The sequence below is a fragment of the Novosphingobium sp. genome (genome assembly GCF_027486195.1).
Lineage (GTDB): Bacteria > Pseudomonadota > Alphaproteobacteria > Sphingomonadales > Sphingomonadaceae > Novosphingobium.
The window spans coordinates 1-56,249 of sequence record NZ_JAIXPP010000129.1; the positions used below are offsets into that span (position 1 = coordinate 1).

51 protein-coding genes and 1 tRNA gene (1 of these 52 running past the window's edge) are annotated in these 56,249 nt (G+C 65.6%); 34 read left to right on the forward strand and 18 right to left on the reverse strand.

Annotation, left to right across the window (positions count from 1 at the left end):
- Window positions 1-278: 278 nt before the first annotated feature.
- Window positions 279-1,313, reverse strand: a complete 1,035-nt coding sequence (locus Q0071_RS22025; protein WP_298174704.1) for a LacI family DNA-binding transcriptional regulator — start codon at window positions 1,311-1,313, stop codon at window positions 279-281.
- Window positions 1,314-1,622: 309 nt separating this feature from the next.
- Between Q0071_RS22025 and Q0071_RS22030 the strand changes: the two genes are divergently transcribed.
- The 12 genes from Q0071_RS22030 to Q0071_RS22085 all read left to right on the forward strand — a co-directional run bounded on the left by Q0071_RS22030 (window position 1,623) and on the right by Q0071_RS22085 (window position 18,891).
- Complete coding sequence (locus tag Q0071_RS22030; protein ID WP_298174706.1) at window positions 1,623-4,424, forward strand: TonB-dependent receptor; 2,802 nt, start codon at window positions 1,623-1,625, stop codon at window positions 4,422-4,424.
- Between the two features lie 213 nt (window positions 4,425-4,637).
- On the forward strand, window positions 4,638-6,188 hold the full coding sequence (locus Q0071_RS22035; protein WP_298174708.1) for a tryptophan halogenase family protein: 1,551 nt from the start codon (window positions 4,638-4,640) through the stop codon (window positions 6,186-6,188).
- Entirely contained in the window at window positions 6,185-8,032 is a 1,848-nt protein-coding gene (locus Q0071_RS22040; RefSeq protein WP_298174710.1) for an alpha-amylase family glycosyl hydrolase, read from the forward strand. The genes Q0071_RS22035 and Q0071_RS22040 overlap by 4 nt, the downstream gene beginning before the upstream one ends.
- Window positions 8,029-9,657, forward strand: a complete 1,629-nt coding sequence (locus Q0071_RS22045; protein ID WP_298174712.1) for an alpha-amylase family glycosyl hydrolase — start codon at window positions 8,029-8,031, stop codon at window positions 9,655-9,657. Before Q0071_RS22040 ends, Q0071_RS22045 begins: the two co-directional genes overlap by 4 nt.
- An 8-nt stretch (window positions 9,658-9,665) precedes the next feature.
- Window positions 9,666-11,732 carry a glycoside hydrolase family 97 protein gene (locus Q0071_RS22050; protein WP_298174714.1) on the forward strand — a complete coding sequence of 689 codons (2,067 nt, stop codon included), beginning with the start codon at window positions 9,666-9,668 and terminating at the stop codon, window positions 11,730-11,732.
- Entirely contained in the window at window positions 11,729-12,637 is a 909-nt protein-coding gene (locus tag Q0071_RS22055; protein WP_298174716.1) for an alpha/beta hydrolase-fold protein, read from the forward strand. Before Q0071_RS22050 ends, Q0071_RS22055 begins: the two co-directional genes overlap by 4 nt.
- Window positions 12,638-12,749: 112 nt before the next feature.
- Window positions 12,750-14,198 carry a glucose-6-phosphate dehydrogenase gene (zwf, locus tag Q0071_RS22060; protein WP_298174718.1) on the forward strand — a complete coding sequence of 483 codons (1,449 nt, stop codon included), beginning with the start codon at window positions 12,750-12,752 and terminating at the stop codon, window positions 14,196-14,198.
- A complete protein-coding gene (locus Q0071_RS22065) occupies window positions 14,191-14,802 on the forward strand; it encodes a 6-phosphogluconolactonase (RefSeq protein ID WP_298174720.1) in 612 nt (203 codons plus the stop codon). The genes zwf and Q0071_RS22065 overlap by 8 nt, the downstream gene beginning before the upstream one ends.
- Window positions 14,802-16,622: a phosphogluconate dehydratase gene (edd, locus tag Q0071_RS22070; protein ID WP_298174722.1), complete on the forward strand. Its 1,821-nt coding sequence runs from the start codon at window positions 14,802-14,804 to the stop codon at window positions 16,620-16,622. The genes Q0071_RS22065 and edd overlap by 1 nt, the downstream gene beginning before the upstream one ends.
- A 53-nt stretch (window positions 16,623-16,675) precedes the next feature.
- Window positions 16,676-17,641: a glucokinase gene (locus tag Q0071_RS22075; RefSeq protein ID WP_298174723.1), complete on the forward strand. Its 966-nt coding sequence runs from the start codon at window positions 16,676-16,678 to the stop codon at window positions 17,639-17,641.
- Window positions 17,642-17,737: 96 nt separating this feature from the next.
- The gene (locus Q0071_RS22080) at window positions 17,738-18,520 is read left to right on the forward strand and encodes an enoyl-CoA hydratase-related protein (RefSeq protein ID WP_298174725.1); all 783 of its coding nucleotides are present in this window, start codon (window positions 17,738-17,740) and stop codon (window positions 18,518-18,520) included.
- Window positions 18,520-18,891 carry a tRNA-binding protein gene (locus tag Q0071_RS22085; RefSeq protein WP_298174727.1) on the forward strand — a complete coding sequence of 124 codons (372 nt, stop codon included), beginning with the start codon at window positions 18,520-18,522 and terminating at the stop codon, window positions 18,889-18,891. The genes Q0071_RS22080 and Q0071_RS22085 overlap by 1 nt, the downstream gene beginning before the upstream one ends.
- Before the next feature lie 55 nt (window positions 18,892-18,946).
- Here the strand turns inward: Q0071_RS22085 and aroB are convergent, their stop codons facing one another.
- Window positions 18,947-20,056: a 3-dehydroquinate synthase gene (aroB, locus tag Q0071_RS22090; protein ID WP_298174728.1), complete on the reverse strand. Its 1,110-nt coding sequence runs from the start codon at window positions 20,054-20,056 to the stop codon at window positions 18,947-18,949.
- Window positions 20,047-20,628, reverse strand: a complete 582-nt coding sequence (locus tag Q0071_RS22095) for a shikimate kinase (protein ID WP_298174730.1) — start codon at window positions 20,626-20,628, stop codon at window positions 20,047-20,049. Before Q0071_RS22095 ends, aroB begins: the two co-directional genes overlap by 10 nt.
- A gap of 116 nt (window positions 20,629-20,744) precedes the next feature.
- Between Q0071_RS22095 and Q0071_RS22100 the strand changes: the two genes are divergently transcribed.
- From Q0071_RS22100 to Q0071_RS22120, 5 genes are all read left to right on the forward strand, one after another.
- On the forward strand, window positions 20,745-20,885 hold the full coding sequence (locus Q0071_RS22100) for a hypothetical protein (RefSeq protein ID WP_298174732.1): 141 nt from the start codon (window positions 20,745-20,747) through the stop codon (window positions 20,883-20,885).
- Entirely contained in the window at window positions 20,882-22,777 is a 1,896-nt protein-coding gene (locus Q0071_RS22105) for a hypothetical protein (protein ID WP_298174734.1), read from the forward strand. Before Q0071_RS22100 ends, Q0071_RS22105 begins: the two co-directional genes overlap by 4 nt.
- Before the next feature lie 6 nt (window positions 22,778-22,783).
- Window positions 22,784-23,734 carry a tyrosine recombinase gene (locus tag Q0071_RS22110; RefSeq protein WP_298174735.1) on the forward strand — a complete coding sequence of 317 codons (951 nt, stop codon included), beginning with the start codon at window positions 22,784-22,786 and terminating at the stop codon, window positions 23,732-23,734.
- A gap of 10 nt (window positions 23,735-23,744) precedes the next feature.
- Window positions 23,745-24,689 (forward strand): acetyl-CoA carboxylase carboxyltransferase subunit alpha, encoded by a 945-nt coding sequence (locus tag Q0071_RS22115; RefSeq protein ID WP_298174736.1) that lies wholly within the window; start codon window positions 23,745-23,747, stop codon window positions 24,687-24,689.
- Window positions 24,690-24,815: 126 nt separating this feature from the next.
- Window positions 24,816-26,291: a M48 family metalloprotease gene (locus tag Q0071_RS22120; protein WP_298174737.1), complete on the forward strand. Its 1,476-nt coding sequence runs from the start codon at window positions 24,816-24,818 to the stop codon at window positions 26,289-26,291.
- 72 nt (window positions 26,292-26,363) lie between these two features.
- On the opposite strand, the gene Q0071_RS22125 is transcribed toward Q0071_RS22120, so the two are convergent.
- From Q0071_RS22125 to Q0071_RS22135, 3 genes are all read right to left on the reverse strand, one after another.
- Entirely contained in the window at window positions 26,364-26,552 is a 189-nt protein-coding gene (locus Q0071_RS22125; RefSeq protein WP_298174738.1) for a Flp family type IVb pilin, read from the reverse strand.
- A 313-nt stretch (window positions 26,553-26,865) separates the two neighbouring features.
- Entirely contained in the window at window positions 26,866-27,054 is a 189-nt protein-coding gene (locus tag Q0071_RS22130) for a Flp family type IVb pilin (protein WP_298174739.1), read from the reverse strand.
- Between the two features lie 213 nt (window positions 27,055-27,267).
- Complete coding sequence (locus Q0071_RS22135) at window positions 27,268-27,444, reverse strand: Flp family type IVb pilin (RefSeq protein ID WP_298174740.1); 177 nt, start codon at window positions 27,442-27,444, stop codon at window positions 27,268-27,270.
- A gap of 63 nt (window positions 27,445-27,507) precedes the next feature.
- Here Q0071_RS22135 and Q0071_RS22140 point away from each other — a divergent pair, with 63 nt between their 5' ends.
- From Q0071_RS22140 to Q0071_RS22165, 6 genes are all read left to right on the forward strand, one after another.
- Window positions 27,508-27,951, forward strand: coding sequence for a (deoxy)nucleoside triphosphate pyrophosphohydrolase (locus Q0071_RS22140; RefSeq protein WP_298174741.1), 444 nt, complete (start codon window positions 27,508-27,510; stop codon window positions 27,949-27,951).
- A gap of 43 nt (window positions 27,952-27,994) precedes the next feature.
- Window positions 27,995-28,071 (forward strand) — tRNA-Arg (locus Q0071_RS22145).
- Window positions 28,072-28,295: 224 nt separating this feature from the next.
- Window positions 28,296-29,432, forward strand: coding sequence for a pyruvate dehydrogenase (acetyl-transferring) E1 component subunit alpha (pdhA, locus tag Q0071_RS22150; protein WP_298174742.1), 1,137 nt, complete (start codon window positions 28,296-28,298; stop codon window positions 29,430-29,432).
- Window position 29,433: 1 nt separating this feature from the next.
- Window positions 29,434-30,792 carry a pyruvate dehydrogenase complex E1 component subunit beta gene (locus Q0071_RS22155; protein WP_298174743.1) on the forward strand — a complete coding sequence of 453 codons (1,359 nt, stop codon included), beginning with the start codon at window positions 29,434-29,436 and terminating at the stop codon, window positions 30,790-30,792.
- A 4-nt stretch (window positions 30,793-30,796) separates the two neighbouring features.
- Window positions 30,797-31,393 carry a hypothetical protein gene (locus tag Q0071_RS22160; RefSeq protein WP_298174744.1) on the forward strand — a complete coding sequence of 199 codons (597 nt, stop codon included), beginning with the start codon at window positions 30,797-30,799 and terminating at the stop codon, window positions 31,391-31,393.
- Between the two features lie 86 nt (window positions 31,394-31,479).
- Window positions 31,480-31,944, forward strand: a complete 465-nt coding sequence (locus Q0071_RS22165) for a hypothetical protein (RefSeq protein ID WP_298174745.1) — start codon at window positions 31,480-31,482, stop codon at window positions 31,942-31,944.
- A 300-nt stretch (window positions 31,945-32,244) separates the two neighbouring features.
- On the opposite strand, the gene trmFO is transcribed toward Q0071_RS22165, so the two are convergent.
- Complete coding sequence (gene trmFO / locus Q0071_RS22170; RefSeq protein WP_298174746.1) at window positions 32,245-33,615, reverse strand: methylenetetrahydrofolate--tRNA-(uracil(54)-C(5))-methyltransferase (FADH(2)-oxidizing) TrmFO; 1,371 nt, start codon at window positions 33,613-33,615, stop codon at window positions 32,245-32,247.
- A gap of 70 nt (window positions 33,616-33,685) precedes the next feature.
- On the opposite strand from trmFO, the gene Q0071_RS22175 reads away from it, so the two are divergent.
- Entirely contained in the window at window positions 33,686-34,339 is a 654-nt protein-coding gene (locus tag Q0071_RS22175) for a lysoplasmalogenase (RefSeq protein WP_298174747.1), read from the forward strand.
- A gap of 107 nt (window positions 34,340-34,446) precedes the next feature.
- Here Q0071_RS22175 and Q0071_RS22180 read toward each other — a convergent pair whose 3' ends face one another.
- Both Q0071_RS22180 and gyrA read right to left on the reverse strand, forming a co-directional pair.
- On the reverse strand, window positions 34,447-34,800 hold the full coding sequence (locus Q0071_RS22180; protein ID WP_298174748.1) for a DUF952 domain-containing protein: 354 nt from the start codon (window positions 34,798-34,800) through the stop codon (window positions 34,447-34,449).
- Window positions 34,797-37,520 (reverse strand): DNA gyrase subunit A, encoded by a 2,724-nt coding sequence (gene gyrA / locus Q0071_RS22185; protein WP_298174749.1) that lies wholly within the window; start codon window positions 37,518-37,520, stop codon window positions 34,797-34,799. Before gyrA ends, Q0071_RS22180 begins: the two co-directional genes overlap by 4 nt.
- 337 nt (window positions 37,521-37,857) lie before the next feature.
- On the opposite strand from gyrA, the gene Q0071_RS22190 reads away from it, so the two are divergent.
- Window positions 37,858-39,201, forward strand: a complete 1,344-nt coding sequence (locus Q0071_RS22190) for a hypothetical protein (RefSeq protein WP_298174750.1) — start codon at window positions 37,858-37,860, stop codon at window positions 39,199-39,201.
- Window positions 39,202-39,276: 75 nt separating this feature from the next.
- Here the strand turns inward: Q0071_RS22190 and Q0071_RS22195 are convergent, their stop codons facing one another.
- A complete protein-coding gene (locus Q0071_RS22195; protein ID WP_298174751.1) occupies window positions 39,277-39,930 on the reverse strand; it encodes a carbonic anhydrase in 654 nt (217 codons plus the stop codon).
- A gap of 66 nt (window positions 39,931-39,996) precedes the next feature.
- On the opposite strand from Q0071_RS22195, the gene lipA reads away from it, so the two are divergent.
- Both lipA and Q0071_RS22205 read left to right on the forward strand, forming a co-directional pair.
- A complete protein-coding gene (gene lipA, locus Q0071_RS22200) occupies window positions 39,997-40,938 on the forward strand; it encodes a lipoyl synthase (protein WP_298174752.1) in 942 nt (313 codons plus the stop codon).
- 4 nt (window positions 40,939-40,942) lie between these two features.
- Window positions 40,943-41,404: a type II toxin-antitoxin system RatA family toxin gene (locus tag Q0071_RS22205; RefSeq protein WP_298174753.1), complete on the forward strand. Its 462-nt coding sequence runs from the start codon at window positions 40,943-40,945 to the stop codon at window positions 41,402-41,404.
- Here Q0071_RS22205 and Q0071_RS22210 read toward each other — a convergent pair.
- The 3 genes from Q0071_RS22210 to Q0071_RS22220 are packed head-to-tail and all read right to left on the reverse strand — an operon-like array spanning window position 41,365 to window position 43,600.
- Window positions 41,365-41,868: a CinA family protein gene (locus Q0071_RS22210; protein ID WP_298174754.1), complete on the reverse strand. Its 504-nt coding sequence runs from the start codon at window positions 41,866-41,868 to the stop codon at window positions 41,365-41,367. The genes Q0071_RS22205 and Q0071_RS22210 overlap by 40 nt on opposite strands.
- Before the next feature lie 2 nt (window positions 41,869-41,870).
- Window positions 41,871-42,428 (reverse strand): hypothetical protein, encoded by a 558-nt coding sequence (locus tag Q0071_RS22215; protein WP_298174755.1) that lies wholly within the window; start codon window positions 42,426-42,428, stop codon window positions 41,871-41,873.
- Between the two features lie 14 nt (window positions 42,429-42,442).
- Window positions 42,443-43,600, reverse strand: coding sequence for a bifunctional 2-C-methyl-D-erythritol 4-phosphate cytidylyltransferase/2-C-methyl-D-erythritol 2,4-cyclodiphosphate synthase (locus Q0071_RS22220; protein WP_298174756.1), 1,158 nt, complete (start codon window positions 43,598-43,600; stop codon window positions 42,443-42,445).
- 74 nt (window positions 43,601-43,674) lie between these two features.
- Between Q0071_RS22220 and dusB the strand changes: the two genes are divergently transcribed.
- The 7 genes from dusB (at window position 43,675) to hflX (ending at window position 53,222) form a co-directional block, all read left to right on the forward strand.
- Entirely contained in the window at window positions 43,675-44,703 is a 1,029-nt protein-coding gene (gene dusB / locus Q0071_RS22225; protein WP_298174757.1) for a tRNA dihydrouridine synthase DusB, read from the forward strand.
- Window positions 44,700-45,815: an ATP-binding protein gene (locus tag Q0071_RS22230; RefSeq protein ID WP_298174758.1), complete on the forward strand. Its 1,116-nt coding sequence runs from the start codon at window positions 44,700-44,702 to the stop codon at window positions 45,813-45,815. Before dusB ends, Q0071_RS22230 begins: the two co-directional genes overlap by 4 nt.
- Window positions 45,812-47,245, forward strand: a complete 1,434-nt coding sequence (locus Q0071_RS22235) for a sigma-54 dependent transcriptional regulator (RefSeq protein ID WP_298174759.1) — start codon at window positions 45,812-45,814, stop codon at window positions 47,243-47,245. The genes Q0071_RS22230 and Q0071_RS22235 overlap by 4 nt, the downstream gene beginning before the upstream one ends.
- A 111-nt stretch (window positions 47,246-47,356) precedes the next feature.
- Window positions 47,357-49,624, forward strand: coding sequence for an ATP-binding protein (locus tag Q0071_RS22240; protein ID WP_298174760.1), 2,268 nt, complete (start codon window positions 47,357-47,359; stop codon window positions 49,622-49,624).
- 26 nt (window positions 49,625-49,650) lie between these two features.
- Window positions 49,651-51,036, forward strand: a complete 1,386-nt coding sequence (locus Q0071_RS22245) for a sigma-54 dependent transcriptional regulator (RefSeq protein ID WP_298174761.1) — start codon at window positions 49,651-49,653, stop codon at window positions 51,034-51,036.
- Window positions 51,037-51,274: 238 nt separating this feature from the next.
- Entirely contained in the window at window positions 51,275-51,850 is a 576-nt protein-coding gene (gene hfq, locus Q0071_RS22250; protein ID WP_298174762.1) for an RNA chaperone Hfq, read from the forward strand.
- Window positions 51,851-51,872: 22 nt separating this feature from the next.
- Complete coding sequence (gene hflX, locus Q0071_RS22255) at window positions 51,873-53,222, forward strand: GTPase HflX (RefSeq protein WP_298174763.1); 1,350 nt, start codon at window positions 51,873-51,875, stop codon at window positions 53,220-53,222.
- Window positions 53,223-53,225: 3 nt separating this feature from the next.
- On the opposite strand, the gene mazG is transcribed toward hflX, so the two are convergent.
- The 5 genes in view from mazG to metG are tightly spaced (at most 56 nt apart) and all read right to left on the reverse strand, a layout consistent with a single transcriptional unit that may run on beyond the window.
- The gene (mazG, locus tag Q0071_RS22260; RefSeq protein ID WP_298174764.1) at window positions 53,226-54,029 is read right to left on the reverse strand and encodes a nucleoside triphosphate pyrophosphohydrolase; all 804 of its coding nucleotides are present in this window, start codon (window positions 54,027-54,029) and stop codon (window positions 53,226-53,228) included.
- Between the two features lie 56 nt (window positions 54,030-54,085).
- Window positions 54,086-54,256, reverse strand: coding sequence for a hypothetical protein (locus tag Q0071_RS22265; protein WP_298174765.1), 171 nt, complete (start codon window positions 54,254-54,256; stop codon window positions 54,086-54,088).
- A complete protein-coding gene (locus Q0071_RS22270; RefSeq protein ID WP_298174766.1) occupies window positions 54,253-55,020 on the reverse strand; it encodes an MBL fold metallo-hydrolase in 768 nt (255 codons plus the stop codon). Before Q0071_RS22270 ends, Q0071_RS22265 begins: the two co-directional genes overlap by 4 nt.
- Window positions 55,017-55,793, reverse strand: coding sequence for a TatD family hydrolase (locus tag Q0071_RS22275; protein ID WP_298174767.1), 777 nt, complete (start codon window positions 55,791-55,793; stop codon window positions 55,017-55,019). Before Q0071_RS22275 ends, Q0071_RS22270 begins: the two co-directional genes overlap by 4 nt.
- On the reverse strand, window positions 55,793-56,249 hold the 3' end of the coding sequence (gene metG, locus Q0071_RS22280; RefSeq protein WP_298174768.1) for a methionine--tRNA ligase. Its footprint extends 1,106 nt past the window's final position; the window shows 457 of its 1,563 coding nt (coding positions 1,107-1,563); its start codon lies beyond the right edge, outside the window; the stop codon is at window positions 55,793-55,795. The genes Q0071_RS22275 and metG overlap by 1 nt, the downstream gene beginning before the upstream one ends.

Genomic DNA, 56,249 nt, shown 5'->3' on the forward strand with positions numbered 1-56,249 from the left:
ACGCTGCTGCCGAGCGACTGGAAAATGCGGCTGATGTTGGCGTTCTGCAGCCCGAAGGCGAGCTGGATGCCGAAGAAGCCGAAGCTCACGTTCCACAGTCCCCAGAAGGACTGCTGCGGTTTTGGGCGGGTTTTCACGCGGTTTTCGGCTCCCCCATGCGCCGTGGTGCGCAGGCATTTGCTTTGTTTTCGCGAGCCAACCCTAGGGCAGCGCGCCCCCACGGGCAGCAATGCATACGAATGTCATCCATATGCTGCGCATTTTCATGCACCGATGCGCTAGCCGCCGGTGCTGCCGCGCACGACGAGCCGGGTCGGCAGGAACGGCGAGGGCGGGGGCTTGTCCTCGACTTGCGCCATGACTGTCTCGACCAGGGCAACCCCGGCATGGCGCATGTCCTGCATCACCGTCGTCAATGGCGGCGAAGTGAGGCTTGCTGCGGGGATGTCGTCGAAGCCGACCACCGCAACATCGCCGGGAATGCTGAGGCCAGCCTCGGCCAGCGCCCGCATCGCCCCGATCGCGATCAGGTCGCTTGCTGCAAAAACGGCGTCGAAGGGTTTGCCGCTCTTGAGCAGCTTGCGGGCGGCCTGATAGCCCAGCTCCTCGGAGGAAATCGCCGGCACCACGAGCTCGGGATCATGCGTAAGGCCCGCGGTCTCGACCGCCCGGACAAGCCCCTCGTAGCGGTTCTTGAACTCGGGATAGTGACTGTCTGCCTGGCCCAGGAACGCGATTTTCCGGCGTCCGCGCGCCAGCAGATGCTCGCCCGCCAGCCGCCCCGCGCCGAAATTGTCGGAGCCGACCGTCGCGCCGATGGTGTCGGGCTCCACCGCGCCCCAGCGCACGAAATGCGCGCCGCTGCGCACCAATTGGCGCAGCCGGCTCTCGTAGAGGGTGTAGTCGCCATAGCCCAGCAGGATCAGCCCGTCGGCGCGGTGACTGTCCTGATAGCGCTTGTGCCAGTCATCATCGAGCCGCTGGAACGAGATCAGGAGATCGAGCCCGCGCGCCGCGCAGTGCCGCGTGATCGAACCCAGCATTGCCAGAAAGAACGGATTGATGCCGGATTCGTCCGGGGTCGGATCCTCGAAGAACAGCAGCGCCAGCGTGTTGGACCGCTGCGAACGCAGCGAGGACGCGTTCTTGTCGACCGTATAGCCCAGCTGGCGGGCAATCGCCTCGATCTTCTGGCGCGTGGCAAGGCTGACCGACTTGCTGCCGCGCAGCGCCCGGCTCACCGTCGGCTGCGAAACCCCCGCCAGATAGGCGATGTCGAAACTGGTCGGCTTGTTGGACGGCCTGCGGCCCATCGCGTGCAACCTCCTCCACGCCGCCGCGGTTTTTCCCGCACGGTCGGCATGCTCGTAACCTACGCATGGAAATGCATGGATGCAATTGCCCCCGTGGACTCAGTGCCTTCAGCCGATCCGGCAGGGGCAGAGCGTGACAATTCAGCCTCACCGAAGTGCGCTAAACCCCCGGAATCCCGATGGTATACGTATGCCATATTCGTTCGGAACCGCTCCGGTTCTACCCAGCATCGCGTACTGAAGGCGGAAAAACCGCGTTCCGACAACGTCGAGGCCACGATTTGGCCGCATGGGGGAGATCTGATTTCCATGGCTAAGCACACCCTTTTTACGCTCGGCAGTTCGGCGATCGCGCTGACCGCTGCCGCTCTTGCCGCGCCTGCCTTCGCGCAGGAAGCCGCTCCGCAGGCCGCTGCCGAAGCGCCCGCTGCCGATGATGGTGCCATCGTCGTCACCGGCTACCGCGCCTCGCTGAATGCTTCGGCCTCGATCAAGCGCGTTGCGCCGACCATCGTCGAAGCGCTTTCGGCTGAAGACATCGGCAAGCTGCCCGACGTGTCGATCGCGGACTCGCTCGCCCGTCTGCCCGGCGTCACCTCGCAGCGCCTCGAAGGCCGCGACCAGCGCCTCTCGATCCGCGGCCTTGGCCCGGACTTCGGCACCACCCTGCTGAACGGCCGCGAGCAGGTCACCGTCGGTGACAACCGCGGCGTCGAGTACGACCAGTACCCGGCCGAATTCTTCAAGAACGTCGTCGTCTACAAGGCCCCGACGCCGTCGCTGGTCGCTGCCGGTATCGCCGGTACGGTCGATCTGCGCATGCTGCGCCCCCTGGCGCAGAAGGACCGCATCATCTCGCTGCAGCTGCGCGGGCAGATGAACGGCGCAAAGAAGCTCAACCCCGATGGCAGCCGCTATGGCTACCGCGCCTCTGCGGCCTATGTCGACAAGTTCGCCAACGACACCTTCGGTATCGCGATCGGTCTTTCGGCGACCGACGCGCCTTCGCAGAACGAGCGCTACAACGCGTGGGGCTTCCCCAACAGCGGTTCGACCGGCGGTGCGCTCCTCCTTGGCGGTGCAAAGCCCTACGTCCAGTCGAACAAGCTGCAGCGCTACGGTGCGGTTGCAACCCTCGAGTATCAGCCGAACGACAACTTCCATTCGACCCTCGATGTGCTCTATTCGCACTTCAAGGAAACCCAGATCCTGCGCGGCATCGAATTCCCCATCGCTCCGGACTGGGGTTCGGGCGCCACGGTCGCGCCGGGTTACAAGGTTGACAACGGCTTTGTCACGGAAGCGACGATCTCTGGTGTCCACGCCGTGCAGCGCAACGACCGCAACCGTCGCGAAGCCGACAACTTCTCGGTGGGCTGGAACAACCAGATCAAGCTCAGCGACAAGATCAACCTGAACGTTGACGCGGCCTACAGCATGGCCAAGCGCACCGACGACCTGCTCGAGACCTACACCGGCACCGGCTATGGCGCGACCGGTCCTTCGGACACGCTGAAGATCTCGGCCAATCCCAACGGCACTTTCGATATCGTCCCGACGCTCAACTACGCGGACAAGTCGATCTTCGGCCTGACCGATCCGCGTGGCTGGGGCTACAACGGTACCAAAGCCGTCGTGCAGGCCGGCTTCCTCAACCGTCCGAAGTTCAAGGACGAGCTGATCTCGCTGCGCGCGGACCTCGATGGTTCGATCGAAGGCGCTGGCCCGGTCTCGGGCTGGCAGGTCGGCGGCAACTTCAGCCGCCGCAAGAAGACCTCGGCGTTCACCTCGTTCTTCCTCTGCCCCAAGGGCCCGGGCAGCAACTGCTCGGTGGACAGCGGTACGACGAAGTTCGCGCCGATCCCCGATCAGGCCGTCATCGGCACCGTGCCGCTGGCGTACCTCGGTGTGCCGCAGATGCTCGCGCTCGATCCCGTCTACCTCGTCAACAACTCGCTGGCGTCGGTCTTCGACAATCGCCCGGTCTCGCTGGTGCGCGACAACACCGTCACCGAGAAGGTGTGGACCGCTTATGGCATGATCAAGCTTGATGGCGATGTTGGCGGCAAGAAGCTGACGGGCTCGATCGGTGTGCAGGCGGTCTACACAGACCAGAGCTCGACCGGTTCGATCTCGAACTTCGATTCTGCCACCGGCACCGTTCTCGTCGTTCCCGCGACTGGCGGTGACAAGTTCTGGCGCGTCCTGCCGAGCGCGAACTTCTCGCTCGAAGTTGCCAATGCGACTTACGTAAAGCTGGCCGCCTCGCTCAGCATGGTGCGTCCGCGCCTTGACCAGGAGCGTGTGAACCAGGAGCTGAACTTCAACATCCAAAACCTTGGTTCAAATGATCCGACCCGGCCGTTCTTCCAGTCGAACGGTGGCAACGCGCGGCTGCGCCCCTATCGTTCGGCCAACGTGGACGTCTCGGTCGAACACTACTTCCCCAAGGGCGGCTATGTCTCGCTGGCGGGTTACTACAAGAAGCTCACGGACTTCGTGAACCCGCAGCGCAACCTGCCGTTCGACTTTGCCAGCGTGGCGGCGTCGCTTCCTGCGGAAATCCGCAGCCAGCTCGCGACGACGATCGGTGTCGTCTCGCAGCCGCTGAACGATGGCGGTGGTTCGCTCAAGGGTGCGGAGTTCACGCTCTCGCTGCCGTTCTCGCTGGTTTCGCCTTCGCTTGACGGCTTCGGCTTCTATGGCAGTGGCTCGTACACCGACAGCACGATCCGCCTGAACAGCGATCCGACGAACGCGATCACCCTGCCGGGCCTGTCGGATTGGGTGGGCAACGCCTCGCTCTACTACGAAAAGCACGGCCTCCAGCTGCGTGCCTCGTATCGCTACCGCTCGAAGTTCCTCGCCGAGGTCGCCGGTCTTTCGGCCAACCCGACCTACCGCACGGCGAAGGCGGAAGGCATCCTCGACGCCCAGATCGGGTATGACTTCCAGCCCGGTTCGGCGCTTGAAGGCCTCTCGATCCTGTTCCAGGCGCGCAACCTCACCGATCGTCCGTTCATCACCTACCAGAACAACGATCCGCGCCAGGTGATCGACTATCAGCGCTACGGCCGCGACTTCTACGTGGCGGTCAGCTACAAGTTCTAATACCTATGCGGGGTTCGGGCGGATGGCTTGCTGCAAGTCCATCCGCCCGGTACCTTCCGCCGATGCCTGAAACCAAGAGAACACGTTGGCAGGCTGCCGGGGTTCCGGTCAGCCGCGCCGAGTTCGCCGTGCCTGCCATGTCTGCCACTGGCCGCCCGGCGCCCACGTTCACCATCCGGACCGCCCCGTCATTCGGGCTACAGGGAGCCTGCCATGAGCAGCACTGAGACCAGCGGCAGCGCGAGTGACTCCGGTCCTGTGCGCATCGTCGTGGCCGGCGGCGGCACGGCCGGTTGGATGGTTGCAGCAGCCTTCGGGCACTTCCTTGATACCGGCTTCACCGTCAAGCTCGTCGAATCCGAAGAGATCGGCACTGTCGGCGTTGGTGAAGCCACGATCCCCCAGATCCGCATGTTCAACCAGGCGCTCGGCATCGACGAGGACGCCTTTATCCGCGCGACGCAGGCGACCTTCAAGCTGGCGATCGAATTCGTGGGCTGGGGCGCGCCGGGCGAACGCTACATGCACGCCTTTGGCGATGTTGGTCGCGATGTCGGCCTTTGCGCCTTCCATCATTACTGGTCGCGTGCGCGGCGGCTTGGTTTTGCTGGACCGGCGGGTGACTATGCGATCAACGATGTCGCCGCACGCGCGGGCCGGATGCATCGCGGCAATCCGCTCACCAGCCGCAACATCCCCGAAATGCCCCACGCATTCCACTTCGATGCGGGGCTTTATGCCGCATTCCTGCGCAAGTTCGCCGAAGGCCGCGGCGTAACCCGCCGCGAAGGCAGGATCTCCGAAGTCCGGCAGGATCCGCTCGGCGGCGATATCGGGTCGCTTGTCCTCGCTTCGGGGGAGGAGATAGCCGGCGACCTCTTCATCGATTGCACCGGTTTTCGCGGCCTCCTCATCGGCGGCACCATGGGCGCGGGTTATGTCGACTGGACCAACTGGCTGCCCTGCGACCGCGCGCTCGCGGTGCCGAGCGGGCGGGTGGAAGACTTCACGCCCTATACCCGCGCCACCGCGCACACGGCAGGTTGGCAATGGCGCATTCCGCTCCAGCACCGCACCGGCAATGGCCGCGTCTATTGCAGCGCTTTCACCTCGGACGACGAGGCGGCGGAAAGCCTGCTTGCCCACCTCGATGCGCCCGCGCTTGCCGATCCACGTCCCATCCGCTTCACCACCGGCCGCCGCACCGAGGCATGGCGCGGCAACGTGATCGCGGTCGGCCTTTCCAGCGGCTTCCTCGAGCCGCTGGAATCGACCAGCATCCATCTCATCCAGTCGGCCATCTCGCGCATCCTCAAGTTTCTGCCCGGCAAGGACCAGACCCAGGCCGCGCGCGACGAGTACAACCGCCAGTTCACGTTCGAGATGGAGCGCATCCGCGACTTCATCGTGCTGCACTATCATGTGAACCAGCGCCCCGAACCGTTCTGGCAGGCGGTGCGCGACATGGCGCTGCCCGACAGCCTCGACGAGCGGATCGAGCTGTTCCGCGCCAACGGGCATATCTTCCGCCATGGCGACGAACTGTTCGGTGAAGTGGGCTGGTTCCAGGTCATGGCCGGGCAAGGGATCTTGCCTGAGCGCAGCCATGCGCTGGCCGAGACAATCGACGAAGCCGATCTCAAATCCTACCTCGAAACGCTGAACGCGCTCTACGCCCGCGAAGTCGAGCGCTACCCCAGCCACGCCGATTTCATCGCGCGCCACTGCGCCGCGCCGCCGCTCAATCTGGGTGCGGCTGCATGAAGCGCTCGGTGCGCCTCGCCGCGCTGGTCGCGCTGGCACTGGCGAGCGTGCCGGCCCGTGCCGATGTGCCGCTCGAGGCCGTCCGCGCGCGTCCTGCAGCCGGCGAGGTTATCTATTTCCTCCTGCCCGACCGGTTCGAGAATGGCGATCCTGCCAATGATCGCGGCGGTCTCAAGGGCGACCGGCTGAAGAGCGGGTTCGATCCTGGTTCCAAGAGCTTCTATCACGGTGGCGATCTCAAGGGGCTGATCGGGCGGCTCGATTACATCAAGGGCCTCGGTGCGACGGCGGTCTGGGTCGGTCCGGTGTTCAAGAACAAGCCGGTGCAGGGGGCGCCGGGCCAGGAAAGCGCGGGCTATCACGGCTACTGGATCACCGATTTCACCCGCATCGATCCGCACTTCGGCGCGAATGCCGATTTCAAGGCGCTGGTCGATGCCGCCCATGCGCGCGGGCTCAAGGTCTACATGGACATCATCGCCAACCACACGGCGGACGTGATCCAGTACCGCGAGCAGGGCGGAGCGGTTCCCTATGCCTATCGCTCCCGCGCGGACTATCCCTATTCGCGCCGCGGCGGCACGAGCGGCCCGGCCAGCAATCCCGGTTTTGCCGGCGATCAGGATTCCTCGTCCGCCAATTTCGCGAAGCTCACCGATCCGGCTTTTGCCTACACGCCCTTTGTTCCCGCTGGCGAAGAGCACGTGAAAGTGCCCGAGTGGCTCAACGATCCCCGGTTCTACCACAACCGCGGCAACACCACCTTTACCGGCGAAAGCAGCCGTTTCGGTGATTTCGTCGGTCTGGATGATCTGTTCACCGAACACCCGCGCGTGCGCGAGGGCATGATCGCTATCTATCGGCAATGGATCGAGGATTTCGGCATCGACGGTTACCGGATCGACACGGCGCGCCATGTCGATCCCGGCTTCTGGCAGGCGTTCATTCCGCCCATGCTTGAAGCTGCCAAAGCCAAGGGCATCCCGAACTTCACGATCTTCGGCGAAGTCGCGCGGGAAGAGCCGAGCAACGGTTTCATCGCCCAGTACACCCGGCGCGATGGCTATCCGGCCGTGCTCGATTTCGCGTTCCAGGCCTCGGTCCGCGCGGTGCTGGGGCAGGGCAAGGGCACCAGCGTGCTGGCTGACCTGTTCGATGGCGACGTGCTCTACGAAGGCGGCGAGCAGGCCGCGCTTGCGATGCCGACCTTCCTCGGCAACCACGATATGGGCCGCTTTGCCTCGCTTGTCCGCCACGATCGCCCCGGCATCGGTGAGGCTGAACTCGAAGCGCGTGTGCGCCTTGCCCATGTCATGCTGCTCACCCTGCGCGGCTCTCCGGTGATCTACTACGGCGACGAGCAGGGCTTTGTCGGCGACGGCAACGACACGGATTCGCGCGAGGACATGTTCCCGAGCAGGACGGCAAGTTACCTCGACAATCCCGTGCTTGACGCGACCCGCCCCGCAGATACCGACCATTTCGATCCCGCGCATCCGTTCTACCGCCTGATCCGCGATCTTGCCGCCCTGCGCGCCGCGCACCCGGCGCTTGCACGCGGAAGGCAGGTCGTGCGCGATTATGCGGAAAAGCCCGGCCTGTTCAGCGTCTCGCGCTTCGATCCGGACACCGGCGCGGAATATCTGATCGCCTTCAACACCTCCGATGCGCCGATCCATGTGGCGAGCGTGGTCGGCGCCTCGGCCGATACGCTTGAAACGCTCTTCGGCGCATGCCCCTCGCGCGTTGCCGCACCGGGCAGCGTGATGCTCGATCTCCCCGCGTTCGGCAGCGCGGTGTGCCGCCTTCTCCCTTCCTCCCCAGGGACCCAGACTACCAAATGACCAAAGCGACCGCCAAGGCCCACCCTGTTCCCGCCGCCCAAGAACTCCCGTGGTGGCGGGGCGCGGCGATCTATCAGATCTACCCGCGCAGCTTCTGCGATGCGAACGGCGACGGGATCGGCGACCTGCCCGGCATCACCGCGCGGCTCGATCATGTCGCCGCGCTCGGTGTCGATGCGATCTGGGTTTCGCCCTTCTTCACCTCGCCGATGCGCGATTTCGGCTATGACGTGGCGGACTATTGCGACGTCGATCCGATCTTCGGCACGCTGGCGGACTTCGACAAGATGGTCGCGCGTGCGCACGAGCTTGGCCTCAAGGTCACGATCGATCAGGTCTATGCCCATACCTCGGACCAGCATCCGTGGTTCGAGGAAAGCCGGCAGAGCCGCGACAACCCCCGCGCCGACTGGTACGTCTGGGCCGATCCGCAGGAAGACGGCTCGCCGCCCAGCAACTGGCAGTCGGTCTTCGGCGGCCCGGCGTGGACGTGGGATGCGCGCCGCTGCCAGTATTACCTGCACAATTTCCTCAGCAGCCAGCCCCAGATCAACGCGCACAATCCGGCGGTGCAGGAAGCGCTGCTGGGCGTGATGCAGTTCTGGCTCGACCGCGGCGTTGACGGCTTTCGCATCGATGCGCTCAATTTCCTGATGCACGACCCGGGCCTGCGCAACAATCCGCCCGCGCCCTACGACGGCCGCCGCCGCACCCGGCCTTTCGATTACCAGCTCAAGATCTACAACCAGTCGCACCCTGGCATTGTCGGCTTCATCGAGCGCCTTCGCAGCCTGTGCAATCGCTATGGCGCGGTCTTTACGCTGGCAGAAGTCGGCGGCGATCTCGCCGAGACCGAGATGCAGGAATTCACCGCCGGTGAGGAGCGCCTCAACAGCGCCTATGGCTTCGACTTCCTCTACGCCGACCGCCTTACGCCGCAGCTTGTCGCTGAAACGCAGGCCAAATGGCCGGATGAGCCGGGCAAGGGCTGGCCGAGTTGGGCCTTCGAGAACCACGACGCCCCCCGCGCGCTTTCGCGTTGGTGCGCCGCCCAGGATGTCGAGCCATTCGGGCGGATGAAGGCTATGCTGCTCGCTTCGCTGCGCGGTAACATCATCATTTATCAGGGCGAAGAACTTGGCCTGACGCAGGTCGAAATTCCCTTCGAGCAGATTCAGGATCCCGAAGCGATTGCCAACTGGCCGCTCACCCTCTCGCGCGATGGCGCGCGCACCCCGCTGCCATGGCAGGCACAAGACGAGCAGGGCGGTTTCACCACCGGCCGGCCATGGCTGCCGCTGGGCGATGACAACCATGGCCGCGCGGTTGACAGGCAGGAGGCTGATCCCGCCTCGCTGCTGCATCTGACGCGCGCGCTGCTCGCGCTGCGCAAGGCCAACCCCGCGCTGCGCACCGGCGATTTCACCGTGCTGCATGCCGCCGGCAACGTGCTGGCCTTCCGCCGCAGCGCAGGAGCTTCGCGCGTGCTCGGCGTGTTCAACATGGGGCACCACGCGGCGCCGTGGCCTGCCGCCGCATCGCCGACGGGCCGTGTTCTCAGCGCCGTCAATGGCGCTGCCCCCGGCACCCTGCCGCCTTTCGGCGCCCTGCTGATCGAGGAATGACCAGACCCATGTTCGATCTGACCCGCAAGGCCGCGCTTGCGGCACTGGCCGCTGCCACACTGATCCCGCTCACCGCAGAGGCGCAGACCGCGCCGCAGAAGGCTGTTGTCAGCGCTGCCTCGCCCGATGGCAGCCTTGTCCTCACCGTCACCACCGATGGCAGCGACTGCCCGGTCTACTCGCTCTCGCGCAAGGGCAAGCTCCTGATCGGCGCCTCCAAGCTCGGCTTCACGCTGACCGATGGGCTCAATCTCGTGCGCGGCTTCCGCATCACCGGTTCCGAAACCGCGAGCGCGGACAGCACTTGGGAACAGCCCTGGGGCGAGCGGCGCTTCGTGCGCGATCATCACAACGAAGTGCTCGTCCGCTTCGAGCAGAACACGGACTATGCCGGACGCCGCATGAACGTGCGTTTCCGCCTGTTCGATAACGGCTTCGGCTTCCGCTATGAACTGCCCGAACAACCCGGCCTCAAAACATTGAAGATCGGTGACGAATGGACCGAATTCGATGTCGCGCAGCCTGGCACTGCGTTCTGGGTCGCGGGTCTCGAATGGAACCGCGAGGAACAGATCTACCAGCGCACGCCGATCGATGCCGTCGCGACCGCGCAGACCCCGATCACCATGCGCCTCGATGATGGCACGCACCTCGCGTTCCATGAGGCTGCGCTGGTCGATTACGCGGCGATGTATTTCAAGCGCGCCGAACGCCAACTGTTCCGCAGCACGCTTGCCCCTTCCTCGCGCGGCTCGGCGGTGATCCGCGACCTGCCGTTCAACACCCCCTGGCGCACGATCCGCATTGCCGACAGCGCGGCGGGGCTGGTCGAGAACGATCTCGAGCTCAATCTCAACGAGCCCAACAAGATCGGTGACGTCAGCTGGTTCAAGCCGATGAAGTACATCGGCATCTGGTGGGGCATGATCCGCGGCGACTGGACCTGGGCCGAAGGTCCGCGCCACGGCGCCACCACGCAGCGCGCCAAGCAGTATATCGATTTCGCCGCAAAAAACGGGTTCGGCGGCCTCCTCGTCGAAGGCTGGGACAAGGGCTGGAACGGCGACTGGTTCGGCCACGGGCAGGACTTCAGCTTTACCGAAGCGGTGCCTGATTTCGATCTCAAGGCGGTCACTGCCTATGCCGCGAAGAACAAGGTTCAGCTGATCGGCCACAACGAGACCGGTGGCAACATCGCCAACTACGAAGCGCAGCTCGAACCGGCGATGAAGCTTTACCAGTCGCTTGGCATGCATTCGGTCAAGACTGGCTATGTCGCGGATGCGGGCGGCATCGTCGCCCCCGGCGATGTCCCGGGTGAGACACGCATGGAATGGCACGAAGGCCAGCGCAACGTTCAGCACCACATGAAGGTGGTCGAGACTGCTGCGAAGTATCAGGTTGCTATCGACGCGCATGAACCGGTCAAGGACACGGGCCTTCGCCGCACCTACCCCAACTGGATCGACCGCGAAGGCGCGCGGGGGATGGAATACAACGCGTGGGGCGAGTTCGCCAACGGGCCGGACCACGAGCCGACGCTGGTCTATACCCGTATGCTCTCGGGCCCGATGGACTTCACCCCCGGCATGCTCAGCCTTGAGGGCGCGAACCACGTGCCGCTGGCCTCGACGCTCGCCAAGCAGCTCGGGCTCTACCTCGCGATCTATTCACCGATCCAGATGGCCTCGGACTTTATCGAAAGCCTCGCGGCGCATCCCAAGGAGCTGGAGTTCATCCGGCAGGTGCCGGCCGACTGGTCGGAAAGCCACCTCATCGCGGGCGAAGTGGGGGATTACGCGATCTTCGCGCGCAAGGATCGCAATAGCGAGGATTGGTATGTCGGCGGCGTCAACGATGCGACCGCGCGCGATCTCACGCTGTCGATGGACTTCCTCGACGCGGGCAAGACCTACACCGCCACCATCTGGAAGGATGGGGAAGGGGCGACCTACGCCACCGAAGCCCGCCACAAGATCGCCTACGCGACGCTCACCGTGAAGAAGGGCGACAAGCTCCCGCTCTGGCTCGCCCCCGGCGGCGGCGCGGCGATCCGGCTGCATCCGGGCAAATGATGGTGCGGCGCTTCCTCCTCTTGCTCGTGGCGCTGCTTGTGCCGAGCCTCGCCGCTGCGCAGGAGGATACGGGGCGCCGCATCGAATATACCGAAGTGCAGGCGGCGGGCCTCCCGCCCCAACGCCTCACGATCTGGCTGCCGCCGGGCTACGACACTTCGGCCAGACGCTATCCCGTCCTTTACATGCACGACGGGCACAACCTGTTCGACCTCAAGAACTCCAACTTCAACAAGATCTGGGCGGCGGACAAAGCCATGCTCACGGTCATGGGGCATGGGATCGAGCAACGCATCATCGTCGGCATCTGGGCCCCCGGGAAGGACCGTTTTCGCCAGTATCTGCCGCGCCCGGCCTATGATGCCGCTCCGCCGGCCCTGAAAGCGAAGATGGATGAGATGGCCGGCGGCCCGGTGATCTCGGATGCCTATCTTGCGTGGTTGGCAGGGCCGCTGAAAGGCTGGGTCGATGCCTCCTTCCGCACTCGCCCAGGCCGCGAGGATACCGCCATCGCCGGCTCCAGCATGGGCGGCCTGATGAGCTGCTATGCCATCGCCGCGCGCCCCGATGTCTATGGGCAGGCCGCCTGCGTCAGTTCGCACTGGCCCGCCATCGGCCCCGATACAGTGAAGGGCCTCAATCCCGAAACGCTGGGCCTGTGGACCGGCTTCTTTGATCGCACGCTAGGCGCGCCCGCTGGACGGCGCATCTGGATGGACCATGGCACCGCCACGCTCGATGCCTTCTACGCGCCCTATCAGGAACCCATCGACGCCGAGTTCGCGAAGCTGGGCTGGCAGCGCGGCACTGATTTCGAGAGCCGGGTGTACCCCGGCGCTGAGCACGAGGAGAACGCCTGGGCCGCGCGCCTGCCGGAGATACTGGCTTGGCTCTTCCGGCGCTGAGGGTTGTCCATTCCAACTCGCATACTTATGCGTGCTGAAGCCCCGGGCATTCGGGTCTAGGGGAGCCTTGCGGGCCCCGCACCAAAAGGCCCGGATGAGGAGTTTGCCGCCCATGGCCGCCACCAGCTGTTCCGCCCTGCTCCTGTTCGGCGCAACCGGTGATCTTTCGCGGCGCATGCTGCTGCCCTCGCTTTATGCGCTACACGAGGACGGCCTGATCGATCCCACCTTGCGTATCGTCGGCACCGCGCGCTCGGTCCACGATGACGGCGAATTTCGCGAAATGGCCCGCGCCGCGCTGGAGGAGTTCCTCCCCGCCGACCGCCGCGATGACAGCAAGTTGGCCAGCTTCCTCGAGCGGCTCGAGTACCAGACGCTCGATGCCTCGAAGCCCGAAGGCTTTGCGGGGCTTGCCGAAAAGCTCGGTGACACTTCCTGCGGCCTCTCGATCTTCCTCTCGACCGCGCCCGCCCTGTTCGAGCCGACTATCGAGGGTCTGCGCCTTGCCGGCCTCGCCCACGAAGGCGTGCGCATCGGCCTCGAAAAACCGCTCGGCAACGATCTGGCCTCCAGCCGCCGCATCAACGACGCGGTCGCGGCGGGTTTCTCGGAAAAGCAGATCTTCCGGATCGACCACTATCTCGGCAAGGAAACGGTCCAGAACCTCCTTGCGCTGCGCTTTGCCAACATGATGTTCGAGCCGCTGTGGAACAGCGCCGGGATCGACCATGTCCAGATCACGGTGAGCGAAACCGTCGGCCTTGAAGGCCGCAAGGGCTTCTACGACGATACCGGCGCGCTGCGCGACATGGTGCAGAACCATATGCTGCAGCTCGTCGCGCTCACCGCCATGGAACCCCCGGTCGAGTTCGATGCGACCTCGATCCGTGACGAGAAGGTCAAAGTCCTGCGCGCGCTGCGCCCGGTGAAGGCGGAGGAAATGGTGCGCGGCCAATATGGCGCGGGTGCGGTCGGCGGCAGTGCCGTCACTGGCTACCTCGAGGATCTCGGCAAGCCTTCCGACACCGAGACTTATGTCGCGATCAAGGCGCACGTCGATAACTGGCGCTGGCAGGGCGTGCCCTTCTACCTGCGTCATGGCAAGCGTCTGGCCGAGCGGCGCAGCGAGATTGTCGTCCAGTTCAAGGGCGTGCCGCACAACATCTTCTCGGGGCGCGGCGGCAAACTGGGTGCCAATCGCCTCGTCATCCGCCTGCAGCCAGAGGAATACGTGCGCCTTCAGGTCATGGCCAAGGAGCCCGGGCTCGATCGCGGCGGGATCGTGCTGCGCGAAGTGAACCTCGACCTCTCGCTCACCACCGCCTTTGCCAAGGCTCGCCGCCGCATCGCCTACGAACGCCTGCTGCTCGATCTCATCGAAGGCGAGCAGACCCTGTTCGTGCGGCGTGATGAGGTCGAGGCGCAGTGGACCTGGGTCGATGCGATCCGCCGCGTCTGGGCCGAGACGGGCCTGGAAGTGCGGCCCTATGCCGCCGGCAGCTGGGGCCCGAATGCCGGCATCGCGCTGACCGAGCGCGACGGGCGCAGCTGGCATGACTGACGTCACCTGGGCCAAACCCGGCGATGCCGCTGCAGTCGCCGCGCATATCGCCCGCGTGCTGGCGCAGCCCGGCCCCAAGCGGCTCGCCTTCACCGGCGGTTCCACTCCGCTCAAGGTCTTCGCGCTGCTCGCCGGGCAAGAGCTTGACTGGAGCGGCGCGACCATTGCGCTGACCGATGATCGGCGTGTGCCCGATGATCATCCGGCGAGCAATTTCGGCAAGCTTCATGCTGCGCTCGCCGGAACCGGCGCGGTGTTCGAGCGTCTTGAAGAAGGTGTGCAGGTTCAGCCCTTCGATCTCGTCTGGCTCGGCATGGGCGAGGATGGCCATGTCGCCTCGCTGTTCCCGCACATGCACGCGCTCGTCCGCCCCGGCCCGACGGTGATCGCCACCACCCCGATCCCGCTGCCGCCGGAAGCCCCGTTCGACCGGCTCACGCTCAACAAGCGCGCATTGAAGGCCGCTCGCGAGATCATCCTCGTCGTTACCGGCGCGTCGAAGAAGGCGTTGATCGAGAAGGTTCTCGCCGGTTCCGACGCCTATCCCGTCTCAGACTTCCTGCGCGGCTTTGGCCCGCCCGTCACGATCTACTGGAGCGAATGATGCCCCTCAATCCTGTTGTCGCCAAAGTCACTGACCGGATCATCGCCCGATCGGCGCAGAGCCGCAGCGCCTATCTCGATCTCATCGCCCGCGCCCGCGATGCCGGCGTCAATCGCGACGTGCTTTCCTGCGGCAATCTCGCGCATGGCTTTGCCGCCGCCGGTGACGACAAGATCGCGCTGCGGACCGGTAAGAGCACCAATATCGGCGTGATAACCGCCTACAACGACATGCTTTCGGCGCATCAACCCTATGGCCGCTATCCGGAGCAGATCAAGATCTTCGCCCGCGAAGTGGGCGCGACTGCGCAGGTTGCGGGCGGCGTCCCCGCGATGTGTGACGGCGTGACGCAAGGTCAGGCCTCGATGGAACTCTCGCTGTTCAGCCGTGACAACATCGCGATGGGCACGGCAGTCGGCCTCAGCCACGGCATGTACGAGGCGGCGCTGCTGCTCGGCATCTGCGACAAGATCGTGCCGGGCCTCCTGATCGGTTCGCTGCGCTTCGGCCACCTGCCGACAATCCTCGTGCCTGCGGGCCAAATGCAGACGGGCCTCGCCAACAAGGAAAAGCAGCGCATCCGCCAGCTTTATGCCGAGGGGAAGGCGACGCGCGACGAGCTGCTCGAGAGCGAAAGCGCGAGCTACCACAGCGCCGGCACTTGCACCTTCTATGGCACCGCCAATTCCAACCAGATGATGATGGAAATGATGGGCCTCCACATGCCCGGCGCCAGTTTCGTCAATCCCGGCACCAAGCTCCGTCAGGAACTGACCCGCGCCGCCGTCCACCGTGTCAGCGAGATCACGTGGGATGGCGACGACTATCGCCCGCTCGGCTACTGCGTCGATGAGAAGGCCATCGTCAATGCCATCGTCGGCCTGCTCGCTACCGGTGGCTCGACCAACCACGTCATCCATCTCCCCGCCATCGCCCGCGCCGCCGGGGTGCAGATCGATTGGGACGACATGGACGAACTCTCCCGCGCTGTCCCGCTCGTCGCCAGCATCTATCCGAACGGTTCGGGCGACGTGAACGGTTTCGCCGAAGCAGGCGGCATGCCCTATGTCATCCGCGAGCTGGTCGAGGCTGGTCTCGCCCACGGCGATATCCGCACCGTCTATGGCAGTTCGTTGCTCGAAGGCGCGCAGCAGCCGGTGCTCGATGGCGATACTTTGCGCTGGAATCCTGCCCCGCGCGAAAGCCTCAATCCCGCGATGCTGCGCCCGGTGGCGGAGCCGTTCCAGCCCGAAGGCGGCCTCCGCCTCGTTCACGGCAATCTCGGCCGCGGCACGATCAAGGTCAGCGCGGTCGATCGCAGCCGCTGGACGATCGAGGCACCGTGCCGCGTGTTCTCCGATCAGAACGATGTGCTGAAGGCCTTCAAGGCGGGCGAACTTGAGCGTGACGTGATCGTCGTCGTGCGCTTCCAGGGTCCGGCCGCAAACGGCATGCCCGAACTGCACAAGCTCACCCCCTCGCTCGGCGTGCTGCAGGACCGCGGTTTCCGCGTCGCGCTCGTTACCGATGGCCGCATGTCGGGCGCATCGGGCAAGGTGCCGGCGGCCATCCACGTCTCGCCCGAAGCCAAGAAGGGCGGTGCGCTTGCCCTTCTCAAAGATGGCGACATGGTACGCGTCTGCGCGGAGTCCGGCGAACTTGTCGCCCTGGTGGACGAGGCCGAATGGGCCGCCCGCACACCCGCCGAGGCGCCGGACGAAGCCATCGGCGTCGGCCGCGAGCTTTTCGCCATGATGCGCCACTTCGCCGATCCCGCTGAACGCGGCGGTTCGGCGATGCTGGCGCTCGCGGGTCTTTGATGCATAGATAAGCGCCTGCCTCAGAGCAGCGCACACACTAGGGGGAGTGGGACATGCAACTGGTCGCGGTCGATATCGGCGGAACGCACGCCCGCTTTGCGATGGCCGAAGTCGAGGCCGGGCGTGTCGTCTCGCTGGGTGAAGCGGTCACGCTGAAGACTGCCGATCACCCCAGTTTCCAGCTCGCATGGGAAGAATTCGCGCGCCTCTCCGGCGGCACCCTGCCGCCCGCCGTGGCCATCGCGGTCGCGGGGCCGGTGGGGGGCGAACTGATCCGCTTCACCAACAACCCCTGGATCATCCGTCCTGCGCTGATCCCCGAAAAGCTGGGCGCGCCGGACTCTGTCGTCGTTAACGACTTCGCAGCTGTCGCGCATGCCGTGGCGCAGGCGGATGAAGCCCATTTCATCCATCTTTGCGGCCCCGATGTGCCGCTGCCGGAGGAAGGAACGATCAGCATTGTCGGCCCCGGAACCGGGCTCGGCGTCGCGCAGCTCTGGCGCCAGCGCGGCTCCTACCATGTCCAGCCCACCGAGGGAGGCCACATCGACTTTGCCCCGCTCGACAAGATCGAGGACGCCATACTTGCACGTCTGCGCGGGCGGCACCGCCGCGTCTCGGCCGAACGTGTCGTGGCAGGCCCCGGCATCGTCGATATCTACGAAACGCTCGCCAGCATCGAGGGCCGGGCGATCACCTCATTGAGCGACAAGGAGCTCTGGGCGATGGGCACCAGCGGCGATGACAGCCTTGCCGCCGCTGCGGTCGACCGGTTCTGCCTCTCGCTCGGCAGCGTCGCGGGCGATCTCGCGCTCGCGCACGGCGCCAGCGCGCTCGTCATGGCGGGCGGGCTTGGACTCAGGATCAAGGATACGCTCGTGCGTTCCGGTTTTGCCGAACGCTTCAGCGCCAAGGGCCGCTTCGAGGGCTTGATGGCGGCCATGCCGGTCAAGCTGATCACACACCCGCAGCCGGGCCTGTTCGGGGCGGCAGCGGCCTTTGCACAGGCTCATTCGTGAACCTTGGCGCTTTTATGAGGACAGGCTGAACCCGCTTGCCAAGCTGGCAAGGCTGGCTTAGCCATTCTCTTAACCGAACGATTAAGGGAAAGAGCGATGTCCTACGAAACGATCCGCGTCGAAAATGTCGGCCTTGTCCGCCGCATCGTGCTCAACCGGCCCGAGCGGCTCAATGCCTGCCCGCCCAACATGGCCGTCGAAATCGGCGACGCGCTCTATGATCTCGAAGGCGCGCGCGCGGTTGTTATCACGGGCGAGGGCCGGGCCTTCTGTTCCGGAGCCGATCTTGCCGCCACCGGCAAGCGCAGCGTTGCGGGCGGCGCGGGCAGCTACAAGGCGCTGACCGAGCACTACAACCCGATGATCGCCAAGCTCTCGCGCCTCGGCGTTCCGCTGGTCACCGCGGTCAACGGCCCCGCCGCCGGCGTCGGCTGCTCGATCGCACTGATGGGCGATTTCGTGCTTGCGGCGAAAAGCGCCTATTTCCTCCAGGCTTTCGTCAACATCGGCCTCGTGCCCGATGGCGGTGCCAGCTGGGTCCTGCCGCGCCTGATCGGCAAGTCGCGAGCGCTGCAGATGATGATGCTCGGCGAACGCGTCGGCGCCGAAAAGGCCGAGGAATGGGGCATGATCTACAAGGCGGTCGACGATGCCGCGCTGGACGACGAAGCCATGGCGCTGGCGGACCGGCTCGCCAACGGGCCGACCGTGGCCCTCGGCGTGATGCGCCAGAATGTGGCGCGCGCGCTTGAAACCGATCTCCCCGCCGCACTGCTGATCGAGGCGGAAGGCCAGTGGAAGGCGGGTGACAGCGAAGATTCCAAGGAAGGCATCCGCGCCTTCCTCGAAAAGCGCAAAGCAGAATTCAAAGGTCGATAATGCATCTCGAACACGATCCATCAGCCCCGGCGGCAGACCTCATCGGCTTTGACGATTTCCTCAAGGTCGATATCCGCGTGGGCACGATCGTGAGTGCCGAGCCCTACCCCGAAGCGCGCAAGCCCAGCCTCAAGCTGGCGATCGACTTCGGGGAGGGCATCGGAGTCAAGCGTTCGAGCGCGCAGATCGCCGCGCTCTATTCGCCCGAGGAACTGGTCGGGCGGCAGGTTGCGGCTGTCGTCAATTTCCCGCCGCGCCAGATCGGCAAGATGATGTCCGAAGTGCTGACAGTCGGTTTTCCCGACGGGGAAGGCCGCGTTGTGCTTTTCGCACCGGACGGCAAGGTGCCCAACGGCGCGCGGCTTTTCTAGGTAATCTGCCGCCGGTCCCGTTCGTGCCGAACGGAGGTTGTGGGGTGTTGAAACTCTACCCCCGCGCGAGTTCCGCATCGAGGAACGCGGCGACGTCCGCCAGATCGACGTCCTTGGCCAGAAACGTCTGTCCGATCCCGCGCATCAGCAGGAAGGGCAGGGTGCCCGCGTCCATCTTCTTGTCGTGCAGCATATGCGCCTTGAGCCGCGCGCCGTCGCAGCTGAGGCCCAGCGTCCCAAGCGAAGCTGGCAGCCCCGCCGCGCCGATATGGGCCGCGACGCGCTCGGCATCCTGCCCGCCCATCAGCCCGATCCGCGCCGAGTAGCGCGCCGCCAGCACCATGCCGAGCGCCACGCCCTCACCGTGGAGCAGCCGGTCCGAAAAGCCCGTTTCGGCTTCCAGCGCATGTCCGAAGGTATGCCCCAGATTGAGCAGCGCCCGGACGCCCAGCGTTTCCTTCTCATCCGCCGCCACGATCCGCGCCTTTGCCGCCACGCTCGTGGCAATGGCATGCTCGCGCGCCTTGGCATCACCCGCCAGCAGCGCAGGGCCATGAGCCTCGCACCAGTGGAAAAACGCGGCATCGTCGATCAGGCCGTACTTGACCACCTCGGCATAGCCCGCCCGCGTCTCACGCGGCGGCAGTGTATCGAGCGCCAGCGGATCGGCCAGCACCAGCACCGGCTGATGGAACGCGCCGACCAGGTTCTTGCCCGCCGATGTATTGATCGCGGTCTTGCCGCCCACGCTCGAATCGACTTGCGCCAGCAGGGTCGTCGGCATCTGGATGAACCCGCATCCGCGCTTGACCATCGAGGCGGCAAAGCCCGTCAGGTCGCCGATAACCCCGCCGCCCAGCGCGATCACGCTGTCCTTGCGCTCCACGCCCTGCTCGAGCAGCCAGTCAGCCGTGCGGGCAAGGTGTTCCCAGCTCTTCGTCGTCTCGCCAGCGGGGAGCACAAGCCATTCACTCGCAATGCCTGCCGCCAGAAGCGAACCCGCAACCGTCTCGCGCCAGGCGGCCGCCACGCGCTCGTCGGTCACCACCGCCACCTTGCCGCCGCGAATGAACGGGCGGCAATGCTGGCCGGCAGCCGCCAGCAGCCCAGTCTCGATCCGCACCTCGTAAGGCGCGCCGGCGATGTTGACGGGTATCACAGCCATGCGTCGATTGCCTTCAGGATGGTGAGCGCGGTCGCCTGATGGGGCTGGTTGCCGCTCTTCACATGGATCGGCGCTTCGGCATAGGTGGGGCCGCGCTCGGCCTTGAGCTTTGCCAGAATCTCGCGCGGATTGCCGTTCTTCAGCAGCGGGCGGTTGCCCTTGCGCCCCACCCGCATGACCAGCGTATCGAGATCGCTGTCGAGCCAGACCGCAATCGCTCGCCGCAGGATCAGCGCGCGCGTTTCGGGATCGACAAAGGCGCCGCCGCCCGTCGCCAGCACGCGGCGCACCGGCACGCCGTCCTCGCCCACCAACCTTGCGATCACCCGGCGCTCTCCGCTGCGGAAATAGGGTTCGCCGAACTGCGCGAAAATCTCAGGGATCGACATATGCGCCGCCTTCTCAATTTCCTCGTCGGCATCGCAGAAGGGCACGCCCAGCATCGCGGCAAGCCTGCGACCCACCGTTGTCTTGCCCACGCCCATCATGCCGACCAGCACGATCGGCCGATCGATACGGGCGGCCAGCCGCTGGACCGCGGCGGTTGAGAAGGCGGGGTCTTCGTGCTCCATTGCCGCGCCGCCTATAGTTGCGCTAGGGGCGAGTGCAAGGGTTGAGCAGGTGTTGTGCAAGAGCTGCGGCAACGCCCCGAAGGCGGGCAAGGTCAGCGGCCGCAGGAGCGTGTTTGGTGAAGGCTCGAATTCTGGCATTGTGCGGCCTCTTGATGGTGGTGGCGATATTGGCATTGGCATGGTTCATGGGGGATACGCAGCCGACGCGCTGGATCGAGACGCCCGTTGCGGCGCCGAGCGCACAGGCCGCTCCGTGAGCCGTCGCCGCGTTCGCCTTGTTGCCCTGACCTGCGCGGCCATCGGCGCGCTTTCGGCAATAGCCGTCACCGCGCAGGAATCGCTGCTTCCGCCGGGATTCGATGACAAGCCCGCCGCGCCAGTGCGCAAACCGCAGACCCCGCCGCGCCCGGCTGCCAATGCTCCCACACCGACGCGCAGTGGCGCACCGGCTGTCGTCAACGTGCAGCGCCCGGCATCTTCGCCCACCGCTCAGGCCGTTTCCGTACCGACGGTTCAGCCGCTCCCCGGCAACCCCGCACCGGCAGCCGCCGCGCCGGTTGCTGCCGCCAATGGAATAGGCGACATCGATCCGGCCTTGATCGACCAACTGGTCGCCAGCGCCAAGCCGCGCGCGGACATTCCCCCGCATGCGCAGCGCAGCCTTTCGCGCGTGGGCTTCTTCGATCAGGCGGATGGCGGCTTCCCCGCCGTCTCGAGCCACTATCTGAACGGCCCGTTCGTCGCCGGACTGCTGACGAGCATGCGCGGCGATCTCGTCTCACGCTGGGGCCACATCATGCTCCGCCGCGCGCTCGCGAGCCGGCTCGATACGCCCGTCGGCATGAACGGTGCAGACTGGGCGGCGCTGCGCGCGCAAGTGCTGCTGCGCATGGGCGAAGCCGATGCCGCGCGCGCCATGGTGCAGGAAGTCGATAGCGGGTTCTACACCCGCACGCTCGAGGATGCGGCGATGGGGAGCTTCCTTGCTACCGCCGATCCGGTCGGCCTCTGCCCGATCACCGCGCTCACCGCCGCCGGCCGGCCGGGCTGGGACTGGACGCTGACCCGCGCGATCTGCACCGCCTTCACCGGCGGAGAGGGCGCGCCTGCGCTTGCCGTGCTCGACAACGCCATGCGCAAGGGCACCGCGCCCAAGATCGACATCCTGCTCACCCAGAAGTTTGCCGGCGCGGCCAGCCAGGGCCACCGCGCGGTGAAGATCGAATGGGCCGGGGTGGACAGTCTCACGCCCTGGCGCACTGGCCTCGCGCTCGCCACCGGCCTCGAACCGCCCGAAGCGCTGCGCAAGCAGGCGGGCGCGGCCTATGCCGTCCTTGCGGTGCGCGCGCCGATGCTCCCGCTCACCGCCCGCGCCGAAGCCGCCGATATCGCCGCCGAACGCGGCATCCTGTCGTCCGCCGCCATGGTCGATCTCTATAGCGAGATCCACGCGCTGGACGAGCCCGACCGCACCTGGGGGCCGCTCGCCGATACGCTGCGCAGCGCCTATCTCGCAGCCGACGTGGCAGACCGGCTCTCGGCCATCCGCAATCTCTGGGGCGATGCCAGCGATCCGGACCGCGCCTATTCGCGCCTCGTCCTCACCGCCTATGCCGCCGCGCGTATCACGCCCGATGCCAATCTTTCCAGTGATGCCAAGGGCCTCATCGCCTCGATGCTTACCGCCGGGCTCGATCGCAATGCGGCGCGCTGGGCCAGCATGGTCCCCGTCGGCAGCGAGGCCTGGGGCCTCATCGCGCTGGCCGCGCCCGCCAAGTCCGCCGCGATCGGTGCCGATACGCTGGGTACGTTCCAATCGGGCGATACCAGCACCGGCGGCTTGCGCTCGCGCTTCCTGCTTGCCGGGTTGATGGGCCTTGGCCGGGTCGATCCCGCCACCGCGCGCCGCGTGGCCGATGATCTGAAGCTCGACCTTGCGCGCGAGACGCGCTGGACCCGCGCAATCGATGCCGCCGCCGCCTCGGAAAACCCCGTGCTGGTGGCCCTGCTCGCCGGATTCGGCATGCAGGGCAGCGGGTGGGACAAGATGACCCCGCTGCATCTCTACCACATCGTCGCCGCGCTGCGCCGCGCCGGGCTGGAGGGTGAGGCGCGGATGATCGCGGCGGAGGCCGTGGCGCGGGTCTGACGCGCGATGGCGGCGGAACCCTCGCGCGATCCGATCGAGGCCTTCCTCGCGATGCTCGCCTCCGAACGCGGCGCCGCCGCCAACACGCTCGCCGCCTATGGGCGGGACCTGAGGGCGGCGCGCGAGGAGATCGGCGATCTCGTGATCGCTGACAGCGAGGCCATCGCCGGCCTTGCCGAAGCCTGGCGCGATCTCGCGCCCTCCAGCCTAGCACGCAAAGCTTCGGCGCTGCGCCAGTTCTACGGCTTCCTTGCGGACGAGGGCCTGCGCAGTGATGATCCCTCCGCCGCGCTCCCGCGCCCCCGCATCCGCCGCCCGCTGCCGCGTCTGCTCGGGCACGGCGAGATCGCCGCGCTGTTCACCCTCGCGGAGAGCGAGGCGGAAGCCGGGGAGGGCGCCCGCATGCTTGCCCTCCTCGAACTGCTCTATGGCTCGGGCCTGCGCGCCACCGAACTTGTCTCGCTGCCTTTGGCCGCAGTCCCACGCGACGCGCCGTTCCTGATGATCACCGGCAAGGGCGGCCAGCAGCGCATGGTCCCGGTCAGCGCGCGAGCGGCTGCCGCGCTCACTCGCTGGCTGGCGCTGCGCCCAAAGGGTGGGCGCTGGGTCTTTCCCAGCCCGCGCGCCAAGGTTCAAGGTGGGGGCCACCTCTCGCGGGTGCGCCTGTTCCAGCTCCTGCGCGATCTGGCGCTCAGGGCCGGGCTCGATCCGGAAAAGGTCAGCCCGCATGTCTTGCGTCACGCCTTCGCCACGCATCTCCTTGAAGGCGGCGCGGACCTGCGCGTGCTGCAGACCCTGCTCGGCCATGCCGATATCGCGACGACGCAGATCTACACCCATGTCGATGCCGCAAGGCTCGTCGCACTGGTCAACAGCCGCCATCCGCTTGGCCCAGGAATGGGTGCGGCGGCGCAAAACCCGGCGCAAAAGGTTGACCCGGCGGCCAGCCAGCCTTAGCGCGGCGCGGATGATTTCCTATCTCGAATTCGAAAAGCCGATCGCCGCGCTCGAAGCGCGCATTGCCGAGCTGCGCGAAACGGCGCAGACCGGCGCGCTCGATATCGCGTCCGAAATCCGCCGGCTCGAAGCCAAGTCTGGCGAGCTGCTCGCCAGCACCTACCGCTCGCTGACGCCGTGGCAGAAGACGCAGGTCGCCCGCCACCCCTCGCGGCCCCATTTCCGTGACTACGTGAGCAAGGCCTTCACCGATTTCATGCCCTTGGGCGGTGACCGCAAGTTTGGCGAGGATCACGCCATCGTCGGCGGTTTCGCCACGCTCGAAGGCCGCGCGGTCATGCTGATTGGCCACGAAAAGGGCCACGATACGCAGAGCCGCATCCGCCACAACTTTGGCATGGGCAAGCCCGAAGGCTACCGCAAGGCGGTGCGCCTGATGGAAATGGCGAGCCGCTACGGTCTCCCGGTCGTCACGCTGGTCGATACTTCGGGCGCATTCCCGGGCGTCGAGGCGGAAGAGCGCGGTCAGGCCGAAGCCATCGCCCGCAGCACCGAGGCCTGCCTTGCGCTGGGCGTACCGATGGTTGCCGCGATCGTGGGTGAGGGCGGCTCGGGCGGCGCGGTCGCGCTCGCCAGCGCAGAACGCGTGCTCATGTTCGAACACGCGGTCTATTCTGTGATCTCGCCCGAAGGCTGCGCGTCGATCCTCTGGCGCACCGCCGAAAAGGCACCCGAGGCCGCAGAGGCCATGCGGATAACCGCGCAAGATCTCCTCGCACTTGGCGTGATCGACCGGATCGTGCCAGAGCCCGTCGGCGGCGCGCACCGCGATGGCACCGCCGCCGCGCTCGCGCTCGGCAAGGCGATTGCCGATGAACTTGCCGCGCTCGCGGGCAAACCGGCCGATACGCTGCGCGCCCTGCGCGCCGAGCGGTTCCTGCTCATCGGCGCCTGAGGGCAGCCGAACCTTCCCAAAGCAAATGCCTCTGGTCTTGCCGCCATTGGCATGGCTAGACTGGCGTCATGCTACTGATGGTGCCGGGCCTTGGGTCGCGCGCACCGCAGGCACAGGGGAGAGACTATGACCATTCGCCCGTTTCGCGCGTTCCTGCTGGCTGCCGGGGCTGGCGGCCTCGTGCTCGCAGGGCCTGCCGTGCCGATTTCGCGTGCAGACGCGCAAGGCACTGTCGCCACGATCAGCGCGGCGGACAAGACGCAAGGTGCCAAGGCCCATCCGCAGCTGCTCGCCGAATTCGGCGGTGCCTTGACGGGGCCGCAGGCGACCTATGTCGAAGGCGTGGGCAAGACGATCGCGTTCCAGTCCGGCCTCGGCAATGCGCGCAGCGATTTTACCGTCACGCTGCTCAATTCGCCCGTCAATAATGCCTTCGCCATCCCCGGCGGCTACGTCTACGTCACGCGCCAGCTCGTCGCACTGATGAACAACGAGGCGGAGCTTGCCGGCGTGCTCGGCCACGAAGTCGGCCATGTCGCTGCCCGACATTCGCAGAAGCGCGAAAGTGCCGCGACGCGCAACAGCATCCTCGGGGTGCTCGGCTCGGTCCTTGCTGGCGCGGTGCTGGGCAATTCGGCGCTCGGCCAGCTCGGGCAGAAGATTTTCTCCACCGGCAGCCAGCTCCTCACCCTGCGCTATTCGCGCGGGCAGGAAAGCGAGGCAGATGCACTTGGCGTCACCTACCTCAAACGCGCCGGGTATGATCCGCGCGCGATGAGTTCGGTGCTGCGCAGCCTCGCCCAGCAGACGGCGCTCGATGCCCAGCTCACCGGCACCACCGACAAGGTGCCGGAATGGGCGAGCACCCACCCCGATCCCGCCTCGCGCGTCAAGGCAGCGCTGGCGCTGGCCGGGACTAATGCGCGCGGCACGACCAATCGCGATCTCTTCCTCACCCGCGTCGAGGGCATCACGTATGGCGATGATCCCAAGCAGGGCGTGGTCGATGGGCGCAAGTTCCTCCATCCCGGTTTCCGCATGAGCTTCCAGGCGCCGCAGGGCTTCTACCTCGTCAACGGCACCCGTTCGGTTGCGATCAGCGGCCAATCGGGGAAGGGCGAGATGTCCACGGCGCCCTACTCGGGCAACCTCGATGCCTATGTCCGTGCGGTCTTTGCGGGCCTTTCAGACCAGCAGCGCATCGCGCCGGACGAGGTTCGCACAACCACAGTCAACGGCATCCCGGCGGCCTATGGCATGACCCGCGTCAACACCGGCGAGGGCGCGCGTGACGTCGTTGTGTTCGCTTATGCATGGGGGCCGGGCCAGGCGTTCCACTTCACCACGATCAGCGCGGCCGGGCAGGCCGGCGCGTTCGACCCGATGTTTTCCTCGATGCGGCGGATCACCATTGGCGAGGCGGGCGCAGTGCGCGCGCGGCGGCTCACGGTGGTGACCGTGAAGAAGGGCGATACGGTGCAATCGCTGGCCCGCCGGATGGCCTACGATGATCGGCAACTGGACCGGTTTCTGGTCCTCAACGCGCTCGATGCGGCAAGCCCGCTTGTCCCCGGAGCACGGGTCAAGCTGATCGTCTATTGATCCCGCGCGCAAAAGGGCGGGCGTGGTCAGCCACGCCCGCCCTTTTGCAATCTTGAAGGCGGAAGCCTGCGCTTAGAACGGGCCCTTGCCGTCCTGCGCATTGTTCAGCTTGGTCGAGACCTGCGTGAAAGTGTTCGAAAGCGAATTGCCTAGTGCGCCCATGGCGACCACGGCCCCCGTGGCGACAAGCGCGGCAATCAGGCCATATTCGATGGCGGTAGCGCCGCTCTGGTCGGACATGAGATTGCGGAAAAGGGTCATGGCGAGAAGTGCTCCAGCAGGCAGTACGACAATCTGTTCGTCTGAACCCGCTTCACCGACCACCGGCTAATGACCAGACTAGGCAAGATTACCGAGGAGGTGCTGACAAATGCTTAAGGGACCGAAAACCCTTTGCTTGGCCAGGTTGCGGCGGACGCGCGCCGTCTCCCGCATGCGGCCCGCCATGCGCTGCATACACTGTAAAGTAATCCGGCATTCCCAACACGGAAGATAACCCGCTCCGACAAGCGAAGAAGGGGGCGTGGATAACCACACCCCCGACTTCATTGCCAAATCCGAAAACCGCGCGCGGTTAGAACGGACCCTTGCCGTCCTGCGCGTTGTTAAGCTTGGTCGAAACCTGCGTGAAGGTGTTCGAGAGCGAGTTGCCCAGAGCGCCCATGGCCGTGATCGCGGCAACCGCGATCAGCGCAGCAATCAGGCCATATTCGATGGCTGTGGCAGCTTCTTCATCTTGAATAAGCTTCTTGAAAAGTGTCATGCGAATGGTCCTCCACCTGGCAACTTGCGCTGCCGACGTGCTCTTTCGCTCTTACGACCCCCCGGCCGCACGAAATTGCAGGTGTCAAAATATCCGGCATTCCCTGACAAAACGTAAAGACGCCTTAGCTATTGCTGGGAACAATCCCGCTGCGATCTGCGGCGTGTCCGGAAAGGTGGTCCAGATGCGCAGCGATGTGCGGCGCAAGCGGGGCTATTTCTTGGCTTTGGTGAGATTGGCGTCGATCGTGTTGTACATCGTGAAAAGCGAATTCACGAAGGCGCTCATGCCGAAAAACATCGTCATTGCGATCACACCGATGAGCAGGCCATACTCGACGGCAGTGGCACCCGTGTTGTCCACCAGTGGCTTACGGACAAAGTCCAACATCAATCGGTTACCCCTGTCCGCGTCTAGGTATATTCTAGGGGAGGCAAGGCTAACAAAGCATAAATGGAATCCCCGGCCTTGGCAGCGAACCCGACATTGTTGATCGTCGTTGCTCTGGCCCTGCTTGATGGCGCGGACCGGGTGCTGATGCAGCGGCGGCCCGAAGGCCGCGCACATGGCGGCTTGTGGGAGTTTCCCGGTGGCAAGGTGGAGCCGGGTGAGGGGCCTGCCTCCGCCCTCGTGCGGGAGATCGCGGAGGAATTGTCGATCACTATCGATGTCGCCGATCTGGCGCCGCTGACGTTCGCCGCGAATTCCGAACAGGAGGGCACCCGGCCGCTGGTGCTCCTGCTTTACACCTGCCGATGCTGGGAAGGCGTGCCTGTGCCCGAGGCGGGTGCCGAGCTGCAATGGCTGAATGCCGAGGCGATATCTGCACTTTCCATGCCGCCGCTCGACGTGCCGCTGGCTGCCGCATTGCAGCGCCACCTAAAAAACCGTCATTAGGGGTTGCCAAGCCCGGGAGGCGGCTATAGAGGCGCGCTTCCACGCACCCGTAGCTCAGCTGGATAGAGCATCAGACTACGAATCTGAGGGTCGGGCGTTCGAATCGCTCCGGGTGCACCATTTCCCTAAATCGCTGGATTTCGCGCGGCTTTGCAGCAACCATGCCGTGCGCGGGGCTGCGTCGGAATACCGCTCGAATAGGTATACGAAAGCGGCGGCGCCAAGCCTTGCCCGTTGCGGATTTCAGGCACTTGGTCCTATAGCGGCGCTTGTGGCGCTCCCCTTGGACGGGCTGCTGCCATGACATGTGCCCTCCCCAGGCTGCCAGACAAGGAACCACCGCATTGGCCCAGTCCGCCAAGCCGCGCGTAACCAAAGCGACAAAGTCGCCGGCTGCGCCCAAAGCCGCTCTCGCTGCGGCAAGCCCAGTCCCTCCGGCCATTGCGCCCGAAGATGAAGCCACCTTCGCGCTGCGCAGCCTCCAGCAGGCCCACGCCAACAACAAGCGCTTCGACGCGAGCGATGAGGAACTGCTCCACTTCTACGAACAGATGGTGCTGATTCGCCGCTTCGAGGAAAAGGCCGGCCAACTCTATGGCCTCGGCCTCATCGGCGGCTTCTGCCACCTCTATATCGGGCAGGAAGCGGTGGCCGTCGGCCTGCAGTCGGCGCTGAAAGAGGGCCACGACAGCGTTATCACCGGCTACCGCGATCACGGCCACATGCTGGCCTACGGCATCGATCCCAAGGTGATCATGGCCGAACTTACCGGGCGCGGCGCGGGCATCAGCCGGGGCAAGGGCGGCTCGATGCACATGTTCTCGACCGACCACAAGTTCTACGGCGGACATGGCATCGTCGGCGCGCAGGTGCCGCTCGGCGCGGGCCTTGCCTTTGCGCACAAGTATCGCGGCGATGGCGGCGTCTGCATGGCCTATTTCGGCGATGGCGCGGCCAACCAGGGCCAGGTCTACGAAACCTTCAACATGGCCGCCCTGTGGCAGTTTCCCATCGTCTTCGTCGTTGAAAACAACGGCTATGCCATGGGCACCGCGGTCAAGCGCGGCTCGGCTGAAACGCACTTCCACCGCCGCGGCACCGGTTTCCGCATCCCCGGCATGGACGTCAACGGCATGGACGTGCTCGAAGTGCGCGCCGCTGCCGAAGTTGCGCTCGAATATGTCCGTGGTGGCAATGGGCCGGTGCTGATGGAGCTCAACACCTATCGCTATCGCGGTCACTCGATGTCGGACCCGGCGAAGTACCGCAGCCGCGAGGAAGTGCAGGAGATGCGCGACCACCACGATCCGATCGAGGGCGCCAAGCAGGACTTGCTGCGCCGCGGCGTGACCGAGGACGCGATCAAGGCCATCGACAAGAAGATCCGCCAGATCGTCGCCGAAGCTGCCGATTTTGCCGAAAGCTCGCCCGAACCGGCGCCCGCCGAACTCTATACCGACGTGCTGGTGGGGACCTACTGACATGGCGATTGATCTCAAGATGCCCGCGCTTTCCCCGACGATGGAGGAAGGCACCCTCGCCAAATGGCTGGTAAAGCCCGGTGACACGGTGAAGTCCGGCGACATTCTCGCCGAGATTGAGACCGACAAGGCGACGATGGAATTCGAAGCGGTCGATGAAGGCGTGATCGGCGCGCTCATGGTGGCCGAAGGCACCGAAGGCGTGAAGGTCGGCACCGTGATTGCCACGATTACCGGCGATGACGAACCGGCTGCGCCCGCACCCGCTTCGGCGCCAGCCCCGGCTCCGGCCCCTGCGCCGGTCGTGGCCGCACCGCCGCCGCCGCCAGCGCGAGTCGCTGCTCCGGCTCCCGTCGCCGCAGTCCCCGCCGGGACCGCCATGACCTCAACCACAGTCCGCGAAGCCTTGCGCGATGCGATGGCCGAGGAAATGCGCGCCGACGACCGCGTCTTCGTGATGGGCGAGGAAGTCGCCGAATACCAGGGCGCCTACAAGGTCACGCAGGGCCTGCTCGAGGAATTCGGCCCCCGCCGCGTGATCGATACGCCGATCACCGAGTATGGCTTTGCCGGTATCGGCACGGGCGCTGCCATGGGCGGTCTGCGCCCGATCATCGAATTCATGACGTTCAACTTCGCCATGCAGGCGATCGATCACATCATCAATTCGGCAGCCAAGACCAACTACATGTCCGGCGGCCAGATGCGCTGCCCCATCGTGTTCCGCGGCCCCAACGGCGCCGCTGCCCGCGTCGGCGCGCAGCACAGCCAGAACTATGCGCCGTGGTACGCCTCGGTCCCCGGCCTGATCGTCATCGCGCCCTATGACGCGGCGGATGCCAAGGGCCTGCTCAAGTCCGCCATCCGCAGCCCCGATCCGGTCGTCTTCCTCGAAAACGAGCTGGTCTATGGCCGCGCTTTCGATGTGCCGCAGCTGGATGATTACACCGTCCCCATCGGCAAGGCGCGCACCATGCGCGCGGGCCGCGATGTCACCATCGTGACCTACTCGATCGGCGTTGCCCTTGCGCTCGACGCTGCCGAGAAGCTCGCCGCCGAAGGCATCGAGGCCGAAGTGCTCGATTTGCGGACGCTGCGCCCGCTCGACAAGGCGGCCGTGCTCGAAAGCCTGGCGCGCACCAACCGCATGGTCGTGGTCGAGGAAGGCTTCCCGGTTTGCTCGATTGCTTCGGAAATCATCAGCATCGTGATGGAAGAGGGCTTTGACCACCTCGACGCTCCGGTCCTGCGCGTCTGCAACGAAGACGTGCCGCTGCCTTACGCCGCCAACCTCGAAAAGCTTGCGCTGGTCGATACCGCGCGGGTGATCGCGGCGGTCAAGAAGGTCTGCTACCGCTGATCTGATGGAGCCTGCTCGCAGTCCAAGCGGTGGGGCCGAGATCGAGCTCAGCCCTCCTGAGCGGCTCGCGGTGCTCTACGCGCCGCGCCGCCTTCAGGCGCTGTGGGAAGGCTTTCTCCTGCTCGACTGGCGGCTTGCCGATGCCGCGCGGGAAGGCCGTGATCCGCTGATGATCCAGCTGCGCCTGGCCTGGTGGCGTGACCGGTTCGAGCAGCCGGCCAATGCGTGGCCGCTGGGCGAACCGCTGCTGGCACTCCTCCACGCGTGGGACAGCGAGCGCCCGGCGCTCCGCGCGCTCGTCGATGGCTGGGAAGCCCGGATCGTCGGCGAAGATGGCGGCGCGGAGCTCGGCAAGGCGCGGATCGAGGCGGTTTGCGCACTCGCGCGGCTAAGCGGCGTGCGTCCGGACGATGCGGTCCGCCGCGCCGCTGCCGAATGGCTGGGCCTTGAACCGGAAAGCACGTCCGCGCCGATCCTGCCCGGGCCACTGCGCCCGCTGGTGATTCTGCGCGGCATGGCCCTGCGCGAAGCGACGGGGCGCCCCGGTGGCCCCTTGCGCGATTTCCTCGCGATCCTCCGTCTCGGTTTATTCGGGCGCTGAAACTCTAACCAAAATGGCAGGGCTTGCCTCTGCCGCTGGCGCGTCATGCCGCCTATCCTGGGCTCTGTTCCTTGGGAGGGCCCGGCATGAACCGAATGCTCATAGGCGCGCTTGGCCCGCTGTTGCTCGTGGCCTCGGGCCTTTTCTGGTGGCAGGGCCGCGCCGCTGTTACGCCGCCCGCCGCCCCCAGCCACCTCGCGCTCGCCTCCGCCGCTGCGGCGGATGAGGAACTTCCCGATTCCGATGCAGGCGATGCGGTCGGTCCCGGCCTCCCCGAAGCCAGCGAGCAAAGCCGCGAGGCGAAGCGCTTCGACCGGCTCGACAAGAACCGCGACGGCAAGATCACCCGCACCGAAATGGTCAGTCCACGAATCAAGGATTTCCGAAAGCTCGATGTCGATGGCAACAACCTGTTGACCTTCGACGAATGGTCAGTCGCCACCGACAACCGCTTCAAGGGTGCGGACAAGAACGGGGATGGTAGCCTCAGCCGCGAGGAATTCGCGACGACCAAGCCGAAGAAACCGAAGAAGCCCGCCTGCAAGTGCTGAAAAAGAAGGGGTTTCGCGCAGAGACGCAGAGGAAGCAGAGATCGCAGAGAGAAAGACAAGCAGGCAGGAAAGCGGCCGCGTTCGCGGAATTCCAAACAGTACCAGGCACAAATGACCTTACGCTTATCACTTTCCGTCACCCCGTGCTTGACACAGGGTTGGGCAGTTCTTCTGGCGCGGCGCCAAAGAGAAAGCCACGGCCCGGATCAAGTCCGGGCCGACGATACCGAGTGATGTCATCTTGTCTGGCACAACGTCTTTGCGCCCTCTTTTTCCTCCGCGTCCCTGCGCGAAACCCTTCTAAACCTCCTTGGGCACCCACCCTGCCAGATCGGCCTTCGCCCGCGCGGTATAGGCTTCCTTGCGCTGCTTCTTCTTCGTTTCGGGATCCGGCGGTGGAAACAGCCCGAAGTTCACGTTCATCGGCTGATACGTCTCGGCCTCGGCATCGCCGGTGATATGGGAAAGCAGCGCGCCCAGCGCCGAGGTGCGCGGCGGGGCAGTCCACTCTCGTCCGGCAATCTCGGCCGCCGTCATCAGCCCTGCCAGCAGACCCACGGCGCCGCTCTCGACATAGCCCTCGCACCCGGTGATCTGCCCGGCAAAGCGAATATGGGCTGCCGATTTCAGCCGCAACTGGCGGTCGAGCAAAGTCGGCGAATTGAGGAAGGTATTGCGGTGCAGTCCGCCGAGCCGAGCAAACTCGGCCTGCTCCAGCCCCGGGATCGTGCGGAACACGCGCACTTGTTCGGCATGCTTGAGCTTCGTCTGGAAGCCCACCATGTTCCACAGGGTGCCGAGCTTGTTGTCCTGCCGGAGCTGTACCACGGCATAAGGCCAACGCCCGCTGGGATGCTCTGCCGTCGCCCAGTGCGGATTATCGAGCCCCACCGGCTTCATCGGCCCGAAGCGCAATGTTTCCACCCCGCGCGCGGCCATGACCTCAATGGGCATGCAGCCGTCGAAATAGGGGGTATTGGCCTCCCATTCCTTGAACTCGGTCTTCTCGCCAGCGAGCAATTCCTCGCGAAACGCCTCGTACTGGGGCCGGGTCATCGGGCAATTGATGTAGTCCCGCCCATCGCCGCCCATCGCAAGGCTGGCTTCCGCGCCCTTGTCCCAGCGCGAGGCCATCCACGCGACGTCCATATTGATCGACTCGCGGTAGACGATCGGTGCAATCGCATCGAAGAAGGCAAGGCTCTCCGCGCCGGTAGCCGCGCCAATGCTGGAGGCGAGGGCAGGGGCCGTCAGCGGCCCCGTCGCCACGATGGTGAGGCCGTCCGAAGGTAGTACATCGACCCGCTCGCGCACGATCTCCAATGTCGGTTGCGCGCGCAGCATGGCCTCGACTTCCGCCGAGAACACTTCGCGGTCCACCGCCAGCGCCGAGCCTGCCGGCACCCGCGCCTTGGCCGCTGCCGCCATCAGCAGGCTGTCACATTGCCGCATCTCGTAGTGCAGCAGGCCGACCGCGTTTTTCTCGTCATCGTCCGAACGGAACGAATTGGAGCAGACCAGCTCCGCCAGCCCATCGGAATTGTGCGCCGCCGTCGTATCGCCGCCGCCGCGCATCTCCGAGAGCCGCACGCGGATGCCCCGCCGCGCGAGCTGCCACGCGGCTTCGCTTCCGGCCATGCCGCCGCCGATGATGTGAACCTGATGCGTCATGACACGCGCATTGGCATTGCGTCCCCCGCGCGGCAAGCCCTAGGGAGGAGCCCGGAAGGGAAGGGGGACCATGCCGCAGCGCGCCTTGATCGAACAACGGCCCTGGCTGCTCGCCAGCGTGATCGCGGGCATCAGCTACTGGTTCGTGGCAGGAAGCTGGATTCCCGGCCTCTACCTGATCCTGTGGAAGGGTGCGGGCGTCAGCCTGCTCGCCGTATACGCGTGGCGCCATCACCCGGTTCCGGACGCGCACCGCATCGCGCTCGTCATGGCCCTCGGTGCGTTGGGCGACATGGTGCTGGAAGTGAGCTTCACCGGTGGCGCTCTGGCGTTCCTGCTGGGCCACATGGCCGCGATCACGCTGTACCTCAAGCATCGCCGCAGCATGAGGCAGGGCGACAAGGTCGTGGCAGCCACCGTGCTTCTCGCCATTCCCGTTGCCAGCCTTGCACTGACGGGCCGCCCGGAAGTCGCGTTCTACGCCCTGGGCCTCGGCGGCATGACAGCTGCCGCTTTCGCCAGCGACTTTCCGCGCCTGCGCGTCGCGCTGGGCGCTGCGATGTTCGCGCTGTCGGATTTGCTGATCTTTGCGCGCATGGGCCCACTGGCAGAAAGCGCCGTGCCGCACCTGCTGGTCTGGCCGCTTTACTATTTCGGGCAGTTCCTCATCACCGTGGGCGTAATCGGCGCGCTGCGCGCACAGGGCGATTTCACCGCGCTCTAGCTTCGTCATTCACGCGCAGGCGGGAATCAAGAGCGGCATATGCTGCGTTCGTATCCTTGATTTCCCGCCTTCGCGGGAATGACGAAGATTGGGGTGAGGGCTCTTCCCTAACCCGCCACCGGCAGCCGCACCGCCCCGTCGGCATCGCGCTCCAGCGGCCCATAGGCCAACACGGCATTGAGCGAGAGCGCCGCGTAGATGTGCGGAAACAGCTGCCCCCCGCGCGAGGGCTCCCACTTCACCGCATCGCCCAGAACCGCCAGATCGACCGCCGCGATATGCAAGTCCGTCTGCCCGGCAAAGTGCTTGTCCACCGTCTCGGTCACCTGATCTGCGGTTGAAAGGTGGATGTAGCCATCCGCCAGATCGATCGGAGCGCCTGCAAACACGCCGTCATGTTCCAGCAGCTCCATCTGCGCCGCGGTCAGAACCTTGAAGGCAACTTGCGGCAGCTCGCTCATGCTTCGGCCTCAGGCTCAGCCTCGGCTTCGCCCTCTTCCTCAGCCAACCGCACTGCGCTGACCACGCTTTCGCCGCCCGAAACATTGAACAGCCGCACACCCGCCGAGCCGCGCCCGATCACGCGGAGCGTATCCAGCGGCAGCCGGATCAGCTTGGCCTGATCGGTCACCAGCATGAGCTGGTCCGCCTGGCTCGCCGGGAAGCTCGCCACGACCGGCCCGTTGCGCGCGATGTTGTCGATATTGGTGATGCCCTGGCCGCCGCGGCCCGTCCGCCGGTACTCGTAGGCCGAGGAGAGCTTGCCGTAGCCATTGGCGCAAACCGTCAGGATGAACTGCTCGCGCGCCTGCAATTCGGCCATGCGCTCGGCCGTCAGCGAAGGCTCGCCCTCCTTCTCACCCTTCCACGGGGCAAAGCGGACGTATTCCTCGCGCTCCTCGGCGCTCGTGCCCACGCGGTGCAGGATCGAAAGCGAGATCACCTCGTCATCGCCCTTGAGCGTCATGCCGCGCACACCGGTAGACGTGCGGCTCGTGAACTCGCGCACTTCGTCGCCCGCAAAGCGGATGGCCTTGCCGCTGCGCGTCGCCAGCAGCACGTCGTCGCTTGCTTCGAGCAGCGCGACGCCAATCAGCCGGTCGTCGTCGCCTTCCTCGAAGCGCATCGCGAACTTGCCGTTCGAGGGGATGTTGGCGAAGGCATCCATGGCATTGCGGCGCACATTGCCCTTTGCTGTCGCGAACACGACCGAGAGTTTGCCCCATTCCGCCTCGTCCTCGGGCAGCGGCAGGACGGTCGCAATCGTCTCGCCTGCGTCCAGCGCGGGGAGCAGATTGACCATCGGCCGCCCGCGCGTCGTCGGCCCACCTTCGGGCAGGCGCCAGACCTTGAGGCGATAGACCTTGCCCGCGGTCGAGAAGAACAGCACCGGCGTGTGGGTCGAGGTGACGAACATCGTCGCCACCGCATCCTCTTCCTTGGTCGCCATGCCGCTGCGGCCCTTGCCGCCCCGGTTCTGCGCGCGGAAGGTGGAGAGCGGAGTGCGCTTGATGTAGCCGTCGAGGGTGATCGTGACGACCATGTCCTCGCGCTCGATCAGGTCCTCGTCCTCGATCCCGTCGGCGGGCGCGGTGATCTGGCAGCGGCGCGGCGTCGCGTAGGCATCGCGCACCGCGACGAGTTCCTCGCGCATCACGGCATAGAGCTTCTCGCGGTCTGCAAGGATCGCGAGGTACTCGGCAATCGCCTTCGAGAGCACTTCGAGCTCGGCGCCGATCTCGTCGCGGCCCAGCGCGGTGAGGCGGTGGAGCCGCAGATCGAGGATCGCGCGGACCTGTGTTTCGCTCAGGCGGTAGCTCCCGCCTTCGCCTTCCAGCGCTTCATCTTCGATCGCCTCGACCAGGCGGATATAGGGCGCGATCTCTCCGATCGGCCATTCGCGCGCCATCAGCGTCTCGCGCGCCAGCGCCGGATTGGCCGAGGCGCGGATGATCCGCACAACTTCATCGAGGTTCGAGACCGCGACGACGAGGCCGAGCAGGATATGGGCCCGGTCGCGCGCCTTGTTCAGCTCGAACTTGGTGCGGCGCTGGATCACCTCCTCGCGGAACTGGACGAAGGCCTCGATAATGTCGCGCAGCGTGAGGATTTCAGGCCGTCCACCGCGAATCGCCAGCATGTTTGCCGGGAAGTTCGATTGCGCGGGCGTGTTGCGCCAAAGCTGGTTGAGCACGACTTCGGGCGTTGCATCGCGCTTGAGGTCGATGACCACGCGCACGCCTTCGCGGTTCGATTCGTCGCGGATGTCCGAGATGCCCTCGATCCGCTTGTCCTTGGCGGCTTCGGCGATCTTCTCGACCAGGCCGTTCTTGCCCACCTGATAAGGGATCGAGGTGAGCACGATCGACTTGCGTCCTTCGCCCCGTCCGCCCTTGGTGTCCTCGATCTCGTGCCGCGCGCGCATCACGATCGAGCCGCGCCCTTCGTGATAGGCCTTGCGCGCACCACTCGTGCCCAGGATCAGCGGCGCAGTCGGGAAATCGGGCGCCGGAATGATCTGGATCAGTTCGTCGATGGTGATCGCCGGGTTCGCCATATAGGCGAGGCAGCCATTGATCACTTCGCCAAGGTTGTGCGGCGGAATATTGGTCGCCATGCCGACCGCGATGCCGCCCGCGCCGTTGACCAGCAGGTTGGGGAACCGCGCCGGCAGCACCTGCGGCTCGTTCTCCGAACCATCGTAGTTGGGCTGGAAATCGACCGTATCCTTGTCGATATCCGCCATCAGCGCATCGGCCACCTTGGCGAGCCGCGCCTCGGTGTAGCGCATCGAGGCCGGCGGATCGGGATCCATCGAGCCGAAGTTGCCCTGACCGTCGATCAGCGGCAGGCGCATCGACCAGTCCTGCGTCATGCGCGCGAGCGCGTCGTAGATCGCGCTGTCGCCATGCGGGTGGTACTTGCCCATGCAATCGCCGACGATACGCGCGGACTTGCGATAGGCCTTGGTCGAGGTGAACCCGTTCTCGTGGCTCGTCCACAGGATGCGGCGGTGGACGGGCTTCAGGCCATCGCGCACATCGGGCAACGCGCGGCTCACGATCACGCTCATCGCGTAATCTAGGTAGCTCGTCTTCATTTCATCGACGATGTCGATCCGCTGGAACTCGTGGTCCGGCAGCGGGGCGGGCGGGTCGATCAGGCCAGTGTCATCGCTCACGTTGGGCTTTTTCGCTTCTGTTCAGGGATGTCGTTGGCACTAGGCCAAAGCCCCGCCAAACACCAGAAAACGGCCCGGTTCAGGCCGCCTTATCCACATATGCGAGCACCTGTCCGCGCTATTCCTGAACAATGAGACGAATTGGTATTCAATCCGGGTTCACCCGGTGGGTTCCATTGCAGCAAGGCGTTGCCAAGGCGGCGATTTCGCGCCAGAGGTTCGCGCGGACGGAGTGAGAGACATGCCCATTCTGCCGATGTTTTGGGATACGGCCCGGGGCACGAACGATCAGGGGACCGGTCCGGTCTGCCGTCGTGGGCCAGGAGGAGATGAAGTGATGCGGGGTAATGCAATGAAATTCGTGGCGGCTCGCGCTGCGCTGGCAGTAGCGCTTTCGACCGGCCCCATGGCGGTTATGGCTGCAGGCGGCGTCCTGCTCGGCGCTGCGCCTGCCATCGCGAAGGAAAAGGAAGCCCCCAAGGGTGGCACTTATTCCAAGGAATTCATCGCCGTAGCCGGCCCGGTGCAGAAGCTGGTGCAGGATGCGCAGGCCGCCAAGGCCAAGGGCACGCCCGATGCGCAGATCAAGGCGACGCTCGGTGGTGCCGCGGAAGCGGTCGCCAAGGCCGAAGCAGCCGCCAAGACGGGCCAGGACAAGCTTGCCGCCGGCCAGTTCGCGGTGCAGCTCGGCGGTTTCCTCGAGGATACGGCGATGCGTTCGCGCGGCGTCAAGAACATGATCGACAGCGGCCTGCTGGAAGCTGACAAGATCCCGACCTTCAACTTCTATCTGGGCAACTTCGCCTATGCATCGAAGGACTATCAGGGCGCGATCGAGCCGCTGACCAAGGCAATCCAGGGCAACGTTTCGGAAGACGCGGCAGCCGAGATGCTCGCCGATTCCTACACGCAGCTGGGCAAGCCTGCCGAAGGCATCGCAGCGCTCAAGATGGCGTACGATGCGCGCAAGGCGGCGAACGGCACCGTGCCGGACAACTGGTACACGCGCGCCAAGATCATCGCCTACAAGGCGAAGCTCGGGCCGCAGGCGATCGAGTGGTCGACGCTTGAAGTCGCCGCGCAGCCCACATCGCTCAACTGGCTCGGCGCTGGCCAGCTTGCGCGCGAATTCGGCGGCTTCGGCAAGGAAGAATCGCTCGATCTGGGCCGCCTGTTCCTCCGCAGCGGCGCGCTCGACAACGACAAGCAGTTCGTCGCGCGTGAATTCATCGAATACGTCCAGGCGGCCGACCCGCGCCGTCTGCCCGGTGAAACGGTGAAAGTCATCGAACTCGGCCTTTCGAAGAAGGCGCTCGATGTCAGCGACGTGTTCGTCAGCGACTCGCTCTCGCAGGCCAAGGGCCGCATCGCGGCGGACAAGGCTTCGCTCGTCGGTCTCGAAAAGGACGCCCGCGCTGCCGCCGATGGCAAGCTCGCGGTCGCCACGGCCGATGCCTACCTGTCATATGACAACCCCGCCAAGGCAGAGGAGCTCTATCAGCTCGCGCTCACCAAGGGCGGAGCCTTCGACATGGACCGCGCAGAGACTCGCCTCGGCATCGCACAGCTCGATCAGGACAAGTTCGATGCGGCGAAGGCCAGCTTTGCCAAGGTCGGCGGCGTGCGCGCCCCGCTCGCACGGCTGTTCTCGGTTCTCGCAGACCAGAAGTCGAAGCCCTGATCGGCTGAGGCGGTCAAATCCAACGGAAAAGGGCGGCCCCGCAAAGGCCGCCCTTTTTTGTGGCGAGGGCGCCGCTCACTTCGCTTCGAGGAACTCGCCCGAATCCTCGTCGAGTACGTGAAGCACTCCGTCGGAAATCGCGAAGAACGCCCCGCGCAGGCGCAGTTCCCCGGCGGCTTCCTTGCGGCGCACGCAAGGGAAGGTCCGCAGATTGGCAAGGCTGACCTTGACGCCCGCCTGCTCCATCGCGCGCTCCGCCGGGCGGCCGCTGGTGCCATGGGCGTGGATCACCGCATCGCGTGCGGGCCTCAGCAGGCCGATCCAGTCGTTGATGAAACCGCCTTCGCCCGGCTCGGTGCCTTCCAGCTCCTGCGTGAGCGCTGCGCGGCAGCCGCCGCACATGCCGTGGCCGAGCACGACGATCTTGCGCACCTTCAGCACCTGCACCGCAAATTCGAGCGCGGCGGATACGCCGTGGTAGCCGGGTGACGTCTCGAATGGCGGCACCAGTGCGGCGACATTGCGCACCACGAACATCTCGCCGGGGTCGGTATCGAAGATCTGCGCCGGGTCCACCCGGCTGTCCGAACAGGCAATAACCATCACCGGCGGTTCCTGCCCTTCGCGCAGCTGGTGCCAGCGCTCAAGGCGCGGGGTCCAGCCAGTCGTGCGGAAGCGGCGATAGCCTTCGATCAGATGATCAAGCTCGGGAGAGAAGGGTTTGGCCATATTGGACCTGTTGCCGCCTACGAATGCATCTTTCAAGTCATGCTTCATGCGCCTATCTGAACCGCCATGAACGATCAGTCCCCGATTGCCGCGCCAGATCGACCTGCGCGCCCCCGCAAGCCCGATTGGATCCGGGTCAAGGCACCGACCAGCAAGGGTTACGAGGAAACGCGCGGCCTCATGCGCAGTCTCGGGCTCAACACCGTGTGCGAAGAGGCGGCCTGCCCGAACATCGGCGAGTGCTGGACCAAGAAGCACGCGACGGTGATGATCCTCGGCGATGTCTGCACGCGCGCCTGCGCGTTCTGCAACGTCAAGACCGGCATGCCGCGCAAGGTCGACGCGAGCGAGCCGGGCCATGTCGCGGAAGCCGCCGCCAAGCTCGGCCTTGAGCATATCGTGGTGACCTCGGTTGACCGTGACGACCTGCCCGATGGCGGCGCGGGCCAGTTCGTGAAGGTCATTCAGGCCCTGCGCGCCGCAACGCCGAACACCACGATCGAGATTCTCACCCCTGATTTTCGTGGCAAGATGCGCGCGGCGGTCGAAGCGATCATGGCCGCGGGGCCCGACGTTTATAACCACAACCTCGAAACCGTGCCGCGCCTCTATCCCACGATCCGCCCCGGCGCGCGCTACTACGCCTCGCTGCGCCTGCTCGAAGAGGTCAAGCACCACGATCCGCGCGTGTTCACCAAGTCGGGCGTCATGCTCGGACTTGGCGAACAGCGGCTTGAGGTGCATCAGGTGATGGATGACATGCGCTCCGCCGGGATCGATTTCCTCACCATGGGCCAGTACCTCCAGCCCACGCCCAAGCACGCGCCGGTGATCGATTTCGTGACGCCGCAAGCCTTCGCCGCCTATGGCGCGATTGCCCGTGCCAAGGGCTTCCTGCAAGTCGCGGCAAGCCCCCTGACCCGTTCCAGCTACCACGCGGGCGAGGACTTCGCCGAAATGCGCGCCGCCCGCGAAGCACAGCTCGCCAAGGCCGCCGCGAGGGGCTGATCCCATGCCGGTGATCAACCAGCAGCGGCGGCTTGCCTGGTCGGCCGAGGAGATGTTCGATCTCGTCGCCGATGTGAAGCGCTACCCGGAGTTCCTGCCCTGGGTCGTTGCCACGCGCATCAAGTCCGATAGCGAGACCGAGATGGTGGCGGACATGATGGTCGGCTTCAGTGCACTGCGCGAAAAGTTCACCTCGCGCGTGATCAAGGAGCGCCCGAACCGTATCGCGGTCGAGTATCTCGATGGGCCCTTGAAGCGTCTCTCGAACACCTGGGAGTTCCGCGCGGACGAAGGGGGCGGCTGCGTGATCGATTTCAACGTCGATTTCACTTTCCGCAGTGCGATTCTCGAAGCGCTCGCCGGCCAGTATCTCGACCGCGCGTTCCGCAAGATGGTCGCCGCGTTCGAAACGCGTGCGGAAAAGGTCTACGGTAGCAGAAGCTCGAGCGCGACCAGCGCCGCCTGAAGGCGCACATCGGCACGGGTCTTGGCGGTTTCGAACACTTTCTGTTCAGCCACCACCGCCTCAGGGTCCTCGCCGCGCTCGGCCTTGGCGAAGACCACCGTGCCGACCGGCTTCTGCTCGGTTCCGCCGTCTGGCCCGGCGATCCCGGTGATCGCCACGGCCACTGCCGCGCGCGAATGCTTGAGTGCGCCCTGCGCCATCGACCAGGCGACCGCTACCGAAACCGCGCCGAACGTGTCGATGAGGTCGGTCGAGACGCCGAGCATCTCGTGCTTGGCCTCGTTCGAATAGGTCACGAAACCCCGGTCGACCACTGCGGACGAGCCGGCAATCTCGGTAAGCGCCGCCGCGACAAGCCCGCCGGTGCAGCTTTCGGCCACGGCGACCATCCGGCCGGCAGCCTTGTTTTCGGCAATCACCCGCGCGGCGAGCGTGGTCAGTTCAAGGGGGAGAAGCGTGTCCATGGTCAGGCCGCCGGGCAGATCGGCAGGTCGGACTTCTTCGCCGCGCCCACCGCGCCGCGCACTTGCGGCTTGTCCGAGAGAACGAGGATGAACGTCACCAGCTCCGCCGTGTTTTCGGGGGGCAGGGGCGATAGCAGCCGCGTCGCGCGCTCGATCGCCTTGCATTGGCCCGGCTTGATTCCCTTGGTCACCACGGCCGAGACCATGCCTTCCGCGAAAGGCTGCAGCGCCTCGTCCGAAAGGTTCGAGACGATATCCTTGAGCTTGTCGTCATTGCCGCCGAGCTTGACCAGCGCCGCGCGCGCTTCCGGCCAGGCCGCGCTCTTGCGCACCGCATAGCGCTGCACCAGCGAGGTGCCCTGTGTCGCGAAATAGCCCTGCGGCGAGAGCTGCGGACGGCAGGCCTTCATCGTGGAATTCATCACCACCGGCAGCGCATAGGTCACAAGGCTCGTCACCTCGCGCTCACTGAGGCAGGCCGGTTCCTGCGCAGCCGCCACTTCGGCCGCGCCCAGCGAGACGAGCGCCGCGCCCCAGACCAGGTTCCCTATCAGCGACATCAACCGCAACTCCTTCAGCCGCGCGCGATGACAGTGGCCACCGCCTGCGCCGCAATCCCTTCGCCGCGACCGGTGAAGCCGAGCCGCTCGGTGGTCGTCGCCTTGACGCTCACCGCAGCTATGTCAATCGCCAGAATCGAAGCGAGCCGTGCCCGCATGGCCGCCTTGTGCGGACCGATGCGCGGAGCCTCGCAGATGATCGTGACATCAACGTTGCCGATGGCATAACCCGCCCCGGCCACCAGTGTTCCCGCATGGGCAAGGAACCGGTCGGACGAGGCCCCCCGCCACTGCGGATCCGAAGGCGGGAAGTGATCACCGATATCGCCCGCCGCCACCGCGCCGAGCAGTGCATCGACCAACGCGTGGATCGCAACATCAGCATCAGAGTGCCCCGCAAGGCCCTTGGAATGCTCGATTTTCACGCCGCAGAGCCAAAGTTCCTCGCCTTCGGCAAGGCGGTGAACGTCGTAGCCCATGCCGGTGCGCACGGCGGGGTGTGTCATGCCGTCATCCTTCAGATCTTCCGCAAAGGTCACTTTCTTGAGCCGCTCGTCACCCGGAACGAGTGCGACCACCAGCCCCGCCGCTTCGGCAACGGCGGCATCATCACCTGCATCCGCAGCGCCGTCCCACGCCCGGTGCGCGGCAAGGATCGCATCGAAGCGGAAGGCCTGCGGGGTCTGCACGCGGTACAGACCATCGCGCTCGACAAAGGCCCCGCGCAAACCGTCTGCCCCGCGTACCACGCTGTCCACCACCGGCAGCACCGGAATGGCGCCGGGCTGGCCTTCGAGTGCCGCCACAAGCGCCGCAATCACCGCCTCCGAGAGATCAGGCCGCGCCGCATCGTGGATCAGCACATGGCCGGGCGCATCGCCTGCCAGCGCCTCCAGCCCCGCGCGCACCGATCCCTGCCGGCTCGCCGCACCGTGGACGAAACGAACGCCCGGCACCCCGGCGAGCGCTTCCACTGCGGTGTCTTCCCAGTTCGCGGGGATCACCGCCACGATGGGCGAAACCCCCGCCTTGGCGAGCGCTTCGACCGAATGCCGCACCAACGGCTTTCCGCGCCACAGCGCAAACTGCTTCGGCACCGTTCCGCCCGCGCGCAGGCCTTGGCCGGCAGCGACGACAACAGCGGCGACGGATGCGGGGGACGGCGCGTTCATGCACCGCCCCTTACAGTCCTTGCCGCAAACCGCGCAATCGACTAAGCGCATGCCTCTTTTTTAGGCAGACCCCGATGAGTGAACTTCCCGCCCCGCCCGAGCTCAAGCCGATCATGGTCGGCCCCGTGCGCATCGCGCAGCCTGTCGTGCTCGCGCCGATGACGGGCGTTTCGGATCTGCCGTTCCGCACCATGGTCCGCCGCTTCGGCTCGGGCCTCAACGTGACCGAAATGATCGCCAGCCCTGCCGCGATCCGCGAGACGCGCCAGTCGATCCAGAAGGCCGCTTGGCACCCGACCGAAGAGCCTGTCTCGATGCAGCTCATGGGCAACGAGCCTGCGCAAATGGCCGAAGCGGCGCGGATTTCCGAAGCCAAGGGCGCGGCGATCATCGATATCAACATGGGCTGCCCGGTGCGCAAGATCGTCAGCGGCGATTGCGGTTCGGCGCTGATGCGCGACATCCCGCTCGCCACCGCGCTGATCGAAGCGACGGTCAAGGCGGTCAAGGTTCCGGTCACGGTCAAGATGCGCATGGGCTGGTGCCATGACAGCCTCAATGCCCCCGAGCTTGCGCGCATTGCGCAAGACCTTGGCGCTCAGATGATCACCGTCCACGGACGCACCCGCAACCAGATGTACAAGGGTTCAGCCGACTGGCGCTTCGTGCGCCGCGTGAAGGACGCCGTCTCGATCCCCGTGATCGTCAACGGCGATATCTGCGGGATCGAGGATGCCGCGCAGGCCATCGAGCAGAGCGGCGCAGACGGCCTGATGATCGGGCGCGGCGCCTATGGCCGCCCGTGGCTGCTCGGCCAGGTCATGCACTGGCTGGATACCGGCGAATATCGCGCTGATCCGACCATCGCCGAACAATATGCCCTGATCACAGAGCATTACCACACCATGCTCGAGCACTATGGCACGGTGACAGGCGTAAACATGGCGCGCAAGCACCTCGGCTGGTACACCAAGGGCCTTCCCGGGTCGGCCGAGTTCCGCAACCGCGTGAACTTCATCGACGATCCCAAGGCCGTGCTCGCCGCACTGGCTGAATTCTACGGCCGCGCCATGGCTGCCCCCGCAAACCGCGCGGCGGCATGAGCGGTCCGGCCGACTGGCGCAAGGTCGGCGACAGCTCGCGGCCCGACGCCAAGCGCATCGTTGCCAGCCTACCGCTGGCGGTGTTCACGCTTGCGCCCGATCTGACCATCGCCGCCGCCAACCCCGCCGCCGAACAGCTGGCAGGGCAGGGCGCCCGCAGGCTCTTCGGCAAGGTTGTTGAGGATGTCTTCGCCTTCGAGGAGCCGCTCATCCTGCGCCGCCTCGCCGAGGGTGAGGCCCAGCTTCTGGCACGCGATTCGCTCGTCCGCATCCTCGGTGCACCCGCGCGCCGGATCGACGTCATGACATCGCCGGTAGCCTATTGCCCGGGCTGGCAGCTTCTCGCACTCAGCGAAGGTGTCGGCGTAGAGGCGCTTTCCGGCGACGGCGGCGGTGCCGGGGCGGGTGAGGGCACGCCGCTGCGCGCGCCCGAGGTGCTCGCCCACGAAATCAAGAACCCGCTCGCCGGTATCCGCGGCGCCGCGCAGTTGCTTGGCCGCAAGCTGGGCGAAACCGACCGCGCGCTGACCGAGCTGATAACCGGCGAAGTCGACCGCATCGCCAAGCTCGTCGACCAGATGCAATCGCTCTCCCGCCGGGGCCGCGAGCCGGGAACGGCCTGCAATCTCCACGAAGCGGTGCGCCGCGCACAGGCCGTGGTGGCCGCCGGGCATGGCGGGTTCGTGGTCGAGGAGGAGTTCGATCCCTCACTCCCGCCGGTCATGGCCAATCCCGATGCGCTGGTGCAGGTCCTCCTCAACCTCTTCACCAATGCGCGGGAAGCTTGCGAAACCGCACGCGAGCCGCGCATTGCCGTGCGCACGCGCTTCGCCAGCGGCATCCAGCTCCATGCCGGCCCCGGGGGCAAGCCGCTGCGCCTACCGATCGAGCTGCGCGTCAGCGACAATGGCCCCGGCATCGATCCGGCGCTGCGCGATCACATCTTCGATCCCTTCGTGACGGGCAAGAAGAACGGGCAGGGCCTGGGTCTCGCGCTCGTCCAGAAGCTGGTGCGCGAGATGAACGGACGCGTGACGCACGACCGCGACGATCTGCGCGGATGGACGCACTTTCGCTTGCACCTGCCCGTTGCTGGAAGCGCCAAGCCATGAAGAGCCGCATCCTTCTTGTCGAAGATGACGCCTCCATCGCGCTCGTCATCACCGCCGCGCTCGAGGCCGAGGGATACGATGTCTGGCGCTGCGCTTCGATTGCTGATCGTGATGGGCTGCTGGCGGAGCGACAGTACGGCCTGATGCTCACCGACGTAGTGCTGACCGACGGCGACGGCATGGAAACGCTGGGCCGCGTGCGCGAGGCTGCCCCGCACATGCCGGTGATCATTCTCTCGGCGCAGAACACGCTCGATACCGCCGTGCGCGCAAGCGATACCGGCGCTTTCGAGTACTTTCCCAAGCCTTTCGATCTCGATGAACTGGTCCGCACCGTGCGGCAGGCGATTGGCGCCAGCGAGAGTGCCAGCCTCGATGACGTGGCGGAAGACGTTGCCCCCGGCCTGCCGCTCGTCGGCCGCAGCCTTGCGATGCAGACGGTCTACCGGATGATCACGCGCGTGCTGCGCAATGATCTGACCGTGCTGATCCTTGGCGAATCCGGCACCGGCAAGGAACTGGTGGCCGAGGCGATCCACCAGCTAGGCAAGCGTAGCGCGGGTCCCTTCGTGGCCGTCAACACCGCCGCCATTCCCAGCGACCTCATCGAAAGCGAGCTTTTCGGCCACGAGAAGGGCGCCTTCACGGGTGCCGTCACCCGCCGCATCGGCAAGTTCGAGCAGGCGCGCGGCGGCACGCTCTTCCTCGACGAGATTGGCGACATGCCGCTGGAGGCGCAGACCCGGCTGCTGCGCGCGTTGCAATCGGGCCGCATCCGCCGTGTCGGCGGGACCGAGGAAATCACGCTCGATTGCCGCATCGTCGCGGCAACCAACCGCGATCTCGAGCCGATGATCGCCGCCGGCATGTTCCGCGAGGATCTCTACTACCGGCTCGCTGTCGTGCCGATTTCGCTGCCGCCCTTGCGGGAGCGGGCCGATGACATCGAAGCGCTGGCCCGCCACTTCCTCGTCCGCGCTGCGGGGGAGGGGCTGCCCCGCCGCCAGTTGACCGCAGCCGGAGCCGCGCTGCTGGCACGCCAGCCCTGGCGCGGCAACGTGCGCGAACTGCGCAATTTCGTCTATCGCCTTGCGCTGCTCGCCCGCGACGAAGTGATCGATGCGGCGACCATCGAGCCGCTGCTGGCGCAGGACCGCGCGCAGCCGCAACCCGGCCCTGCCGCATCTGCCGTCGCCGCCGATTTCGCCGAAGCGCTGGCCAACTGGCTCGTGCAGGAAGAGCCGGGCGAGGGCGAACTCTACAGTGCCGCCCTTGCTGCGTTCGAGCGCCCGCTGTTCCTGCATGCGCTAGCGGCTACTGGCGGCAACCAGCTGCGCGCTGCGCGCCTGCTCGGGATAAACCGCAACACGTTGCGCAAGCGCCTGTCCGAACTGTCGATCGATCCCGAGGAAGCGGTCGCGCGCGGCTGACGGCTTCTGGAACCCCGTCACCCGGGGGCCACATGTCGTTTGCCGCGATTACAGGTAGTTTCGTCGATTCGGCTTGCAATGGTGCAACAGCAGTGTTGTACATCCGCAACGATGATTCAGAACGGCAAAGGCGGCATGCGGCGCTCACCGAGGTGGTATCGCCGCCTTCTGGTGATGATGCGCCGCGCCAACGTTTTCCTGCTGCTGGAAATGACCGCGACCATGGCGCTGGCGCTGATGGTCACCGTCACCTGGATGGCGCTTTCCTCCAACGGCAACGCCAACCAACTGCTGCCCTCGCGGCTCACCGCCAGCCTGCTGATCGGTACTCTTGTGCCCGCGATGGCACTGATCGTGCTCATCGGCCGCCGGCTCGCGCTGCGCCGCGCAGCGCGCAGCGTGCTGGGAAGCAGCGGGCGGCTGCACGTGCGGCTCGTCTGGCTCTTCTCGCTCATCGCCGCGATCCCCACACTGCTCGTGGTGGTCTTTGCCTCGCTGCTGTTCCAGTCAGGGGTCGAGTTCTGGTTCTCCGACAACTCGCGCGGCATGCTCGAAAATGCCAACAGCCTCGCGCGGGGCTACTATGCGGACAAGCTGCGCGATGTCGGCAACGAAAGCGTCGCGATGGCGGGGGACCTGCGCGATTATCTGGGGCAGGCAGCGATCACCAGCCAGGAGTTCGCCGAGGGCTATTCGTGGCAGGTCATCAACCGCAGGCTCAACGAATCCGCGATCATCGAGAAGGGCCCTGACGGCACCCTGCGCACCGCTGCCATTGTCGATCCGGCGCGCAGTGAGCAGCGCGAGCGGATCACGCCTGCGGAACTCGCGCGGATCGATGGGGGCGAACCCGTCGTCGTCACCGCTTCGGCCGCCCGGATCGAGGCGGTGACCCCGGTCGACCGGACGCGCGGCATCTACCTCTATGTCGCTCGCAATTCCGATCAGCTGGCGCTCAACCAGTGGCAGCGTGCGCAAAGCGTGCTCAAGGCCTACGATTTCCTCTCCCGCCGCGCCCGCGCGCTGCAGTTGCGGTTCAACATCGCGCTGCTGGTGATCAGCCTTGCGCTCGTTGCGCTCGCCGTATGGGTCGCGCTGCGCTTTGCCGATCGGCAGGTGGCCCCGCTGATCGAACTCGTCTCGGCCGCGCGCAATGTCGGCAGCGGCAATTTCGAGATGCGCGTACAGCCTGGCAACGGTACCGACGAGGTCGGCCTGCTCGCCCGCGCGTTCAACCGCATGACTGCGCAGCTGGAGGCGCAGACCCAGGCCCTCGTCAGCGCCAATGCCCAGCTCGAAGTGCGCCGCGCGTTCATCGAAGCGGTGCTGGAATCGATCACGGCGGGCATCGTCTCGATCGACCGCGAAGGCGCGATCCGCCTGATGAACAGCTCGGCCCAGACCTTGCTGCAGCCAGCGCGGGCGGATGAAAACGTCCCCAATCCCATCGGCGCACCGCTGGCCGATATCGCGCCGCAGCTGGCCCAGTTCGTCGCCGGTGGCGAGCGCAGCGGCGTTGTTCACTATGCCAAGGGCGGGGACCTGCTGACACTGGCCGTCAAGGTCACGGCAGACCGCAACGGCCACGTAATCACCTTCGAGGACATCACCCGCCAGCTGCTCGACCAGCGCCGCGCGGCATGGTCCGACGTTGCCCGCCGCATTGCGCACGAGATCAAGAATCCGCTGACCCCGATCCAGCTGGCGACCGAACGCCTCAAACGCCGCTACCGCCGCCAGATCGAGACCGACCCCGAACTGTTCGAGGAACTGACCGCCACGATCATCCGTCAGGTCGGCGATCTGAGGCAGATGGTGGACGAGTTTTCATCGTTTGCGCGCCTGCCCAAGCCAGTGTTCCGCGCGGAGGATGCCAGCGATCTCGTCCGGCAGGCGCTGTTCTTGCAAGAAGTGGCACACAGCGACATCACCTTTACCTTCGAGGGCGAGGCGCAGGTGCCTGTCGAGGCCGACCGCCACCAGATCGGCCAGGCGATGACCAATGTGCTCAAGAACGCCATCGAAGCGATCGAGCAACGTGCAAGGGCAGAAGATATCGCCTATCGCGGCCGCATCGCGGTGAGCCTCGCCGCAGACCGTCATGCCGTCACCGTCACCATCGCCGACAATGGTGTTGGGCTGCCGGCCGAACGCGACCGCATTCTCGAACCCTACATGACGACGCGCGAGAAGGGCACCGGGCTCGGCCTCGCGATCGTCAACAAGATCGTCGAGGAGCATGGCGGCGCCATGGCGTTCGCTCCCAATGAAGCGGGCGGCACTTCGGTCATCATGCGCTTTGCGCGCAATCCCATCGCGGCAGAGGCCGTCACCGATACGCCGGCAGCCCCTGCCACGTCCGTTCCCGTCAACCGCTAGACCAGACCTTCAGGACCAACCGACCAATGGCACTCGATATCCTCATCGTGGACGACGAACGCGATATCCGCGAGCTTGTCGCCGGCGTGCTCAGCGACGAAGGCTACGGCTGCCGCACCGCGGCCGACAGCACCGCTGCGCTCGCCGCGGTTGACGAGCGCCGACCCAGCCTCGTCCTCCTTGACGTCTGGCTCCACGGCAGCCCGATGGACGGGCTTGAAGTGCTCGACGAGATCAAGAAGCGCGAACCCGAACTGCCCGTCATCATCTTCTCCGGCCACGGCAACATCGATACCGCAGTCTCCGCCATAGGGCGCGGGGCGATGGATTTCCTCGAAAAGCCGTTCGAGGCCGAGCGTCTGCTGCTCCTTGTAGAGCGCGCGACCGCGACCGAACGCCTGCGCCGCGAGAACGCGCGGCTGCGGCAGGGCCTTTCGATGTCCGATGGCTTTACCGGCAATTCCAATGCGATCAATGCCGTGCGCGCGACGCTCAAGCGCGTGGCCAATACCGGCAGCCGCCTCCTCATCACCGGCCCGGCAGGCTCGGGCAAGGAAGTCGCCGCGCGCCTGCTCCATTCGTGGAGCCCGCGCGCCGATCACGCCTTCGTCACCGTCAATTCCGCGCGCATCACCCCGGAGCGCTTCGAGCAGGAACTGTTCGGCGAGGAAATCGACGGGAAACTGGTGCGGGCAGGGCTGCTCGAAATGGCCGACGGTGGCACGCTGTTTCTCGACGAAGTCGCTGAAATGCCTGCCTCCAGCCAGGCCCGCATCCTGCGCGTGCTTACCGAGCAATCGTTCGTGCGCGTGGGCGGCCACCGCCAGATCCGCGTCGATGTGCGCGTGGTTTCCTCCACGTCGCGCCCGCTCGAAAAGGAAATCGCCGAACGCCGCTTCCGCGAAGACCTTTTCTACCGGCTCAATGTGGTCCCCGTCTCGATCCCCTCGCTGATCGAGCGACGCGAGGATATCCCCGCGCTCGCCGACCATTTCTTCTCGCGCTATGCCAACGAGCAGGGCGTGCAGCCACCCGCCATCTCGCCCGAGGCAATCGCCGCGATGCAGAGCTACGACTGGCCCGGCAACGTCCGCCAGTTGCGCAACGTGGTCGAGCGCACGATCATTCTGGCCCCGCGCGAGCGGCTCACCCGCATCGATGCCGATATGTTGCCGGCCGAAATCGTCACCACCCGGCTTGGCGGTGATTCAAGCACTTCGGCGCTGATGGGGGTGCCCCTGCGCGAGGCGCGCGAGAATTTCGAGCGCGAGTATCTCAAGGTCCAGATCCGCCGGTTTTCCGGGAACATCTCGAAGACCGCGAGCTTCATCGGCATGGAACGCTCGGCCTTGCACCGCAAGCTGAAGCTCCTCGGCATGGCCGAGCGGCGCGAGGACGAAGAGCTGGATTGAGCTGTCCCAGAGCGGGCCCAGAGCACGCGGGGGCGCAGATTGCTCCATTTTGCCCCTGTACTAAGACATGAACCCGACATAGAATGATGGTTGCTGACCGGCTGTGGCGCCGCGCAAACCCTTGATCAGATTCGGCTTTGGCCGATGAAGAAAAGGGGGGAGTGCGGGCCCTGCCAGATCGTGTCTGAACGCCAGAGAGCGTTACGGCACCAAAAAAAAGACGAAAGGACATACCAAAATGACCGGCAGAACCCTCTCTGCGCGCCCGCGCACCAAGGTCGAAACCGCCCCCGCACCCGAAGCCGCCGCACCGCCGCCGGTTTCGCTCGTTGCCGGAAAGGGACAGAACCTTCAGGATGTATTTCTCAACTTCTTGAGAAAGAACAAGATTCCCGTCACGATGTTTCTCGTGAAGGGTGTCAAGTTGCAGGGCATTGTCACCTGGTTCGATAACTTCTCCATTCTCCTGCGCCGCGATGGCCAGTCGCAACTGGTCTACAAGCATGCGATCTCGACGATCATGCCGGGCCAGCAGCTTGCCGCCGCGCATTTCGCGCCGAGCAACGACGAAGGCGCGAAGAAGCGCCTGCTGCAGGACGTGTTCCTCTCCAGCGTGCGCGATGCCGGCGTGCAGGTGACGATGTTCCTGGTGAACGGCGTCATGCTTCAGGGCCGCGTTGCTGCCTACGATCTGTTCTGCATGCTGCTCGAACGCGAGGGCTATGTGCAACTCGCCTACAAGCATGCTGTTTCGACGATCCAGCCCGCTGGCCACGTCGACCTTTCCGGTGAGTGGGACGGCGAACCATCCTGACCATTGAAACAGGCCGAGCCGCATGAGCGGATTTGAATTCGGCCGCGAAACCGAGCTTGTCGGGGAAGTGACACGCGGCGCCCGCGCCGTCGTTGTCCTCCCCGATTTGCGCCAGCGCGCCAAGACCGGACCAGGCTTGGACGCCGAATCCCGTCTGGAGGAAGGGCAGGGGCTCGCCCGCGCGATCGGCATCGATGTCGTCGATGCCTTCGCGCTTCCGATCCGCGCGGTCCGCCCCGCCACCCTGTTCGGCGAAGGTCAGGTCCAGAAGATCGCAGTCGCCATTGCGCAGTCCGATGCCGAACTCGTCATCGTCGATGGCGCGCTCTCGGCAATCCAGCAGCGCAATCTCGAAGACAAACTCGCACGCAAGGTCATCGACCGCACCGGGCTGATCCTCGAAATCTTCGGCGAGCGAGCCGCCACAGCCGAGGGACGGCTGCAGGTTGAGCTCGCCCACCTGGATTACCAGGCCGGCCGCCTCGTGCGCAGCTGGACCCACCTTGAACGCCAGCGCGGCGGCTTCGGCTTCCTCGGCGGCCCGGGCGAAACCCAGATCGAGGCCGACCGCCGCCTGATCCGTGGCCGCATGGCCCGCATCCGGCGCGAGCTCGAACAAGTCCGCCGCACGCGCACGCTCCACCGCGAGCGCCGCCAGCGCGCGCCGTGGCCGGTAATTGCGCTCGTCGGCTATACCAACGCAGGAAAATCGACGCTTTTCAACCGAATGACCGGTGCGGATGTCATGGCCGAGGACCTGCTCTTCGCCACGCTTGATCCCACGATGCGGGCTATCCGCCTGCCGGGCCTCGAAAAGGCGATCCTCTCCGACACAGTGGGGTTCATTTCAGAACTGCCGACGCAGCTTGTTGCCGCCTTCCGCGCGACGCTGGAGGAAGTCACTGCAGCTGACGTCATCGTCCACGTGCGCGATATCGCCAATCCCGCCACATCCGCGCAGAAGCTCGAGGTCGAGGAAATCCTCGCCGATCTGGGGGTGATCGGAGAGGAGGGGGCCTCGGTTCCGATCATCGAAGCGTGGAACAAGTGGGACCTGCTCTCTGATGATGACAGCGCCATGCGCCGTGATCTGATTGCCGCCGGGGTGCCTGATCGGCAGGTCGTGCCGATTTCGGCGCAGTCGGGCGAGGGGGTCGAGAAGCTCGTTGCGCTGCTGAGCGAATTGCTTACCGGCGGCGCGCGGATCCTGGAACTCTCGGTGCCGATGGCGGACGGCCAGAAGCTCGCGTGGCTTCACGCACACGGCGAAGTGATGTCCGAGGTTCAGATCGAGGACGAAGATGGAGCGCCGGTTCAGCGCCTGACCGTACGCCTCACGCCGCGAGAGCTGGGGCGCTTCGTCCAACTTTAAGCGTCAGCGCTCGGCGGCCTTGACCTGCTGCCATAGCGCCTCCTGCGCTTCGAGCGAAAGCGACGGGAAATCGGATACCGCCAGCTCTTCCATCGCGCGAAATCGCCGTTCGAACTTGGCATTGCCATGGCGGAGCGCATCTTCTGGCGCGATCCCATACCTGCGCACCAGATTGACAACGGCAAAGAGCAGGTCACCGGCTTCATCGAGCCGCTCGGCCGCGTTCGTGGCGGCAGCCAATTCTTCGATCTCCTCGATCACCTTGGCGCGCGGGCCTTCGGTGTCCGGCCAGTCGAAGCCCACCCGTGCAGCGCGTTTCTGAAGCTTTTCCGCGCGCATCAGCGCGGGGAGCGCAAGCGCCACGCCGTCGAGCGCGCTCGTTGCGCCCTTGGCCTCGCGTTCGGCGGCTTTCTGCGCTTCCCAACGCACTTCACGCGATTGGCCGTGATCGGCCGCATTGTCGAAAATGTGGGGATGCCGCTCGTTCATCTTGTTCGAGATCCCATGGGCCACGGCATCGAAATCGAACGCGCCCAATTCCTCGGCCATGCGCGCATGCAACACGACCTGGAGCAGGAGATCGCCGAGTTCCTCGCGCAGCGCCGCCAGATCATCACGTTCGATCGCATCGGCCACTTCGTAGGCTTCCTCGATCGTATAGGGCGCAATGGTCTGGAAGTTCTGGGCGACGTCCCATTCGCAGCCCGTCGCGGGATCGCGGAGCCGGGCCATGATCGCGAGAAGCCGCGCAATTCCCGAAGCGGCGGCTGCATCCATAGCGGGGGAGACCTCGGGAGAGACGCTCATAAGGACCGATCCTTGAGTTCGATAATATTTATTATGTTAAATGGAAGAGCGCCAGCTCATCGCCGATACCCCGCAAACGCCAGCGCTGCCGCGAGGATGATCACCACCCACCCACCAGCCATCATCATGCCCGACGACAACTTTAGCCCGCGCAACCTGCCGTTTGCCAAAACAAGTACCAGCGCCATCACGATCCCGATCAGTGCGACGAACTTGTCCGGTGTCACAGCTCGATTTCCATCCCGTCATAGCCGGGCTCGACGTGCCCCGGTGTTTCATCGCACAATGTCCGGTAGTCCATGCTCTTGTCGAGATGCGTCAGCACGGCGCGGCCCGCGCGGCAGGCTTCGACCAGTTCAAGTGACATCGCCAAATGCGCGTGCGTCGGATGCGGCTTCCGGCGCAAGGCATCGACCACCAGCACATCGACCCGGTCGAACAGCGCCACCATCTCGCCGGTAATCGCGCTGAAGTCCGTCGCGTAACCGATTGACTTTCCGTCCTGATCAAAGCGGAAAGCGGTCGTCTGCGCGGGGCCATGCGGCATCTGGCAATGCGTTACGCCAATGCCGGCAACCATCCGCACGCGGTCCAGATTGTCGAGATTGCAGATCGTCGGATAGCCATGCTGACCCGCAAAGACATAACCGAAGCGCAGCCGCAGTCGCCGTACCGTCTCATCAGCGGCATAGCCGGGAATCGGCGCACCGCGGCCCATGCGCAGCGGCCTCAGGTCATCGATGCCATGCGTGTGATCGGCATGGTCGTGCGTCCACACTACGCCATCGATCCGCCCGATGCCCGTCGCGAGCAACTGGTGGCGCAAGTCGGTGGGCGTATCGACGAGGATCCGTCCGCCATCTGCGCCTTCGACCATGATCGCGACCCGCGTGCGCCGATTGCGCGGTTCCTCGGGATCGCAATCGCCCCAGTCATTGCCGATGCGCGGCACGCCCGTGGATGTCCCGGACCCCAGGACAGTCAGTTTCATGCCCGCGCCTTACCAAACAGGCGGAAGAAATTGGCGCCCGTCTGCTCGGCAACCGCTTCCGCCGTCGTCCCTCGCAATTGGGCGACAAAGGCGCAGGTATCGGAAACAAATGCTGGCTCGCAGACCTTCCCTCGATGCGGCACCGGCGCGAGGAACGGGGAATCGGTTTCAACCAGCAGCCGATCATCGGGCACTTCGGCAGCAAAGGCCTGCAAGTCCTTGGCATTCTTGAAGGTCACGATGCCCGAGATCGAGATCGTGAGCCCAAGCGCGAGCACAGCCCGGCCGAATTCCGCGCTCGCGGTGAAGCAATGGATCAGCGCCGGGAACGCACCCTTGGCCATTTCCTCGCTGAGAATCCGCAGCGTGTCATCCTCGGCATCGCGCGTGTGGATCACGATCGGCAGGCCGGTTTCTCGCGCCACGCCGATATGTACGCGGAACAGGTCCTGCTGAACCTGCCGGTCGGAATGATCGTAGAAGTAGTCAAGCCCGGTCTCGCCGATCGCGATCACCTTGGGATCGGAGGATGCCGCCCGCAGCGCCTCCGCGCCAAGATCGGCGTGTGCATCGGCCTCGTGCGGGTGGATACCGATGCTGGCCCAGACGTCCGCCTCGCGGTGCGCCGTCGCCACCACCGCATCCCATTCGCTCTGCCGTGTCGAGATATTGAGGAAGCCCTGCACCCCGCGCGCACGGGCGCGCGCCAGCACCTCGGCCTGCGTTTCGATCAGGCCCTTGTAGTTGAGGTGGCAGTGCGAATCGATCAGCATCAGCCCGCGTCTTCCTCGACCAGTTCGAGCCGCGGGAATGCCGGACTCGGTGCCGCAAGCCGCTCGCCGTTGGCGACGCGCGCGAGGAACCAGTCCGCCTGCGTCAGTGCGGTGATGCCGCGCTCGTCACCCGGAATACCAAGCTGATCCAGCACTTTGTCGGCCGCTGTTGGCACCACCGGTCGGATCGCGATGGTAAGATCGCGGATCGCCATGAACAGCGTCATGAGGACGGCGCGCATCCGTTCCGGATCGCTCTTGCGCTGCGCCCAGGGCGCCTGTTCGTCGACATACTGGTTGCAGGCGAACACGCCGCGCATCCACGCCTCGATACCGGCGGAGAAGTTCAGTGCGGCAAACTCGCGCGGCAAGTCGTCATGACAGGCCGCGAACACGGTGGCGAGCAGCTGGTCGTCCGCCTCGGCGCTCGCAAACTTGGCAATTTCGCCGTCCATG

What these genes read in the sequence shown, in the direction of transcription:
- Q0071_RS22270 (WP_298174766.1), bottom strand. Translation starts at nt 55,020, where the DNA reads ATGAAACTGACTGTCCTGGGGTCCGGGACATCCACGGGCGTGCCGCGC.
- Q0071_RS22235 (WP_298174759.1), top strand. Translation starts at nt 45,812, where the DNA reads ATGAAGAGCCGCATCCTTCTTGTCGAAGATGACGCCTCCATCGCGCTC.
- Q0071_RS22075 (WP_298174723.1), top strand. Translation starts at nt 16,676, where the DNA reads ATGCAACTGGTCGCGGTCGATATCGGCGGAACGCACGCCCGCTTTGCG.
- trmFO (WP_298174746.1), bottom strand. Translation starts at nt 33,615, where the DNA reads ATGACGCATCAGGTTCACATCATCGGCGGCGGCATGGCCGGAAGCGAA.
- Q0071_RS22195 (WP_298174751.1), bottom strand. Translation starts at nt 39,930, where the DNA reads ATGGCCAAACCCTTCTCTCCCGAGCTTGATCATCTGATCGAAGGCTAT.
- lipA (WP_298174752.1), top strand. Translation starts at nt 39,997, where the DNA reads ATGAACGATCAGTCCCCGATTGCCGCGCCAGATCGACCTGCGCGCCCC.
- Q0071_RS22120 (WP_298174737.1), top strand. Translation starts at nt 24,816, where the DNA reads ATGACCATTCGCCCGTTTCGCGCGTTCCTGCTGGCTGCCGGGGCTGGC.
- Q0071_RS22140 (WP_298174741.1), top strand. Translation starts at nt 27,508, where the DNA reads ATGGAATCCCCGGCCTTGGCAGCGAACCCGACATTGTTGATCGTCGTT.
- Q0071_RS22030 (WP_298174706.1), top strand. Translation starts at nt 1,623, where the DNA reads ATGGCTAAGCACACCCTTTTTACGCTCGGCAGTTCGGCGATCGCGCTG.
- aroB (WP_298174728.1), bottom strand. Translation starts at nt 20,056, where the DNA reads ATGGCTGTGATACCCGTCAACATCGCCGGCGCGCCTTACGAGGTGCGG.
- Q0071_RS22065 (WP_298174720.1), top strand. Translation starts at nt 14,191, where the DNA reads ATGACTGACGTCACCTGGGCCAAACCCGGCGATGCCGCTGCAGTCGCC.
- Q0071_RS22190 (WP_298174750.1), top strand. Translation starts at nt 37,858, where the DNA reads ATGCGGGGTAATGCAATGAAATTCGTGGCGGCTCGCGCTGCGCTGGCA.
- Q0071_RS22050 (WP_298174714.1), top strand. Translation starts at nt 9,666, where the DNA reads ATGTTCGATCTGACCCGCAAGGCCGCGCTTGCGGCACTGGCCGCTGCC.
- Q0071_RS22175 (WP_298174747.1), top strand. Translation starts at nt 33,686, where the DNA reads ATGCCGCAGCGCGCCTTGATCGAACAACGGCCCTGGCTGCTCGCCAGC.
- zwf (WP_298174718.1), top strand. Translation starts at nt 12,750, where the DNA reads ATGGCCGCCACCAGCTGTTCCGCCCTGCTCCTGTTCGGCGCAACCGGT.
- Q0071_RS22220 (WP_298174756.1), bottom strand. Translation starts at nt 43,600, where the DNA reads ATGAACGCGCCGTCCCCCGCATCCGTCGCCGCTGTTGTCGTCGCTGCC.
- Q0071_RS22055 (WP_298174716.1), top strand. Translation starts at nt 11,729, where the DNA reads ATGATGGTGCGGCGCTTCCTCCTCTTGCTCGTGGCGCTGCTTGTGCCG.
- Q0071_RS22035 (WP_298174708.1), top strand. Translation starts at nt 4,638, where the DNA reads ATGAGCAGCACTGAGACCAGCGGCAGCGCGAGTGACTCCGGTCCTGTG.
- dusB (WP_298174757.1), top strand. Translation starts at nt 43,675, where the DNA reads ATGAGTGAACTTCCCGCCCCGCCCGAGCTCAAGCCGATCATGGTCGGC.
- hflX (WP_298174763.1), top strand. Translation starts at nt 51,873, where the DNA reads ATGAGCGGATTTGAATTCGGCCGCGAAACCGAGCTTGTCGGGGAAGTG.
- Q0071_RS22165 (WP_298174745.1), top strand. Translation starts at nt 31,480, where the DNA reads ATGAACCGAATGCTCATAGGCGCGCTTGGCCCGCTGTTGCTCGTGGCC.
- Q0071_RS22155 (WP_298174743.1), top strand. Translation starts at nt 29,434, where the DNA reads ATGGCGATTGATCTCAAGATGCCCGCGCTTTCCCCGACGATGGAGGAA.
- Q0071_RS22130 (WP_298174739.1), bottom strand. Translation starts at nt 27,054, where the DNA reads ATGACACTTTTCAAGAAGCTTATTCAAGATGAAGAAGCTGCCACAGCC.
- Q0071_RS22205 (WP_298174753.1), top strand. Translation starts at nt 40,943, where the DNA reads ATGCCGGTGATCAACCAGCAGCGGCGGCTTGCCTGGTCGGCCGAGGAG.
- hfq (WP_298174762.1), top strand. Translation starts at nt 51,275, where the DNA reads ATGACCGGCAGAACCCTCTCTGCGCGCCCGCGCACCAAGGTCGAAACC.
- Q0071_RS22040 (WP_298174710.1), top strand. Translation starts at nt 6,185, where the DNA reads ATGAAGCGCTCGGTGCGCCTCGCCGCGCTGGTCGCGCTGGCACTGGCG.
- Q0071_RS22160 (WP_298174744.1), top strand. Translation starts at nt 30,797, where the DNA reads ATGGAGCCTGCTCGCAGTCCAAGCGGTGGGGCCGAGATCGAGCTCAGC.
- Q0071_RS22230 (WP_298174758.1), top strand. Translation starts at nt 44,700, where the DNA reads ATGAGCGGTCCGGCCGACTGGCGCAAGGTCGGCGACAGCTCGCGGCCC.
- Q0071_RS22180 (WP_298174748.1), bottom strand. Translation starts at nt 34,800, where the DNA reads ATGAGCGAGCTGCCGCAAGTTGCCTTCAAGGTTCTGACCGCGGCGCAG.
- Q0071_RS22275 (WP_298174767.1), bottom strand. Translation starts at nt 55,793, where the DNA reads ATGCTGATCGATTCGCACTGCCACCTCAACTACAAGGGCCTGATCGAA.
- Q0071_RS22240 (WP_298174760.1), top strand. Translation starts at nt 47,357, where the DNA reads ATGATTCAGAACGGCAAAGGCGGCATGCGGCGCTCACCGAGGTGGTAT.
- Q0071_RS22025 (WP_298174704.1), bottom strand. Translation starts at nt 1,313, where the DNA reads ATGGGCCGCAGGCCGTCCAACAAGCCGACCAGTTTCGACATCGCCTAT.
- mazG (WP_298174764.1), bottom strand. Translation starts at nt 54,029, where the DNA reads ATGAGCGTCTCTCCCGAGGTCTCCCCCGCTATGGATGCAGCCGCCGCT.
- Q0071_RS22080 (WP_298174725.1), top strand. Translation starts at nt 17,738, where the DNA reads ATGTCCTACGAAACGATCCGCGTCGAAAATGTCGGCCTTGTCCGCCGC.
- Q0071_RS22045 (WP_298174712.1), top strand. Translation starts at nt 8,029, where the DNA reads ATGACCAAAGCGACCGCCAAGGCCCACCCTGTTCCCGCCGCCCAAGAA.
- Q0071_RS22085 (WP_298174727.1), top strand. Translation starts at nt 18,520, where the DNA reads ATGCATCTCGAACACGATCCATCAGCCCCGGCGGCAGACCTCATCGGC.
- Q0071_RS22135 (WP_298174740.1), bottom strand. Translation starts at nt 27,444, where the DNA reads ATGTTGGACTTTGTCCGTAAGCCACTGGTGGACAACACGGGTGCCACT.
- Q0071_RS22095 (WP_298174730.1), bottom strand. Translation starts at nt 20,628, where the DNA reads ATGGAGCACGAAGACCCCGCCTTCTCAACCGCCGCGGTCCAGCGGCTG.
- Q0071_RS22245 (WP_298174761.1), top strand. Translation starts at nt 49,651, where the DNA reads ATGGCACTCGATATCCTCATCGTGGACGACGAACGCGATATCCGCGAG.
- Q0071_RS22125 (WP_298174738.1), bottom strand. Translation starts at nt 26,552, where the DNA reads ATGACCCTTTTCCGCAATCTCATGTCCGACCAGAGCGGCGCTACCGCC.
- Q0071_RS22210 (WP_298174754.1), bottom strand. Translation starts at nt 41,868, where the DNA reads ATGGACACGCTTCTCCCCCTTGAACTGACCACGCTCGCCGCGCGGGTG.
- Q0071_RS22110 (WP_298174735.1), top strand. Translation starts at nt 22,784, where the DNA reads ATGGCGGCGGAACCCTCGCGCGATCCGATCGAGGCCTTCCTCGCGATG.
- edd (WP_298174722.1), top strand. Translation starts at nt 14,802, where the DNA reads ATGCCCCTCAATCCTGTTGTCGCCAAAGTCACTGACCGGATCATCGCC.
- Q0071_RS22115 (WP_298174736.1), top strand. Translation starts at nt 23,745, where the DNA reads ATGATTTCCTATCTCGAATTCGAAAAGCCGATCGCCGCGCTCGAAGCG.
- Q0071_RS22215 (WP_298174755.1), bottom strand. Translation starts at nt 42,428, where the DNA reads ATGTCGCTGATAGGGAACCTGGTCTGGGGCGCGGCGCTCGTCTCGCTG.